51 protein-coding genes (2 of these 51 running past the window's edge) are annotated in these 57,347 nt (G+C 70.5%); 31 read left to right on the top strand and 20 right to left on the bottom strand.

Features of this window, described 5'->3' with window-relative positions; genetic code table 11:
- From PV396_RS16550 to PV396_RS16515, 8 genes are all read left to right on the top strand, one after another.
- Positions 1-313 carry the end of a response regulator transcription factor gene (locus tag PV396_RS16550; protein ID WP_319205571.1) on the top strand. It extends 320 nt beyond the left edge of the window, so only the last 313 of its 633 coding nucleotides appear in the window; its start codon lies beyond the left edge, outside the window; the stop codon is at positions 311-313.
- A 154-nt stretch (positions 314-467) separates the two neighbouring features.
- Positions 468-2,219: an MFS transporter gene (locus tag PV396_RS16545; protein WP_319205245.1), complete on the top strand. Its 1,752-nt coding sequence runs from the start codon at positions 468-470 to the stop codon at positions 2,217-2,219.
- A gap of 169 nt (positions 2,220-2,388) precedes the next feature.
- Complete coding sequence (locus PV396_RS16540) at positions 2,389-3,069, top strand: class I SAM-dependent methyltransferase (protein ID WP_319205243.1); 681 nt, start codon at positions 2,389-2,391, stop codon at positions 3,067-3,069.
- Positions 3,070-3,505: 436 nt separating this feature from the next.
- Positions 3,506-3,919, top strand: a complete 414-nt coding sequence (locus PV396_RS16535) for a hypothetical protein (protein WP_319205241.1) — start codon at positions 3,506-3,508, stop codon at positions 3,917-3,919.
- Positions 3,920-4,225: 306 nt separating this feature from the next.
- Positions 4,226-5,149 carry an N-acetylmuramoyl-L-alanine amidase gene (locus tag PV396_RS16530; RefSeq protein ID WP_319205239.1) on the top strand — a complete coding sequence of 308 codons (924 nt, stop codon included), beginning with the start codon at positions 4,226-4,228 and terminating at the stop codon, positions 5,147-5,149.
- A gap of 93 nt (positions 5,150-5,242) precedes the next feature.
- The gene (locus PV396_RS16525) at positions 5,243-6,082 is read left to right on the top strand and encodes a hypothetical protein (RefSeq protein ID WP_319205237.1); all 840 of its coding nucleotides are present in this window, start codon (positions 5,243-5,245) and stop codon (positions 6,080-6,082) included.
- A 149-nt stretch (positions 6,083-6,231) separates the two neighbouring features.
- Positions 6,232-7,242: an LLM class F420-dependent oxidoreductase gene (locus PV396_RS16520; protein ID WP_319205569.1), complete on the top strand. Its 1,011-nt coding sequence runs from the start codon at positions 6,232-6,234 to the stop codon at positions 7,240-7,242.
- Positions 7,243-7,310: 68 nt separating this feature from the next.
- A complete protein-coding gene (locus PV396_RS16515) occupies positions 7,311-7,604 on the top strand; it encodes a hypothetical protein (RefSeq protein WP_319205236.1) in 294 nt (97 codons plus the stop codon).
- A 26-nt stretch (positions 7,605-7,630) separates the two neighbouring features.
- Here the strand turns inward: PV396_RS16515 and PV396_RS16510 are convergent, their stop codons facing one another.
- From PV396_RS16510 to PV396_RS16500, 3 genes are read right to left on the bottom strand one after another with little or no spacing between them, the layout of a single operon-like run.
- Positions 7,631-8,701 (bottom strand): prenyltransferase, encoded by a 1,071-nt coding sequence (locus tag PV396_RS16510; RefSeq protein ID WP_319205235.1) that lies wholly within the window; start codon positions 8,699-8,701, stop codon positions 7,631-7,633.
- On the bottom strand, positions 8,698-9,453 hold the full coding sequence (locus PV396_RS16505; protein ID WP_319205234.1) for a class I SAM-dependent methyltransferase: 756 nt from the start codon (positions 9,451-9,453) through the stop codon (positions 8,698-8,700). The genes PV396_RS16510 and PV396_RS16505 overlap by 4 nt, the downstream gene beginning before the upstream one ends.
- Positions 9,447-10,889, bottom strand: a complete 1,443-nt coding sequence (locus PV396_RS16500; RefSeq protein WP_319205233.1) for a glycosyltransferase family 4 protein — start codon at positions 10,887-10,889, stop codon at positions 9,447-9,449. The genes PV396_RS16505 and PV396_RS16500 overlap by 7 nt, the downstream gene beginning before the upstream one ends.
- A 288-nt stretch (positions 10,890-11,177) precedes the next feature.
- Here PV396_RS16500 and PV396_RS16495 point away from each other — a divergent pair, with 288 nt between their 5' ends.
- Complete coding sequence (locus PV396_RS16495) at positions 11,178-11,855, top strand: TetR family transcriptional regulator (protein ID WP_319205231.1); 678 nt, start codon at positions 11,178-11,180, stop codon at positions 11,853-11,855.
- A gap of 192 nt (positions 11,856-12,047) precedes the next feature.
- Here PV396_RS16495 and PV396_RS16490 read toward each other — a convergent pair whose 3' ends face one another.
- Complete coding sequence (locus PV396_RS16490; RefSeq protein ID WP_319205230.1) at positions 12,048-12,281, bottom strand: ferredoxin; 234 nt, start codon at positions 12,279-12,281, stop codon at positions 12,048-12,050.
- 5 nt (positions 12,282-12,286) lie between these two features.
- Positions 12,287-13,744, bottom strand: a complete 1,458-nt coding sequence (locus tag PV396_RS16485; RefSeq protein WP_319205229.1) for an aldehyde dehydrogenase — start codon at positions 13,742-13,744, stop codon at positions 12,287-12,289.
- Positions 13,745-13,934: 190 nt separating this feature from the next.
- On the opposite strand from PV396_RS16485, the gene PV396_RS16480 reads away from it, so the two are divergent.
- From PV396_RS16480 to PV396_RS16465, 4 genes are all read left to right on the top strand, one after another.
- Positions 13,935-14,972 carry an MBL fold metallo-hydrolase gene (locus PV396_RS16480; protein ID WP_319205228.1) on the top strand — a complete coding sequence of 346 codons (1,038 nt, stop codon included), beginning with the start codon at positions 13,935-13,937 and terminating at the stop codon, positions 14,970-14,972.
- Between the two features lie 400 nt (positions 14,973-15,372).
- Positions 15,373-15,789, top strand: a complete 417-nt coding sequence (locus tag PV396_RS16475; protein ID WP_319205227.1) for a transglycosylase SLT domain-containing protein — start codon at positions 15,373-15,375, stop codon at positions 15,787-15,789.
- A 121-nt stretch (positions 15,790-15,910) separates the two neighbouring features.
- On the top strand, positions 15,911-16,594 hold the full coding sequence (locus tag PV396_RS16470; protein WP_319205225.1) for a YoaK family protein: 684 nt from the start codon (positions 15,911-15,913) through the stop codon (positions 16,592-16,594).
- A 271-nt stretch (positions 16,595-16,865) separates the two neighbouring features.
- Entirely contained in the window at positions 16,866-17,087 is a 222-nt protein-coding gene (locus PV396_RS16465) for a hypothetical protein (RefSeq protein ID WP_053744237.1), read from the top strand.
- A 278-nt stretch (positions 17,088-17,365) separates the two neighbouring features.
- On the opposite strand, the gene PV396_RS16460 is transcribed toward PV396_RS16465, so the two are convergent.
- The 6 genes from PV396_RS16460 to PV396_RS16435 form a co-directional block, all read right to left on the bottom strand.
- Entirely contained in the window at positions 17,366-19,630 is a 2,265-nt protein-coding gene (locus PV396_RS16460) for a protein kinase domain-containing protein (protein ID WP_319205223.1), read from the bottom strand.
- Between the two features lie 280 nt (positions 19,631-19,910).
- The gene (locus tag PV396_RS16455) at positions 19,911-20,507 is read right to left on the bottom strand and encodes a class F sortase (protein WP_319205567.1); all 597 of its coding nucleotides are present in this window, start codon (positions 20,505-20,507) and stop codon (positions 19,911-19,913) included.
- A gap of 191 nt (positions 20,508-20,698) precedes the next feature.
- Entirely contained in the window at positions 20,699-21,106 is a 408-nt protein-coding gene (locus PV396_RS16450; RefSeq protein WP_319205222.1) for a hypothetical protein, read from the bottom strand.
- A gap of 102 nt (positions 21,107-21,208) precedes the next feature.
- Positions 21,209-23,302: a HAMP domain-containing sensor histidine kinase gene (locus PV396_RS16445; protein WP_319205221.1), complete on the bottom strand. Its 2,094-nt coding sequence runs from the start codon at positions 23,300-23,302 to the stop codon at positions 21,209-21,211.
- On the bottom strand, positions 23,289-24,059 hold the full coding sequence (locus PV396_RS16440; protein WP_319205220.1) for a response regulator transcription factor: 771 nt from the start codon (positions 24,057-24,059) through the stop codon (positions 23,289-23,291). The genes PV396_RS16445 and PV396_RS16440 overlap by 14 nt, the downstream gene beginning before the upstream one ends.
- A 47-nt stretch (positions 24,060-24,106) precedes the next feature.
- The gene (locus PV396_RS16435; RefSeq protein WP_319205219.1) at positions 24,107-25,498 is read right to left on the bottom strand and encodes a glycoside hydrolase family 125 protein; all 1,392 of its coding nucleotides are present in this window, start codon (positions 25,496-25,498) and stop codon (positions 24,107-24,109) included.
- Positions 25,499-25,701: 203 nt separating this feature from the next.
- Here PV396_RS16435 and PV396_RS16430 point away from each other — a divergent pair, with 203 nt between their 5' ends.
- Genes PV396_RS16430 through PV396_RS16415 form a run of 4 tightly spaced genes read left to right on the top strand, consistent with a single transcriptional unit; the run spans position 25,702 to position 29,725 of the window.
- Positions 25,702-26,724: a LacI family DNA-binding transcriptional regulator gene (locus PV396_RS16430; RefSeq protein WP_319205217.1), complete on the top strand. Its 1,023-nt coding sequence runs from the start codon at positions 25,702-25,704 to the stop codon at positions 26,722-26,724.
- The gene (locus tag PV396_RS16425; RefSeq protein ID WP_319205216.1) at positions 26,721-27,611 is read left to right on the top strand and encodes an ATP-binding cassette domain-containing protein; all 891 of its coding nucleotides are present in this window, start codon (positions 26,721-26,723) and stop codon (positions 27,609-27,611) included. Before PV396_RS16430 ends, PV396_RS16425 begins: the two co-directional genes overlap by 4 nt.
- Positions 27,608-28,687: an ABC transporter permease gene (locus PV396_RS16420; protein WP_319205215.1), complete on the top strand. Its 1,080-nt coding sequence runs from the start codon at positions 27,608-27,610 to the stop codon at positions 28,685-28,687. The genes PV396_RS16425 and PV396_RS16420 overlap by 4 nt, the downstream gene beginning before the upstream one ends.
- A gap of 54 nt (positions 28,688-28,741) precedes the next feature.
- A complete protein-coding gene (locus PV396_RS16415) occupies positions 28,742-29,725 on the top strand; it encodes an ABC transporter substrate-binding protein (protein ID WP_319205213.1) in 984 nt (327 codons plus the stop codon).
- A gap of 89 nt (positions 29,726-29,814) precedes the next feature.
- Here the strand turns inward: PV396_RS16415 and PV396_RS16410 are convergent, their stop codons facing one another.
- Both PV396_RS16410 and PV396_RS16405 read right to left on the bottom strand, forming a co-directional pair.
- Positions 29,815-31,710, bottom strand: a complete 1,896-nt coding sequence (locus tag PV396_RS16410) for a protein kinase domain-containing protein (protein WP_319205212.1) — start codon at positions 31,708-31,710, stop codon at positions 29,815-29,817.
- 202 nt (positions 31,711-31,912) lie between these two features.
- The gene (locus tag PV396_RS16405) at positions 31,913-33,082 is read right to left on the bottom strand and encodes a steroid 3-ketoacyl-CoA thiolase (RefSeq protein WP_319205211.1); all 1,170 of its coding nucleotides are present in this window, start codon (positions 33,080-33,082) and stop codon (positions 31,913-31,915) included.
- Between the two features lie 269 nt (positions 33,083-33,351).
- On the opposite strand from PV396_RS16405, the gene PV396_RS16400 reads away from it, so the two are divergent.
- Together PV396_RS16400 and PV396_RS16395 are read left to right on the top strand one after the other, a co-directional pair.
- On the top strand, positions 33,352-34,590 hold the full coding sequence (locus PV396_RS16400; RefSeq protein ID WP_319205210.1) for a cytochrome P450: 1,239 nt from the start codon (positions 33,352-33,354) through the stop codon (positions 34,588-34,590).
- 120 nt (positions 34,591-34,710) lie between these two features.
- Positions 34,711-35,619, top strand: coding sequence for a phytoene/squalene synthase family protein (locus PV396_RS16395; RefSeq protein WP_319205209.1), 909 nt, complete (start codon positions 34,711-34,713; stop codon positions 35,617-35,619).
- 145 nt (positions 35,620-35,764) lie between these two features.
- Here the strand turns inward: PV396_RS16395 and PV396_RS16390 are convergent, their stop codons facing one another.
- Positions 35,765-37,837 carry a bifunctional glycosyltransferase 87/phosphatase PAP2 family protein gene (locus PV396_RS16390; RefSeq protein WP_416071408.1) on the bottom strand — a complete coding sequence of 691 codons (2,073 nt, stop codon included), beginning with the start codon at positions 37,835-37,837 and terminating at the stop codon, positions 35,765-35,767.
- Positions 37,838-38,044: 207 nt separating this feature from the next.
- On the opposite strand from PV396_RS16390, the gene PV396_RS16385 reads away from it, so the two are divergent.
- A complete protein-coding gene (locus PV396_RS16385) occupies positions 38,045-38,926 on the top strand; it encodes a metallophosphoesterase family protein (protein ID WP_319205207.1) in 882 nt (293 codons plus the stop codon).
- Positions 38,927-38,996: 70 nt separating this feature from the next.
- The gene (locus PV396_RS16380) at positions 38,997-39,668 is read left to right on the top strand and encodes an O-methyltransferase (protein WP_319205206.1); all 672 of its coding nucleotides are present in this window, start codon (positions 38,997-38,999) and stop codon (positions 39,666-39,668) included.
- A gap of 66 nt (positions 39,669-39,734) precedes the next feature.
- Here the strand turns inward: PV396_RS16380 and PV396_RS16375 are convergent, their stop codons facing one another.
- Positions 39,735-40,127: an FHA domain-containing protein gene (locus tag PV396_RS16375; protein WP_105971499.1), complete on the bottom strand. Its 393-nt coding sequence runs from the start codon at positions 40,125-40,127 to the stop codon at positions 39,735-39,737.
- A gap of 154 nt (positions 40,128-40,281) precedes the next feature.
- Here PV396_RS16375 and PV396_RS16370 point away from each other — a divergent pair, with 154 nt between their 5' ends.
- A complete protein-coding gene (locus PV396_RS16370) occupies positions 40,282-40,695 on the top strand; it encodes a DUF1992 domain-containing protein (protein WP_319205205.1) in 414 nt (137 codons plus the stop codon).
- 23 nt (positions 40,696-40,718) lie between these two features.
- On the opposite strand, the gene PV396_RS16365 is transcribed toward PV396_RS16370, so the two are convergent.
- On the bottom strand, positions 40,719-41,204 hold the full coding sequence (locus PV396_RS16365) for a hypothetical protein (RefSeq protein ID WP_319205204.1): 486 nt from the start codon (positions 41,202-41,204) through the stop codon (positions 40,719-40,721).
- Between the two features lie 5 nt (positions 41,205-41,209).
- Entirely contained in the window at positions 41,210-41,812 is a 603-nt protein-coding gene (locus PV396_RS16360; protein ID WP_319205202.1) for a hypothetical protein, read from the bottom strand.
- Between the two features lie 195 nt (positions 41,813-42,007).
- Here PV396_RS16360 and PV396_RS16355 point away from each other — a divergent pair, with 195 nt between their 5' ends.
- A complete protein-coding gene (locus PV396_RS16355; protein ID WP_319205200.1) occupies positions 42,008-42,526 on the top strand; it encodes a GNAT family N-acetyltransferase in 519 nt (172 codons plus the stop codon).
- Here the strand turns inward: PV396_RS16355 and PV396_RS16350 are convergent.
- Positions 42,519-44,597 carry an MDR family MFS transporter gene (locus PV396_RS16350; protein ID WP_319205199.1) on the bottom strand — a complete coding sequence of 693 codons (2,079 nt, stop codon included), beginning with the start codon at positions 44,595-44,597 and terminating at the stop codon, positions 42,519-42,521. The two genes, PV396_RS16355 and PV396_RS16350, sit on opposite strands and share 8 nt — an antisense overlap.
- Positions 44,598-44,794: 197 nt before the next feature.
- Between PV396_RS16350 and PV396_RS16345 the strand changes: the two genes are divergently transcribed.
- Complete coding sequence (locus PV396_RS16345) at positions 44,795-45,772, top strand: peptidoglycan-binding protein (RefSeq protein WP_319205198.1); 978 nt, start codon at positions 44,795-44,797, stop codon at positions 45,770-45,772.
- A gap of 170 nt (positions 45,773-45,942) precedes the next feature.
- The gene (locus PV396_RS16340; protein WP_319205197.1) at positions 45,943-47,073 is read left to right on the top strand and encodes a protein kinase family protein; all 1,131 of its coding nucleotides are present in this window, start codon (positions 45,943-45,945) and stop codon (positions 47,071-47,073) included.
- A 139-nt stretch (positions 47,074-47,212) separates the two neighbouring features.
- On the opposite strand, the gene PV396_RS16335 is transcribed toward PV396_RS16340, so the two are convergent.
- Entirely contained in the window at positions 47,213-47,893 is a 681-nt protein-coding gene (locus tag PV396_RS16335; RefSeq protein ID WP_319205196.1) for an HAD family hydrolase, read from the bottom strand.
- 229 nt (positions 47,894-48,122) lie between these two features.
- On the bottom strand, positions 48,123-48,704 hold the full coding sequence (locus PV396_RS16330; RefSeq protein WP_319205194.1) for a TMEM165/GDT1 family protein: 582 nt from the start codon (positions 48,702-48,704) through the stop codon (positions 48,123-48,125).
- 361 nt (positions 48,705-49,065) lie between these two features.
- Between PV396_RS16330 and PV396_RS16325 the strand changes: the two genes are divergently transcribed.
- From PV396_RS16325 to PV396_RS16300, 6 genes are all read left to right on the top strand, one after another.
- Positions 49,066-49,710: an HNH endonuclease family protein gene (locus PV396_RS16325; protein ID WP_319205193.1), complete on the top strand. Its 645-nt coding sequence runs from the start codon at positions 49,066-49,068 to the stop codon at positions 49,708-49,710.
- Between the two features lie 169 nt (positions 49,711-49,879).
- Positions 49,880-51,538, top strand: a complete 1,659-nt coding sequence (locus PV396_RS16320; protein WP_319205192.1) for an alkaline phosphatase D family protein — start codon at positions 49,880-49,882, stop codon at positions 51,536-51,538.
- Between the two features lie 204 nt (positions 51,539-51,742).
- Positions 51,743-53,683, top strand: coding sequence for an FAD/NAD(P)-binding protein (locus tag PV396_RS16315; RefSeq protein WP_319205563.1), 1,941 nt, complete (start codon positions 51,743-51,745; stop codon positions 53,681-53,683).
- A 168-nt stretch (positions 53,684-53,851) separates the two neighbouring features.
- Positions 53,852-54,310: a DoxX family protein gene (locus tag PV396_RS16310; RefSeq protein ID WP_319205191.1), complete on the top strand. Its 459-nt coding sequence runs from the start codon at positions 53,852-53,854 to the stop codon at positions 54,308-54,310.
- Between the two features lie 209 nt (positions 54,311-54,519).
- Positions 54,520-55,143, top strand: coding sequence for a DedA family protein (locus tag PV396_RS16305; protein WP_319205189.1), 624 nt, complete (start codon positions 54,520-54,522; stop codon positions 55,141-55,143).
- 346 nt (positions 55,144-55,489) lie between these two features.
- On the top strand, positions 55,490-57,347 hold the 5' portion of the coding sequence (locus PV396_RS16300; RefSeq protein ID WP_319205187.1) for a ricin-type beta-trefoil lectin domain protein. The gene runs 128 nt beyond the window's last position; only the first 1,858 of its 1,986 coding nucleotides appear in the window; the start codon lies at positions 55,490-55,492; its stop codon lies off the right edge, out of view.

The following is a 57,347-nucleotide window of genomic DNA, read 5'->3' as shown; positions in this document are numbered from 1 at the left end:
CGCCGGTTTCCTCGTCAAGGACGGTCCGGTGGAGGAACTGGCGGCGTCGATCCGGCGCGTGCTGAGCGGTGAGACCGTCATCGACCCCGCCCTCGCCGCCGCCGCGCTCAGCGCGGGGCCCAACCCGCTCACGGTGCGGGAGTGCGAGGTGCTGAACGCGTCGGTCGACGGCGCCACGGTCGCCGACATCGCCGTCGGACTCCACCTCTCCGAGTCGACGGTCCGCAACTACCTCTCGGCCGCCATCGGGAAGACGCGCACCCGCAACCGCATGGAGGCGGTACGGGAGGCCCGCCAGCAGGGCTGGCTCTAGGCAGCTCGGCGACGGCATCGTGTGACGGGAGATCAGATTCCCATGAACAGGTCAAGGATTAGTTAGTAAGCCAAAACATCGGAATAGTTGCCCAGGCACACGGCTTTATCCACACGTACGTCCCCCACCCGGACCCGCCTGGAGGCTCCACCCCATGACGCACACGACGACCGACCGGCCCGCCGGCGACACCGGCAGAACGGGCGGGGCCATAGTCCCCGTGCTCGCCTTCGCGGGCATTGTTGTCGCGGTCATGCAGACCCTGCTCGTCCCCGTCATCAAGGACCTGCCCCAACTGCTGAGCACCTCGCCCAGCAACGCCACCTGGGTGCTGACCTCGACCCTCCTCTCCGGAGCCGTGGCCACACCGATCATGGGCCGGCTCGGCGACCTGTACGGCAAGCGGCGGCTACTGATCACCAGCCTCTCCGTGATGGTGGCCGGCGCCCTGATCAGCGCGCTCACCAGCGACCTGCTGACCATGATCGTCGGACGTACGCTCCAGGGCTTCGCCATGGGCGCCATCCCGCTCGGCATCGGTCTGATGCGCGACCTGCTGCCCCGCGAGAAGCTCCCCTCCGCGATGGCCCTGATGAGCTCCTCGATCGGCGTCGGCGGTGGCCTCGCCCTCCCCCTCGCCGCGCTGATAGCCCAGAACTCCGACTGGCACGCCCTCTTCTACGGCGCCGCCGGCCTCGGCACCCTCGCCATCGTCCTCACCCTGATCGTCGTACCCGAGTCCCCGACGCGCGCCGAGGGCACCTTCGACGTGCTCGGGACGATCGGGCTGTCCGTGGGCCTCGTCCTCTTCCTCCTCCCGATCACCAAGGGCAGCGACTGGGGCTGGACCTCCGGCACCACGCTCGGCCTGTTCGCCGCGTCCGCCGTCGTCCTGCTCCTGTGGGGCGTACTGGAACTGCGCCTGGACGCCCCGCTGGTCGACCTGCGGACCACCGCCCGGCCCGCCGTCCTGTTCACCAACCTCGCCTCGATCATGGTCGGCGTCTCCTTCTTCGTCGTCTCGCTCGTCCTGCCCCAGCTCCTCCAGCTGCCCACCTCCACCGGCTACGGTCTCGGCCAGTCGATGGTCACGGCAGGCCTGATCGTGGCGCCCCTCGGCCTGACCATGATGTTCACGGCGCCCGTCTACGCCCGCCTCTCCGCCAGGTACGGCCCCAAGATCACCCTCATCCTCGGCCTGCTGATCATCGCGATCGGCTACGGCGCCGGCCTCGGCCTGATGAGTGCCGCATGGCAGTCCGTGGTCATCGCGGTGGTACTGGGCGCCGGTATCGGCCTCGCCTACTCCTCCCTGCCCGCCCTGATCGTCGGCGCGGTCCCGGCCTCCGAGACCGGCGCGGCCAACGGCCTCAACACCCTCATGCGTTCGATCGGTACGTCGGTGTCCAGCGCCGTCATCGGCATGGTGCTCGCCAACACCGCGAACCATGTCGGCGGGGTCGCCATCCCGACGATGCACGGCTTCCGGGTCTCCTTCCTGATCGCGACCGGCGCGGTGGCGGTCGGGCTGCTGCTGGCCCTGTTCCTCCCGGGCCGACGCCCTGCTCAGCCGCAGCTGCGGGCGAGCAGCGAGGAGGACGCGAACCTGGCACGGGCCGAGGAGGCGCTCGCCGCCGCCGGGTTCCGTGGGCGGGTCCTGGACGCAGAGGGCAGCCCGGTCGCCCGGGCCAAGGTCACGTTGATCGACCAGCGGGGGCGCCAGGCGGGGGCGACGCTCTCGGCGGAGGACGGGAGCTATGCGGTCGCCGTCCCGGCGCAGGGGGCGTACGTGCTTGCCGCGCGGGCCTCCGGCCATGGGCCGTTCGCCTCGTCCGCGACGCACGCGGGGGCGGAAGGGGCGGTGGACCTGGATCTGCTGCTGCCCGGGGAGACGGTGAGCGCGTAGCGCTCCGCGCCGGGGGCGTCGGGGGGTGCGTGTTTTGTCTGCGGGTCCGTTGTGGCTGGTCGCGCAGTTCCCCGCGCCCCTTAAGTCGTGAGTCGTGCCCCCTGTCGATTAGTTACCCGGGGGTAGGGCAACATGGGCTTCCGCACGCACGTACGACCGGGAGGCCCCCATGACCGCCGCAGCGCCCAAGCCCGAGGTTCTGGCTGCTTTCGAGGGGGCCAAGGGGTTCATGCCCGCCCGGGAGGGGCTGGCGCTGTACTCGGCCGCTGTCGAGGCGGGGGCGCTCGGGCTGCCGTTGCTGGAGGTCGGGACGTACTGCGGGCGCTCCACGATCCTGCTCGCCGACGCGGCCCGCGCGGCCGGAGTCACGGCGATCACCGTCGATCATCACCGGGGCAGCGAGGAGCAGCAGCCCGGCTGGGACTACCACGACCCGGAGACGGTCGACCCGCGACTCGGCATCATGGACACGCTTCCCCAGTTCCGGCGCACGCTCCACACCGCCGGTCTCGAGGACCACGTCATCGCGGTCGTCGGACGTTCACCGCAGGTGGCGCGGATCTGGAACTCACCGCTCGCCCTCGTCTTCATCGACGGCGGCCACACCGACGAACACGCCACCGCCGACTACGAGGGCTGGGCCCCGCATGTCGCCGAGGGCGGCCTCCTGGTGATCCACGACGTCTTCCCGGACCCCGAGGACGAGTTCACCGGCCAAGCCCCCTACCGCATCTACCTCCGCGCCCTCGCCTCCGGCGCCTTCACGGAGGTCTCGGCGACGGACTCGCTGCGGGTTCTGCGGCGGACGGTAGAGGCGGAGATCGAGCCGGCGGCCAACTGCCGGTCGTAGATCCAGAAAGCGTGCGGGGCCGTACGCCGCAACTGCGCCCCGTCGACGCCGGACTGGCCGACCACCGGCATCAAACGCAGGCCCCGATGCAGTCCGAACCGCATGACGTCGATCACCAAAGTCATCCTCACCCTGGAGCGTCAGGGCTGAAGAAGCTCGTTGACCGATCCACTTTGGATCGCATTCATTATTGAATTGCGCGCGAAATGCAAAATCCTGCCGACTTGCGATCAGGATTGCGGAGTGCTGCTCTGGAATAGGCAGGGGGGCAGAGAGCTAAATGATCCGGGCCCGAATGGGTGGCATTCAGCCGAAGTAGCAGCTGAAGTAGGGGGACGACGCGTCGTGTGACGACCGAATACCCCGCGCTGCGACCCGCTATCGGAGGTTCACGATGACACAAGTCTCTTCTGCCCGCATTCCACTACGCCAGATCATGGCCATGCTCTTGACGGCCGCCCTGACGCTCTCCCTCTCGGTGGTGCTCACCGTCACCTCGGCGAAAGAAGCAGCCGCCTCGTGCTCCGCCAACCGGTTCAACGGCACGTGGCGCTCGTCCGACGCGAGGCTGAAGCGTATCGACGTATGGCAGGGACAGGACTGCCACCCGTACGCCAGGGCCTGGTCCGTCTGCGAGAACGACTCGTCGCATATCTGCAGCTGGGGAAACAGGAGAATGGGAGACAGCCCCGACCCGAACTTCCAGTTCGTCGGATACAACTGGAACAACGCCGATGAGGTGCTGCATCTGCGGATGCAGGACAGTTCTCACATATCGGTGTGGGACCACACCGACTACCACAGCGGTAAGAAGGTCAGCTTCACGGTCGCGATGTACAAGAGCAGCTGAGCCCGCGAAGGGCAGCAAGCTCGACGAGCGAACGGAAGCACTGAGCGTTTTCAGCGTGGCCACTGATGGGGCAATGCCGGTCAGTGGCCACGGTGAGGTGCGGGACGCAACGCACAAAGCCCCGTGCCGTTGAGGGCGGTGTCGACATCGCGACTCACGGGCGCAAGAGCCCTGTTGGCCCCTGTCCTGCCGCATCCGTCGGCGACGGCCGGGCGGACTGGTCGGCCAAGCACCGTCGGCACGGCGTGAAGGTCCAGGTTTCTCACCCCGGCGAACCCATGCGGTCGGAGCACTAGGCTGGCTGACGTGTCCTACGCCGGTCCCGGCTTCGAGCCGCCTCAGCCCCGCCGTTCCTTTCTGCGTCGTCCCTTGTCCGTCGCCCTCGCCGTGCTGGTGCTGGGTGGGGGCGGTGGGTGGTTCGTGTGGGGGGCCGTCGCCGATGACGGTGGGGGTGACGGCGCGGGCAGGTCATTGTCCAGCGGCGGTTATGAACCCCTGGCTCCGATCTCACCGCCCGCCCTCGCCGTCCCCAGTGAGGCCGCGACCTCCCTGGCCGGGAAGGTCGTCGTCATCGATCCCGGGCACAACCCCGGGAACTTCAAGCACACCGCCGAGATCGCCCGCAAGGTGAACATCGGTACGAACTCGAAGGAATGCGACACCACCGGTACCGCCACCAACAGCGGTTACACGGAGGCCGAGTTCACCCTCGATGTCGCGCGGCGGCTGCGGACGATCCTCGAACAGCAGGGCGCCACCGTGAAGTTGACGCAGGACGGCGACCGGTCCGACTACGCCTTCGGGCCCTGTGTCGACGAGCGCGCCCGGATCGGGAACGCCGCGCACGCCGACGCCGTCGTCTCCGTCCACGCCGACGGGAGCGCGCAGGGCAACCGCGGGTTCCATGTGATCCTGCCGGGGGCGGTGCACGAAGGGGCCGCGGACACCCGTGCCATCGTCGCCCCCTCCCGGCTGCTCGGCGAGCGCGTCAAGCACGGGTTCGCCACCGAGACCGGCTCCGAGCCGTCCAACTACATCGGTGGCGGTACCGGTCTCGACACCCGTGCGGACCTCGGCGGTCTCAATCTGTCAACGGTTCCGAAGGTGTTCATCGAGTGCGGCAACATGCGCGACAGCACGGACGCGGCCCTGCTGACCAGCGGATCATGGCGCCAGGAAGCGGCACTGGGGATCTCTGAAGGAATCGTGAGTTTCCTGCGCGGGTCGTGATCAACGCGTGCATCCCGGCGGACAGCCCACACAGGCGGACGATAATGTCGTGCCCCTACGCATGATGACGACGAGACGACCTGAGGACCTGAAGTGAATATCCGCTCCCTCACTCGAGGCGACGGCGTGGTGATCGGAGCAGCGGTGTTGCTGTTCATCGCGTCGTTCCTCGACATCTACTCCGTCGACGGCGCCACGGGCCTCGACATGCCGAACGCCTGGGGCAGCGGCCCGGTCCTGCTGGGCGTCGTCCTCGCAGGCATCATCGGGGCCGCGCTCGTCGTCATGTCGCGCGGTCTGGCGCAGCTGCCCAAGGTCGCCGGTATCGACCTCGGCCAGTTCGGCGTCGCCTTCACCGTGTTCGCCGCCTGGAGCGCGCTCGGCAACGTCTTCGACCCGACGGGCGGTGTCGACAACGTCAGCAACGGCGGCTCCGGCCCGGACGCCGGTACCGGTCTGATCCTCTCCCTCGTCGCCACGGTCGTCATGGCGGCCGCCGCCATCGCCACCCCGCTGGTCCCGGCCCTCAAGGGCGCCCTGATCGGCGCCCCCAAGCCGCCTTCCCCGCAGCCCTACGGCGGGCAGCCCTACCCGGGCGGCCAGCCCCAGGGCGGCTACGGCTACCCGGGCGCCGGCGCGCCGCAGCAGCCGTACGGCGGCCAGCCGCAGGCCGGTCAGCCCTTCGGCGCCGACGCCGGCGCGGGTCAGCCGCAGCAGGCCCAGCCGCCTGCCTCGGACTTCTCCCCGTTCTGGTTCGCCGTACCGGTGCCGCGTCCGCTGTTCGCCGAGGACGGTTCGCCGACCCCGATCGCCGAACTGGCCCCCGGTACCTGGTACTTGGCGGTCGAGCAGCGCGGTCAGGGCTTCATCGCCCAGACGCAGGACGGTCGCCGGGGTGTGCTTCAGGACACCTCCGGCATCCAGCGCGGATAACCGGCCAGGCCTCGCCAGGCCGGACGACACGACTGACCGCCCCTCACCTACTGCTCGCGGCCACGGCCCCTTGCCCTTCCGGGCGAGGGGCCGTTGTCGTACAGTCGCCGCCAGTGGCATCACATCTGACGGTCCGTCAGGAGGCAGGTATGCGGCTCGGTCTCGCGCTCGGCTACTGGGGTCGCGGTCCCTCCCCGGACCACGTACCGCTCGCCCAGGAGGCCGAACGGCTCGGCTACGACTCCGTGTGGACCGCCGAGTCCTGGGGCTCGGACGCGTTCACCCCGTTGACATGGATCGCGGCCCAGACGTCAACCATCAAGCTGGGTACGGCTGTTGCCCAGATGGCGGCCCGCTCGCCGACGGCCACCGCGATGCACGCCCTCACCCTCGACCATCTCTCCGGCGGGCGGGTTCTTCTCGGGCTCGGGCTCTCCGGGCCACAGGTCGTCGAGGGGTGGTACGGGCGCCCGTTCCCGAAGTCGCCGCTCACCGCGACCCGGGAGTACGTGGATGTCGTACGGCAGGTTCTGCGGCGCGAGGCCCCGGTTCAGGTAGCAGGCCGCTTTCATTCCCTGCCCTACGACGGGCCGGACGGCACCGGCATCGGCAAGCCGCTCAAGTCGATCACCCATCCGCTGCGCGCCCGACTCCCCGTCCTGCTGGGCGCGGAGGGACCGAAGAACATCGCCCAGACGGCCCGTATCGCCGACGGCTGGCTGCCTCTGTACTGGTCCCCGTCGCGGACCGAGATGTACGAGGAGCCGCTGAGCGGGGCCGGGGAAGGGTTTCGCGTCGCGCCGATGGCGCAGGCCCGTGTCTGTGCCGATGTGTCGGAAGGGCTACTGCCCGTCAAGATGATGCTCGGCTTCTACATCGGCGGGATGGGCCACGCGGCCCGCAACTTCCACGCCGATCTGATGGCACGCATGGGATACGAGGAAGAGGCCCGGCGGATCCAGGAGCTGTTCCTCGCCGGGCGGCGCGAGGAGGCGGTGCTCGCCGTGCCGGATGCCTTCGCCGACGAGATCTCCCTCGTGGGGCCACGTGAACGCATCGCGGAACGGCTGGAGTTGTGGCGCAAGGGGCCGGTGACCGACCTGCTCGTCCTCTCCCCCGATCCCCATACACTGCGCGTCCTCGCCGAACTCAACTCCTGAGGCGGCGGTCGGCGACGGTTGGCGGCGAGGGTTGGTTTCGTCCCGGGTTTCGGGGCAACCCGAAGGACATGTCCCCCGCATATCACCGTGGTGCCAATCAGGCCGGGACGATCATCGCGATCGTCGCCGACATCATGGCCGTCATCCTCGGCCTCTGGATCCTGATGTACCTGCTGGACGCCAACCGCGCGAACGACTTCGTGCAGGTCGTCCATGACGCGGCCGCCTGGCTGGCGGGCTGGTCGCACGACCTCTTCACGTTCGACGAGCAGTGGGCACGGGTCGTCGCCGGGTACGGACTGGCCGCCGTGGTCTACCTGTTCGTGGGCCACGCCATCGCCAACCGCATCAACCGCCACTGAACCCACTGACGCCAGTTCTCAGCGGTTCAGGCACAGCAGTCGGGGTCCAGTCCCGTAGGCAACAGCTCGCCCCCGAACACCGCGCACGTCGCCTCATGGCCGCCGAGTGCCGCGACCGCGAGGAGTAGCGAACCCGCCGTCCAGGTGGTGAGTTCGCGCGGCCAGATCGCCTCGTCGTGGAACACGTACCCCGTCCAGTACAGGCCGCTGTCCGTGTCGCGCAGGTGCTGGATCGACTGGAGTATCTCCAGGGCCCGGTCGGACTCGCCCACCGCCCAGAGCGCCAGGGCGAGTTCGGCCGACTCGCCGCCCGTCACCCAGGGGTTGGGCACGACACAGCGCACCCCGAGGCCGGGCACGACGAAGCGCTCCCAGCCCTCCTCTATACGGGACTTGGCCTCCGCACCCGTCAACGCGCCGCCCAGGACCGGGTAGTACCAGTCCATCGAGTAGCGGGCCTTGTCGAGGAACCGCTCGGGGTGCCGTCGGATCGCGTGCCGCAGCGCGCCCACCGCCAACTCCCAGTCGGGCTGCGGCTCTTCACGCTGCTCGGCGATGGCGAGCGCGCAGCGCAGTGCGTGGTGGACGGATGAACTGCCCGTCAGCAGGGCGTCGTTGACGTCCGTGCCGTCGTCCTCGCGCTTCCAGCCGATCTCGCCGCCGGGCTGCTGCAGCTGGAGGACGAACTCGACGGCCGCGAAGACCGTCGGCCACATCCGGTCCAGGAAGGTGTCGTCGCCGGTGGCGAGGTAGTGGTGCCAGACGCCGACGGCTATGTAGGCGACGAAGTTGGTCTCCCGGCCCCGGTCGGTGACGGCGTCCGCGTCCCCGTCCGCGTACGCGGCGTACCAGGAACCGTCACCGGTCTGGTGAGCGGCGAGCCACAGGTACGCCCGTTCGGCGGCCTCGTGTTCGCCGGCCGCGTCCAGGGCCATCGCGGCCTCGGTGTGGTCCCACGGGTCGAGATGGTGCCCCCGGAACCACGGGATGGCCCCGTCCTCCCGCTGCTCCGCGAGGATTCCGCGGACGGTGCGGGCGGCCTGCTCGGCGGTGAGGACCCCGGGCAGGACGAGGTGTTCTGTCCGGGGGGTCGTCACTTGGCGGCCACCTCGGCTTCGGACTCGGCAAGGCTCGGCAGGTGCGGCTTGGTCGCGTACGCCACGAAGCTCTTGCCGATCAGCGGGTTCAGCGCCTGCTCGGCGACCCGGGTGGCCAGCGGCTTCTTCATGATGTCCCAGACCAGCAGCTTGTGGTACGCGCGCACCGGCAGCACCTTGTCGTTGTCCACGCCGAACGCGCACTTCAGCCACCAGTACGGGGAGTGCAGGGCGTGGGCGTGGTGGGTGCCGTAGGGCTTCAGCCCCGCTTCGCTGATCTTCGCGAGGAGTTCGTCCGCCTTGTAGATGCGGATGTGGCCGCCCTCGACCTCGTGGTAGGCGTCGGAGAGGGACCAGCAGATCTTCTCGGGACCGTAGCGCGGCACGGTGATCGCGATCCGGCCGCCGGGCTTCAGCACCCGGACCATCTCCGCGAGGACGCCCTTGTCGTCGGGGATGTGCTCCATGACCTCGGAGATGATCACGACGTCGAAGGACTCGTCGGGGAACGGCAGAGCCAGGGCGTCGCCCTCCATGGCCGTCGCGGTGGCCCCGGCTGGCGCCTCGCCCGCCTCCTCCATCGCCGCGAACCACTTGGCGACCTCGCGGATTTCGTCAGCGTTCTGGTCCAGTGCCACGACCTGGGCGCCGCGCCGGTAGCACTCGAACGCGTGCCGGCCGGCTCCGCAGCCGAGGTCCAGAACACGGTCGCCCGGGGCCAGCGGGAACCGGGTGAAGTCGACGGTCAGCACGAAGTCCTGCTTTCGCGGTCGGGGGTCTCGTTGGGGGCGGATATGGAGGTGCGCGTGGGGCGGGGCCCCCGGGGTGCCGATCGGGCGATCGCCTCGCGGTAGTGGTCCGCCGTGCCCTGGGCCGCGCGGGCCCACGTGAAGCGGGCCAGGACGCGCTCGCGGCCCGCCCGGCCGAGGCGCGCCCTCAGTTCCGGGTCGGCGAGGAGGGTCGCCAGGGCGGCGGCCAGGGCCCCGGGGTCGCCGGGCGGTACGGCCAGGCAGGTCTCGCCGTCGGGGCCGGCCACCTCGGGGATCGCTCCGCCGGTGGTGGCGACCAGGGGCGTACCGGTGGCCATCGCCTCCGCCGCCGGGAGCGAGAAGCCCTCGTAGAGGGACGGTACGCAGGCGATCTCCGCCGAGCGCACCAGGTCGACGAGTTCCTCGTCGGAGATGCCCTTCACGAACTCGACGGCGCCTTCGAGGCCGTACCGCTCGATGGCCTGGGCGACGGGACCGTCCTCGGCGCGCTTGCCGACGACCACGAGGTGGGCCGTGGGGTGTTCCGTACGTACCTTCGCCAGCGCCTCGACGAGGAACACCAGCCCCTTGAGGGGGACGTCGGCGCTGGAGGTGGTCACGATGCGGCCCGGTATCTGGGGCACCGCCGGGTCGGGCGAGAAGAGGTCGGTGTCGGCGCCGATGTGCACGACGTGGATGCGGTTCTCCCGTACGCCGAGATGGTCGACGATCTCCTGACGCGATGTCCCGGAGACGGTGAGCACGGACGGCAGGCGGCGGGCCACGCGCCGCTGCATACGCGTGAAGCCGTACCAGCGCCGTACGGACATCCGGCGGCTCAGGCTGTCGGCCGCGGCCAGGTCCAACTGCCGGTCCACGGTGATGGGGTGGTGGATCGTGGTGACGAGCGGGGCGCCGATGTCGCCCAACAGGCCGTAACCGAGGGTCTGGTTGTCGTGCACGACGTCGAACTCTCCGCTGCGGGCGCGCAGTTGGCGGCGTACGCGGAGGGAGAAGGTGAGCGGTTCGGGGAAGCCGCCGGTCCACATCGTGGCGACCTCGAGCGCGTCGATCCAGTCGCGGTACTCGTCACGCCCCGGGGTGCGGAAGGGGTCCGGCTGGCGGTACAGGTCGAGGCTGGGCAGCTCGGTGAGGACGGGGTCGGGGCCTGTGGCCCGGACGGCTTCACCGTCGAGTACGTCGCGGCCCTCGAGTACGTCACGGCCGTCGAGTACGTCCAGCACCGGGTACGGCTGGGAGCCGATGACCTCGACGCGGTGACCGAGCCGGGCGAGTTCGCGCGACAGATGGCGTACGTAGACGCCCTGGCCGCCGCAGAACGGGTTCCCCTTGTAGGTCAGAAGTGCGATGTTGAGCGGTCGCTCGCCGTCCGCGGCGGGATCCCCCTGAGGGCCTGCCTCGCTGGCCTCGGCCGTCACTCCCGGCCCCCTTCTCCCCACGGTTTCCCGCGAGACTACGACGGGACGCTAATCTAGAACAAGTTTCAGAGTTGATCGTTCAGGAGGATCCGAATCTACCGGCAGGTAGGTCGGCTGTGAGCGGTGGATCAGGTGATTCGCGCCACGGCGGACGCACGGCGCCGCACGACACGGACGTGCCATGCTGACTGTTTGCCGACATATCACTGCCCGAACATCACTGCCCGATCGCCGCCCGGTCGTCCACTCGATCGCCGTGCGAGCACCGACTGTCACGGAACGGGACCCATGACTGCCGACGCGAAGGTGGAAGCACATACGGTGAGAGCGGCCTCGTTGCCGCCGTCCGCTCCGCTCACCGAGCGGCAGGAGGCCCGCCGGCGCCGGATCCTGCACGCGAGCGCGCAGTTGGCGAGCCGGGGTGGTTTCGACGCGGTGCAGATGCGGGAGGTCGCGGAGTCCTCGCAGGTCGCGCTCGGCACGCTCTACCGGTACTTCCCGTCCAAGGTCCATCTTCTGGTCGCCACCATGCAGGACCAGTTGGAGCACATGCACGGCACGCTGCGGAAGAAGCCGCCTACGGGCGAGACGGCGGCGGAGCGGGTGGCGGAGACGTTGATGCGGGCGTTTCGCGCGTTGCAGCGGGAGCCGCATCTGGCGGATGCGATGGTGCGGGCGTTGACGTTCGCGGACCGGAGTGTTTCGCCTGAGGTCGATCAGGTGTCGCGGCAGACGACTGCGATCATTCTGGACTCGATGGGGTTGGGTGAGGGGGCGGAGGGAGTGGGGGCCGGACGGTATCCGACCCCCGAGCAGCTGTCGGCGGTTCGGGTGATTGAGCACACGTGGCATTCGGCGTTGGTGACGTGGTTGTCGGGGCGGGCGTCGATTGCGCAGGTGAAGATCGACATCGAGACGGTGTGCAGATTGATCGACCTGACGGACCCCTCCGGGGAGGGTCGGTAGGGGTTTTCCTCGCCCCCGCCGCCCCTACCCGTCCCATCCCTGGGGGCTGCCGCCCCCAGACCCCCGCCACAGCCCTGAACGGGCCTCGTCCTCAAACGCCGGACGGGCTGAACTACTCAGCCCCTTCGGCGTTTGAGGAGCGGGGGTTCGGGGGCAGCGCCCCCGAGAAGGCGGCGGGGGCGAGAACCCCTCCTACTCCTCCGGGGGAAACACCCACTCCCCGCCCTCCGCCAGCGTGATCATGATCGCCTCCACCGGACAGTTCTCCGCCGCCGCCAACACCTGCTCGTTCGCGTCCGTGTCCGGTGCGAGTGGATGGGACTGCATCCCGCCGTCCAGGCGGAACCCCTCCGGGGCCCGGTGGACGCACTGCGCCGAGCCGATGCACAGCGAGCGGTCCACCTCCACGTGCCAGCGGTCGCCCATGCCCCCTACCCCTCCCAGCCGGCCGGGAGGTGGATCATCTTGTGCTCCAGGTACTCGCCGTATCCCTCGGGCCCGAACTCCCGCCCAAGGCCCGAGTTCTTGTAGCCGCCGAACGGGCCGAGCATGTCGAGGCTGAAGGTGTTCACCGAGTACGTGCCGGTACGGACCTGCCGGGCGACCTCGATGCCGTGGCCGACGTCGGCCGTCCACACGCTGCCGGAGAGGCCGTAGTCGGAGTCGTTCGCGATCTTCACCGCCTCGGACTCGTCGCCGTACGGGATCAGGCAGATGACCGGGCCGAAGATCTCCTCGCGGGCGATGCGCATCGAGTTGTCGACGTCGCCGAAGAGGGTCGGTTCGACGTACCAGCCGCGGTCCAGGCCGGCGGGGCGTCCGCCGCCGGTGAGGATCTTCGCGCCCTCCTCCTGGCCGATGCGGATGTAGTCGAGGTTGCGCTGCTGCTGGCGCTGGGCGACCAACGGGCCGACCTGGGTCGCCGGGTCGAGCGGGTCGCCGACCACCAGCGCGCTCGCGGCCTGGGTGAAGGCGTCCGCGAACTCGTCGTAACGGGAGCGCGGGAGGAGGATGCGGGTCTGGGCCACGCACGCCTGCCCGTTGTTCATCCAGGCCGCGGAGGCGATACCGGGGACGGTGGTGTCGAGGTCGGCGTCGGGGAGCACGACGGCCGCCGACTTCCCGCCCAACTCCAGTGTCACCCGGGTGAGTTGACGTGACGCTACCTCCATCACGCGCTTGCCCGCGGCGACCGAACCGGTGAAGGAGACCTTGTCGATGCCGGGGTGTCCGACGAGGTACTCGCTGACCTCGCGGTCGGCCGGGAGGATGGAGAGGACGCCGGGCGGCAGTCCGGCCTCCTTCGTTATCTCCGCGAGGATGTACGCGTCGAGGGGCGACTCGGGCGACGGCTTCAGGACCGCCGTGCAGCCGGCGAGCAGTGCGGGCGCGAGCTTGGCCGCCGCGGTGAACTGCGGGACGTTCCAGGGGACCACGGCGGCGACGACGCCCACCGGTTCACGCCGGACGAGGATGCGGCCGAGGACTCCGTCGCGTGTCTCCTCGTACGTGAAGTCGCGGGCGACGGTGATGGCCGCGTCCCACACCATCATCGCGCCGAGGGCCTGGGCGAGGACGCTCCAGGAGTAGGGGGAGCCGTTCTCGGAGGAGATGACGCGGCCGATCTCCTCGTACCGCGCCGCGACACCGTCCTTGATGCGGGTGACGACGGCGATCCGCTCGTCGAGTGTCATCCGGGGCCATGGTCCCTCGTCGAAGGCGGTGCGCGCGGCGGCGACGGCCCGGTCGACGTCGGCCGTCGAGGCGTGCGGCACGCGGCCGAAGACCTCTTCGGTGTGGGGGGAGATGACCTCGATGACGTCCTTGCCGAGGGGGTCGGTCAACTCCCCGCCGATGAACAGCTGTCCGTGTTCCACGAGCTCGGTCATGGCCGACTGCCTCTCGCCGACTGCCTCTCCGGGTACCGTCTCTGACGGTTCGTCAGATAGATACGGAGACAGTTACCAGTTCCCCTCCGAGGAGTCCACAGATCGCGCACCACAACGGGGTAAGTGACTCGGGCTCCCATTGAAACCGGTTCTAGTTATAGTTGCCGGCAGCCCAGCCACAGGGGAGCCCATGACAAAGACGTCGACGCAGGTGACCGATCACGGCGGGGGCGTACGGTCCCTCCGGGTCCCCATTCCGAACAATCCCCTCGGCTACACGCTGGTGTACGTCGTCGACACCGACAGCGGACCGGTGCTCGTCGACACAGGCTGGGACGACCCGCTGTCCTGGGAGACCCTTGCCGAGGGCCTGTCGGCGTGCGGTACCGCCGTCGGCGAGATCCATGGCGTGGTGATCACCCACCACCACCCCGACCACCACGGCCTCTCCGGCCAGGTACGGGAGGCGTCCGGGGCGTGGATCGCGATGCACGAGGCGGACATCGCGCTCGTCCGGCGCACGCGCGACAACCGCGCCGAGCGCTGGTACACGTACATGGTCGCGAAGCTCGCGGCGGCCGGCGCGCCCGCCGACCATGTGGCGACCCTGACCAGGACTCCCGTCGGCATGCTGCCCGACTTCTCGCCCGCGCTGCCAGACCGTGAGATCGTCCCGGGCGAACTCCTCGATCTCCCCGGCCGACGGTTGCGCGCGATCTGGACGCCGGGCCACACCCCGGGCCATGTCTGCCTCCACCTCGAGGAGGCCCACCCGGCCCAGCTCCCGGGAAACGGGCGCCTGTTCTCCGGCGACCACCTGCTCCCCGGGATCACCCCGCACATCGGCCTGTACGAGGACCCGGACGACACGACCGTCACCGATCCCCTCGGCGACTACCTCGACTCCCTGGAGCGCATCGGCCGGCTGGCCCCGGCGGAGGTCCTCCCGGCCCACCGACACACCTTCCCCGACTCGACCGTCCGCGTACAGGAGCTCCTCGACCACCACGACGAACGCCTCGCCGGCCTCCGCGCCCTCCTCACCACTCCCCTCACGCCCTGGCAACTGGCGGAACGCATGGAGTGGAACCGCCCCTGGGCCGAGATCCCCCCGGGCTCACGGAACATCGCGGTCTCGGAGGCGGAGGCCCACGTACGCCGCCTGGTCAAACTGGGCCAGGCGGAGGCGGTGACGGGGAGCGACCCGGTGACGTACGTGACTGTCTGAACTCGGTGCCGTCAGCCGGACTGCCCCGTTCGCCGGGCCACACGACGGGCCGCCTTCGAGAGCCAGGTCACTTTCGACGCGCCAGGGACGTGAAGCGGCCCATAGGACGCAGATCACCTACGAAGCGAATTAGTAGATCAATTTCCATGTCATGCCCACACAGAAACGACCCCTGACCTGCGCATTGAGAGCCAGATCACAAACAACGTCTTCAGCCCACATACGAACACAACTAGCAAAAGGGGTGATTGCGGACCCCCCGCCCAGCCTGTTTGTCTGAAGCAGTCGCACGGCGCCACGAACCCCCACGGGTCGCGGCGCCGCCGCATGTCACCGCCACACACGCAGCACCCGGCACCGACTGCACGCGGCCACCCTGACCCCGAAGAAAAGGTTCTCCGTGTTCGTCTCCCGTATCGCCCGCACCCTCGCCTCCCCGAAGAAGGCCCTCACCACCGCCGCCGTGGCCGCCGCCACCGCCGGTATGGTCCTGGCCGCGGCTCCCGCGGAGGCGTCCACCGCCTCCTCGTCCGGCGCCAAGGCGATCGCGCACAAGCTGATCCCGAACGACGCGCAGTTCAACGCCTTCAGCAAGATCGTCGAGCACGAGAGCGGCTGGAACGTCGCCGCCACCAACGCCTCCTCCGGCGCGTACGGCCTGGTCCAGGCCCTCCCCGGCTCGAAGATGGCCTCGGCCGGCTCCGACTGGAAGACCAACGCCGCCACCCAGATCGAGTGGGGCCTGAAGTACATGAACGAGCGCTACGGCAGCCCGGTCGGCGCGTGGAACTTCTGGCAGGCCCACCACTGGTACTGAGCCGACCAGGAACGTACTGGCCCGGTAGGACACGGGTACTCAGGCGCCGGCCCCCGATACTTCGGGGGCCGGTCGTGCTTCCTTTTGTCTCCCCCTTGTCTCCCCGTGATGGAGTGGCCGGATGAGCAAAGAGGCAACCGAGCCGGATTCCGAATCGCGTGGTCTGCGGCTCGTGGCCGTACTGCTGGTGCTGACGGTGGTCAGCGGGCTGATCGACGCCGTCAGCTATCTCGGGCTCGGGCATGTCTTCACCGCCAACATGACCGGCAACGTCGTCGTCCTCGGCTTCGCCGCCGCCGGGGCGCCCGGTTTCTCCGTACCGCACACGCTGACGTCGCTCGCCTCGTTCGTGCTGGGCGCGGTGGCCGGCGGGCGCCTCTCGCGACGGCTGGGCGGTGGTTCGCGCCGCAGGTGGGCCCGGATCACCCTCGCCGTCGAGGCGGTGTTCCTGGGCGCGTCCTCCGTGGTCGCCTTCGTGAGGCCGGACGCGACGGCCACCGTCTACACCCTGATCGCGGTCACGGCCTTCGCGATGGGCCTGCGCAACGCGACCGTACGCAGGCTGGGCGTCCCCGATCTGACGACCACCGTCCTGACGATGACCCTCACCGGTCTCGCCGCCGACTCCCGCGCGGCCGGCGGCACGGGCAGACGCTCCCCGCGCCGCTCGGCGTCGGTGGCGGCGATGGCGGCGGGCGCGGTCCTCGGGGCGTGGCTGGTGGTCCATCACGGCCTGGGGATCCCGCTCCTCGTGGCCGCCGTGGCGGTGGCGGCGCTGGCGGTGAGCGCGTCCGGACGGGAGTGAACGGGGCCCGCGACGCCGTACGGGAGGAGTCGCGTTGCTAACGATTCATAACTCTTGGCGATTACTCCACGTGGTGTCGCGCTGTCCGAGGGGCCGGTCCCGGGGCTGGGATCGGCCGTCCATCACCCGTGTGACCTGCGTGATCCGTGTCGGCGAGCGGGATTTCCCGGCGTCGGCGAGCCCGTCCGCCAAGCCGGTGCCTGTGGGGCCGCCGACAGTGGAGTGCGCTCACGGGGTCCATGGCGGGCCGGAGCGGAGCATACTGGCGTCAATGACAAAGACAGCGGTAACGCGGGCCCACCTGGCCACCAGCCCTTTCAAAGCCCCTGTGGCACCCCCTGCCAAGCACTTCGCGGCAGGCGACCGAGTCACTCACGACGTCTTCGGCCTCGGCCGGGTGACCACCGTCGAGGATGGCATCGCAGTGCTCGTCGACTTCGGCGGGCGTCAGGAACGGATTGTCAGCCCGTACGCCAAGCTGACCGTTCTCTGAGATCTGCCGTGCCCCCCTCTCGAGGATCAGGAGATTTTCCATCGAGCTGACTTCTCTGTTCTCCGCGCCGGAACCGACGACGTTCCACGCGAGGACCGATACCCCGACCCCGGAGATCGACCCCTTCCAGGCGCCGGCCTTCCGGGAGGGGACTCCCGGCGCCTTCGCGACCCCGGCGGAGGATTCCGAAGCCCGGGATCAGCTGTGAGCAGCACCGTCGCAGCGGTGTGACCGCCGGCCGAGTCGCCCAGTGACCGGTTGCGAACTTCGGGTGCCCGTCAGTTCCGGGGCATCGGGAGGGCGTACACCTTGTCGAAATGCTGGGCGATCAGCGGATGCTCCGTCCCCGGCGCGGTGTCGCAGGAGAGCTGCCACTCATTGATGCCGGTGTCCCGGTTGTCGGTGAAGTTCCAGAGCAGTTCGCCCCGCCGGGCATCGATCGCGTAGAAGCCGTCCTTGTTGTCCTCTGCCGTGACGAACACCGCGTCGGCGCCCGCCACCAGGGGATTGTCCAGGTTCAGCCGGGGCGTTTCGCAGAACCAGAGCCGTGAGCCGTCGGCGGCGTCGAACGCCTCGACGCCGTGCGGGCTCCTCGTGGTGCAGTACACCGTGGCGTCCGCGGCGGCGACGGAGGCGAATCCGCCCTTCTCCTGGCGCACCCGCCAGCGCAGCGCACCGGACCTCAGGTCCACGGCGATGAGCTCGTTGTCCGCGGCGAAGACGGTGTCGTCGAGCACCACCGGGGCCGACCGGCTGTCCGACCCGGACGCCAGGGGCCTGCTCCACAGCACGTTGCCCCGGCCGGTGCCGTCGCGGGCCGTCAGCCGGTGCAGCCCGTCCATGTAGACGAAGCGCTCGGCGTCGATGAACGGTTTCAGGTCGAGGCCGATGTCCTGTTTGCTGATGGGGATGACCTGCGCCAGGCGCGCCTTGAGATTCGTACCTAGGACGACGTTCGTGGAGGTGGCCGGTCCGCGTGACCCGTCCGGCCGGTCCTGGCGGTCGAACCGCAGTCCGACGATGGTGACCGTGCCGACGGCCCCGCCGAGCAGCGTGTCGAAGCGGAAGTCCGCGCCGAAGTCCAGCGCGTACCGCTCGGCGCCCGTGACCGCGTCGACGCCCAGCACGGTCGCGCCGGTGCCGAGGGCGACGACGACGTCCGAGACGAGCAGGGGCGGGGTCGGCGACTGGCTGATGCCCTGGTAGGTCCACCGGGGGCGGGAGCCGTCGGTGAGACCGAGGCAGAAGAGGGCGCCGGACTGCGTCTTCATCAGGGCGGTGTCGTTGTAGAAGACCGCCGGTGCCTGGAGCAGCGGTTCGCTTCGGAACGTCCACAGCGGTTCCGGCGCCGGGCCGGCGGGGGTGGCCGCGGCGCTCGAGCTGTTCCTCGAGTAGAGCAGCGCGGAGACGCCGGTGCCCGCGGCGAGCGCGGCAGCCGTGAGGACCCTTCGGCGAGAGGGCTTCGGCCGGGTCGAGTGCCGGGCCCGGTGGGTGCCCCGCTCGGGCGACTGCACGGCAGGCCGCTCGGGCGGCTGCTCGTGCGTCGGGACGGACTTCGGTTCCTGCGGGAGGACGACGCGGCCGGGACCGCTCGAACGCTCCGCGACCAGTCGCTGTACGGCCGCCAGGCGCGGGTCGACCCGGAGGTTGCCCGGACCGGGGGCTGTCGCCAGGGCGGCGGCATGGGCGGGCTCCCGGCCGACGGCGTTCACCTTGGTCTCGAGGTCGAGGTCCAGGTCCATGAGGGCGGCGGCCTGTCCCCTGATGTGGGCAGCCACCGGTTCCGGCAGCCAGTCGCCCCAGTCCAGCGCGTCGGCGCCGCCCGGCGCGCATGCCGCCGACACCCGGTCCGGGCTGGGCCGGGCGTCCGGGGCCTTCGCGAGGCAGCCCCCGATGATCGTGTCCAGGGGGGCGTTGACGCCCGTCAGGTCGGGCGTGCCGTGCACCACCTGGTACAGCAGGGTGGCCGCCGAGGAGCCCTCGAAGGGCGCCTGCCCGGTGGCCGCGTAGGCCAGCACCGAGCCGAGACAGAACACGTCTCCGGGCGGACCCATCGGGTTCCCGGTGGCGTGCTCGGGGCACATGTACCGCGGGGAGCCCAACAGCACGCCGGACAGGGTGAGTTCGTAGCCGTCGGTGGCGCGGACGATGCCGAAGTCGATGACGCGCGGGCCGTCGGCGGAGAGCAGCACGTTGGACGGCTTGAGGTCGCGGTGGACCAGCCCCGCGGAGTGCACGGCGATCAGCGCCTCGGCGAGTCCGGCGCCGAGGGCGAGTACCGATCTCGGCGGCAGCGGGCCGTACGCCTCGACCGCCTCGGCCAGCGTCGGGCCGAGGATGTGGGTGGTGGCGAGCCAGGGGACGGGACCGTCCGGGTCGGCGTCCAGGACGGACGCCGTGTAGGTGCCGCTCACCGCGCGGGCGGCGTCCACCTCGCGGCGGAACCGGTTGCGGAAGGACCTGGCCGAGGCCAGCTCGGGACGGATCACCTTGACGGCTACGGAGTGTTGCCGGTCGTCCTTGGCGAGGAAGACCTCGCCCATGCCTCCCGCGCCGAGTCTCGCGACCGGACGGTAGGGCCCCAACCGGTCCGGATCCGTGGGACGAAGTGGCTCCATTGTCCTCAGCTCGCCTGTTCCCCGTCGTTCCCCGTCTGTTCCCCGTTGGATGAGTCTGGAGGGAGAGTAGGTGCTGAGGAGACAGTTGGCGTACGCAATCGCGTAACTCGTGGCCATTACTTGAGACTTCATGCAGGGATCGTCCGGACGTTACTCGTGACGGCGGGACGAATCCGGCACGGCCCGACCGCTCCTGTATACGAATTCAGCTCCGGGTCGCATAAACGATGAGGTTGTTCACCGGGTGCCCCTGGGCGTCGAAGTCGCCGTCGCAGGTGATCAGCCGCAGGGCACGGTCCCGGGTCGGGCCGTAGACCCTCTGGGTGGGGAAGGCGTCCTTGTCGACACTCTCCGTGTTCGTGACGGTGAAGTGGACGACGTCTCCGTTCACGTCGGTGACGGCGATGTCCGCCCCCTTGGCGATCTTCACGAGGTCGTGGAAGACGGCTTTGCCGAAGCGGGTGTCGTTGTGACCGATGATGACGGCCGCGCCGACCTCACCGGGCACGACCCCGCCCGTGTACCAGCCGGCTGTCATCCCCTTCCCGGCCGGCGGGACCTCGACCGTCCCGTCCGGGTTGAGGCCCAGCCTCATCAGCGGGCTGTCGACTCCCACGGAAGGGACGCTGATCCCGGCAGGGGACGCCGGGGCCGCCGCAGCGTTCGGGGCCGGGGCCTGCTCGACGTCGGGGGCCTCTCGGGCGTCGGGCGAGGCGGTGCCGACCGCGCTGGGGACCACCTGGACCGTCGGGTCCGGGGTGGACGAGCAGCCGGTGAGCCCGGCGACGAGAAGGATCAGCATGGCGGTCGCGAACAGGGCAACGGCGAGACGGCCACGGGTGAGGGCCGTACGGCGTGCCGGGTTCGCAGGAGGTGCAGGGGGCAACGCGAGCTCCAGAACAGGGTGCGGTGCGAGGGGGGGCGGGGAACGCACAGGGCGCCGCCCGGTGAAGGGCGGCGCCACCGTGTCGTCGCTGGGGTCGTGCTGCCGGGTCAGCCTTCGCGGCGGGCGGCGGTGCGGCGGCGCAGTACGTAGGTGCCGGCGCCCGCGAGCAGCAGCGCGCCCGTGGCCGAACCGACGAGGGCGCCGGTGTTGTCGTCCTTGGCGGGGGCCTCGCCCGCGGCGACACCGCCTCGCGGGAACTCCTTCCCGGACGCGGCCTTCGCGGCTTCGGCCTTCCTGCGCTCGGCCTCCTTGGCCTGCAGGGCGTCCTCGCTCCTCTTCTTCTCCAGGGCGTCCTTCCCCTCCGAAGGCACGTCGGAGGCGACCGGGGTCGGAGTCGTGTCCGCGAAGGCAGCGGTGGCCGGGACGAGCAGGGCGCCGGCCGCGACGCCGGTCAGGACGGCGACCCGGAGGGAGGTCAGCGGACGCAGCGGGCGCTTGGTGAGACGGCGGGACATGTAAGGGCTCCAGTTCCAGCCCGGCTTTCGTCGTACCTGGTTGCCGATCCGCACCAGGTTCCGGGCATGGCCCCACCCTGACGGGCAGTTGTGAGGAACCTGTCAGGTCGCCGTGGTCATCCCATCAGGGTCGCGCCCGGTCCCCGCCGCTGCCGCCGTCGGCAGCCGCAGTGTGAAGGTGGCCCCCTCCCCCTCCGTGCTCGTCACGTCCACCGTGCCGCCGTGGGCCTCGGCGAGCTTGAGGACGATCGCGAGGCCCAGACCGCTGCCGCCGGTACTGCGGCTGCGGGACTTCTCCGCCCGCCAGAAACGGTCGAAGACATACGGGAGATCGGCGGCCGGAATGCCCGTGCCGGTGTCGGACACCTCTACGGCGAGCTGCTCGCCGGTGTCGGTGACGTACGAGCGCAGGGTCACCCTGCCGCCGGCCGGTGTGTGGCGCACCGCGTTGGAGAGCAGGTTGCTGACGGTCTGGCGCAGCCGCACGGGGTCGGCGTCCAGGAGGGGCAGGCCGGGGCCCGTCGTCGGCAGGACGGTGAGGGAGACGCCCGCCGTCTCGGCCAACCCCTGGTGGGCGGAGGCGACTTGGCCGAGCAGTTCGTCGATCCGTACCGGCTTGCGGTGCAGTCGCAGGGCGCCCGCGTCGGCCGCGCCGAGGTCCTGGAGGTCGTTGATGAGGTGCTGGAGCTGCACCGCCTCCTCCAGGAGCGAGGAGACGAACGCCGGGTCGGGCTGGGCCAGTCCGTCGTGGGCCGCCTCCAGCCAGCCCCTGATGTTGCTCAGCGGCGTACGCAGTTCGTGGGCGACGTCGCTGACCATGACCTTGCGCTGTTCCTCCAGCCTGGCCCGGTGCGCGGCCATGTCGTTGAAGGCCGCCGTCAGCCGTCCGATCTCGTTGTCGGAGACGACCGGCACGGGCACCGGCGTCGAGTCCAGGCCGTCCCGCATCCGCTGGGCGGCGCCGGTGAGCGCGTGCAGCGGGCGTACGAGTCTGCCTCCCGCGAGGACCGACGCGCCGACGGTGAGGGCGAGGACCAGGGCGGTGACCCCGGCGATGCGGGCGGTGTTGGCCGGGGAGAGGTCGAAGCCGGGTACCCCGGCGGCGCCGGGGCCGTCGATGAACAGCAGGGCGGGTCCGGCGACATAGGCGGTGAGCTGCTCGCGGCGGGCGCTGACGACACAGGCGGCGACGGCCCGGTCGTAGCCGCTGTCGCGGAACTCGGAGGGGACGTAGTCGATCGCGCCGCCGGCAGCCGCTTTCCGCTCGGCCGCCTCGGCGTCCTCCTCCCGCTTCGCGGCCAGGAGCGCTTCTTCCGCCGCCGCGCGCTTGCGGCGGGTGGCCTCGGCGTCGGAGAGCGCCTCGTAGTCCTGCCCGTAGGGGGTGCCGTAGGCCCGGTTCCAGGACAGGTCCAGGTTCAGTTGCACAGCCGTACGGCCCTGTCGTTTCAGGCAGGCGTCGGCCAGTTGGTTGAGGGCCTTGAGCGCCTTCCGCTCGGTCGGGGTGGCACCGGTCTCGAAGCCTTCCAGGCACTTGGCCTGCGTGGAACGGTCGACCTCGCTGTCCGTCCCGTTCTCCTCGCTCACGAACTGGACGCGGGTGCGTCCGCCCGGGCTCTCGACGAGGTCGGCGGCGATACCGAGTCGGTTGAGGCACTCCACCTGCCCGGCGGAGGCCTTGCGCAGCGCGGCCCGCTCGGCCGCGGGCAGGCGGAAGGGGCCCACGGCCCGTGGGTCGACGCGGTCCGCGCCGGCCTTGGCCGCGTCGGGCACCAGCACGGTGTCGACGGACAGCGGGTCGACGACCGCGGAGGCCTGCGGCGCGAGCGTGGCCGGCGGTGAACCGCCCTTTGCGGACGGGGAGTCGGCCGAGTCGACGAACGGGCGCCGGCCCTCGTTGGTCAGCACGATCCGGCGCCCCGACTGCTGGGCCAGGTCGCGCACAGTGGCGTCGACGCCGTCCCAGTCGGGGTGGGTGGCCGCGTAGCCGAGGAGGGTGTTGTAGATCTGGGCGTCGGACTTGAGGTTCTGCCCCTGCTCCTGGCGGATCGCGACGGTGGTCGTCTGCACGGCCAGCCAGGCGGTCGCGGCGACCGAACAGGAGGCCACCAGCGCCGTCACGGTCAGCAGCCGCCCGGCCAGGCTCCTGCGGAGCGGCAGCCGGGCACTCGTCGCGCGCGCCTTGTCACGACGACGCATGGTGCGCGTTCCTCGCGGGGTCCGTCAGTTTGTAGCCGACGCCGAAGACGGTGACGATCCGGGACGGGCGTCGCGGGGCGCGTTCGATCTTCTTGCGCAGGTTCATGATGTGCACGTCGACGGTCCGGCCGCTGATGTACTTGTCGAAGCCGTGCAGTTCCTCCAGGAGCCGCGCCCGGGTGAACACCCGGCCGGGCTGGGCCGCCATCGCCGCGAGGATACGGAACTCACCGGGCGTGCACTCGACGGGCGCCCCGGCGATCGACACCTCGTGCCGCGCCGGGTCGACACTGAGCGCGCCGACCGCCAACACCTTCTCGTCCGGGGCGGCTTCGGGTTCCGGAGCGGCGGGCTGAGCCGGTACGGGTACGGGGTCCGGGTCGGTGCCGCGCCGGTTGCGGCGCAGCAACGTCCGTACCCTGGCCGTCAGTTCGCGTGGACTGAACGGCTTGGTCATGTAGTCGTCGGCGCCGAGGTCGAGGCCGAGGAGCAGATCGTCCTCGGTGCTGCGGGCCGTCAGCATCAGCACCGGAACCTCCCGGCGTTCGGCGCGCAGGATTCGTACGACGTCGAGGCCGTCGGCTCTGGGCATCATCACGTCGAGGACGACCAGGTCGGGTTCCTGGTGCCGGACGGCCTCCAGAGCCGCCCGGCCGTCCTCCACGACGGTGACGGTGTGACCCTCGTGCTCCAGATATCGGCGCACCAGTTCGGCCTGTTTCGCGTCGTCTTCGGCGACCACAATGTTTGCGCACACGCCGGAGATCGTAGCGACCGACGGCGCCGCGAGGACCGTAAGCGCCTTTACCCGGAGGGCAGTTCGGTGGTGGACAGGCGGGGATGCAGACGGGTCGTCGAGCGGCCCGTGAGGTCCAGGAGCAGTTCGGCGAAGAGGGCGTCGCCCCAGCCGAACCAGGCGCGGGTGAAGTTCGCGGGGTCGTCCACGTGGAAGCTCTCGTGCACGGAGCCGGTGCCCGCGTCGGTGCGCAGCAGCAGCTCGGCGAGGCGGGTCCGCTCGCCCGGGTCGTCACTGGTCAGTGCCTGCATGGTGAGGGAGAGCGGCCAGACATGGCCGGGCGGGGTGTGCGGGCTGCCGATGCCGGAGGCCCAACCGCCCGCGTAGTAGTAGGGGTTGGCGTCACTGAGGACGAACTCGCGGGTGCGCAGGTAGAGCTGGTCGCCCGGGTCGCACCAGCCGAGGTAGGGCAGTGAGAGCAGGCTCGGGATGTTGGCGTCGTCCATCAGCAACTGCCCGCCGAGACCGTCGACTTCGTACGCGTACACCGCCGGGTCTGCCCCTGCGGTCACCCCGTGCGTACGTACGCCGGTGGCGATCTCGCCCGAGAGGGCCACGGCGTCGGCGGCGAGGTCGAGGTCTCCGAGTACCGTCGCCAGTTCGGCGAGGCCGGCGAGTGAGACGGCCGCCATGGCGTTGGCCGGGACCAGGAAGCCGTGCCGGCAGCGGTCGTCGCTGGGGCGGAAGCCGGACCAGGTCATGCCGGTGGGCGCGACCGGTGCGCCCCGGCCGCCGCGCGGCAGCGAGTCGAACGCGTCGTCGCCGAGGCGCCGGAACTCGTACGGTGAGTGCTTCTCGTGGTCCTGCTCGACCCGCCACAGGGCGACGATTCGGCGGGCGGCGCGGACGAAGCGGTCGTCGGCGGTGAGGTGGCCGAGGCTGCCGGTGGCCCGCCAGATGCCGTAGGCGAGCTGGAGCGGGGCGCAGAGCGAGTCGACCTCGTACTTCTGTTCCCAGACCAGCGGGTCGGGGGTCGGTTCGTCGATGTAACCGGCGCCGGAGCCGTCGGGTTCGGCGTTGAAGGAGTTGGCGTACGGGTCGGCGAGGACGTAGCGCAGCTGGCGGCGCAGGACTCCGGTGAGCGCGGCGGCGACGGCGGGATCGTCGGCGGCGAGGAGGTACGGGCGGACCTGGGCGGTGCTGTCGCGCAGCCACATCGCGGGGATGTCGCCGGTGAGGACGAAGATCTCGCCGTCGGGCAGCGGGCGCATGGCCCTGCCCCAGGTGCCGGTCAGCAGCCCGGTGAAGCGGTCGGCGGCGCGCGGATCGAGGGAGCGCAGCTCGCGGCGCACGTCGGCGCTCAGGGCACGGAGACCTTCCGGCAGCTCACCTTCCGGCAGTCCGCCTTCGCCCGGTGCGCCTTCCCGCAGGCCGCCGTCTGGTTCGTCGATCGATCGCATGATCATCCTCTCGCGCACTTCCCCCACCACCGACCGAGACAACGTTGTTTCGGAACAACGTTGTCGGACCCTACGCACCCGGCACCACACCGCGCAAGGGCGGGAAAAATCCCCGTTGCGATCCATTGACAACGTTGTTTCACGGCGGTTTGCTGTGCGGCACACAGCGACACCGAGCGACCCATTTCGGAGTGATGCCGGACATGCGAACGCCCACCATGCGGGAGGTCGCCGCCCTCGCCGGGGTGTCGATCAAGACCGTCTCCCGGTTCGTCAACGGTGACGAGACGGTCTCCCGCGCGATCGCGGAACGGGTGCGCGCCGCCATAGACGAGACCGGTTACCGCCGCAACGACCTCGCCCGGAGCCTGCGCCCCGGACAGCGCAGCACCACGCTGGCGCTGCTGGTCGGCGACCTGTCCAACCCGTTCTACGGCTCGATCGCCAACGGTGTCATGAGCGCGGCCCGCGCGGGCGGCCACAACGTCGTGCTGGCCAGCTCGGACGAGGACCCCGAGGCCGAGCGCCGCAGCATCGACGACCTGCTCGGCCAGCGGGTGGCCGGGCTGCTGATCGTGCCGGGCGCCATGGACTACGGCTATCTGGGCCGCGAGGTCGCCCAGGGCACCCCGGTGGTCTTCCTGGACCGGCCCGCGCTGGGCCTGGACGCGGACACCGTGCTGCTGGACAACCACGGGGGCGCCCGCAAGGCCACCGAGCATCTGATCGCCGCGGGTCACCGGCGGATCGGCGTCGTGGTGGCGGCCAGCTACCACACCACGGGCCGTCGGCTCGACGGCTATCTGGAGGCCGTGCGCGCCGCCTTCGGCGAGGTCGACGAGGCCCTGATCGCCCGGCTGGAGCACGGCACCCGGGCGGAGGCCGAGGAGGCCACCGCCGGACTGCTGGCGCTGCCCCCGGACCGGCGCCCCACGGCCCTGTTCACCACCACCAACTTCCTGACCTACGGCGCTCTGCGCGCCATGGGCGCCATGACCCCGCAACCCGGCCCGGAGCAGGGCCCGGCCCTGGTCGGCTTCGACGACTTCCCCTTCGCCGACCTGCTGCCCACCCCCGTGACGGTCGTGTCGGGGGACGCCTACGAGATGGGCCGCGAGGCCGCCCGACTGCTGCTGGCCCGGCTCGCGGGCGAGAGCGGACCACCCCGCCGGGTCGAGCTCGGCACCGTACTGACCCCCCGTGGAAGCGGAGAGCTGACGCCATGAGCACCCCCACTCCCGAGGCCACCCCGGGTCCCGCCGCCCCGGCTTCGGCCATCCCGGCTCCGGCCGTCACCCCCGTCCTGGAACTGTCCGGCATCGTCAAGAGCTACGGCCAGGTCCAGGCGCTGCGCGGTGCCGCGCTCACCGTCTACCCGGGCGAGGTCGTCGCGCTGGTCGGCGACAACGGCGCAGGCAAGAGCACCACCATCAAGGTCATCTCCGGGGTGATCCAGCCCGACGCGGGCGAGATCAGGGTCGACGGCAGGCCGGTGACCATCCCGGACCCGATCGCAGCCCGCCGCCTCGGCATCGAGACCGTCTACCAGGATCTGGCTCTCGCCCCGGATCTGGACCCCGCCGAGAACCTCTTCCTCGGCCGCGAGATCCTGCGCCCCGGCCTGCTCGGCAAGCTCGGCTTCCTGGACCGCAAGGCCATGCGCGCCAAGGCCGACGAGGCGTTCGGCTCGCTCGGCGTCGGCATCCAGGACACCGCCGCGCAGGTCGTCACGATGTCCGGCGGTCAGCGCCAGGGCATCGCGGTCGGCCGGGCGGTCAACTGGGCGGACCGGGTGCTGCTGATGGACGAACCGACGGCCGCCCTGGGTGTCGTACAGACGGAACGGGTCGGGCAGTTGATCCAGCGGGTCCGGGCGTCGGGCGTGGCGGTGGTGCTGATCAGCCACAACCTGCCGTTCGTGTTCGAGTACGCCGACCGGATCGAGGTACTGCGGCTCGGGCAGCGGGTGGCCCGACTGTCCGGCGCGACGGCGACCAGCGAGAACGTACTCGGCGCCATGACGGGCGCACTCACCTTCGATGACGGTACGGACCCGGATCCAGCCCTGATTCCAGCCGTCGACGGCTCCGACCGCAGCGAGGACCAGTCATGACGACGCCCACGACGCCCACCACACCGACGCCCCCTGCCACCGAGGTGAAGTCCGCCGCCCCCGGGCCGGACGGGAGCACCGCCCGTCCCCTGCGCTCGGCCGCCCTCGCCGCCGCCTGGCGCAACATGAAGGGCACCCGGAGTCTGGCCCTGATCGTCCTGCTGGTGCTGCTCGCGGTCTTCGGCGCGGCCTACCCCGACAACTTCCTCACCGCCTACAACCTGCGCAGTGTCGCCATCGAGGCCGCCTCCTACTGTGTGCTGGCCATCGGGATGACGTTCGTGATGACCACCGGCGGCATCGACCTCTCGGTGGGCTCGGTGCTGATCTTCTCCGGGGTCGTCGGCGTGAAGGTCATGACGGCACTGGGCGGCGGCGGCCCGCTGACCCTGCTGGCGGGTCTGGTGACGACGATGGCGACAGGCCTCGCGTGGGGCGTGCTGAACGGGCTGCTGGTCACGAAGGCCAAACTCCCGCCGCTGATCGCCACGTTGGCCACCCTCTCGGCGGCCGGCGGCGGCGCGCTGGTCCTCACCAACGGCCTCGACCTGCGCGGGGTTCCCGACTCCCTGGTCAGCGGCCTCGGCTTCGGCCGCTTCCTCGGTATCCCGTACACGGTGTGGCTGGCCATCGGCCTCACCATCGCGGGCGCGATCGTCCTCGGCCTGACCCGCTTCGGCACCTACACCCGCACGATCGGTTCCAACGTCGAGGCCGCCCGCCGCGCGGGAGTCGCCGTCGACCGCCATCTGATCAAGGTGTACGCGCTCTGCGGGCTCCTCGCCGGGATCGCCGCGTACGTCAACCTGGCCCGCTTCTCCACCACCACTGTCGGCGGCCACACCGGGGACAACCTCCAGGCGATCGTCGCCACCGTGCTCGGCGGCACCAGCCTCTTCGGCGGGGTGGGCAGCGTCCTGGGCACCGCCTTCGGCTCCCTCATCCCGGCCGTGCTCAGCAACGGCCTGGTCATCGTCGGCCTCCAGCCGTTCTGGCAGCAGGTCGCGGTCGGCGCGGTCCTGGCGGGGGTCGTGTACGTCGACCACGTCAACCGGCGCCGCCGCACGCTGCGTTAGGCCCTCCCTCTCGCCCCAGCTCCCAACGCCCCGTCGCATCAATGGAGTTGAACCATGCAGACCGCCCACCTCACCCTCAGAGGCGCCGCCCTCGCCACCGCCGTCCTCCTGGGCGCCACCGCCTGCGGGTCCGGCGACTCGTCCTCCTCCACCGCGAACCCCAAGGTGACCGTCATCCTCGGGACAGCGTCCGACTCCTTCTACAACACCCTGGGTTGCGGCGCGAAGGCCGAGGGCAAGAAGCTCGGCGCGACCGTGGACGTCCAGGGCGCGACGACCTTCGACCCGGCGACCCAGACGCCGATCCTCACCAGCACGGTCGCGAAGAAACCGAACGCCATCGTCATCGCGCCGACCGACTCCAAGGCCCTGGGCACGCCGCTGAAGCAGGCCAACGAGGCCGGCATCAAGATCGTGACGGCCGACACGGGCCTCGACGACACGAGCTTCATCTCCTCCGCCGTCTCCTCGAACAACGTGGAGGGCGGCGCCGAGGCGGCCCGCACCCTGGCGAAGCTCGTCGGCGAGAAGGGCAAGGTCGTCATCATCGGCGGCACCCCGGGTGTCACCACGGCCGACCAGCGGATCAAGGGCTTCGAGACCGAGATCAAGAAGTACCCGGACATCACCTTCGTGGGCGTGCAGCCCTCCACCCCCAGCGGCGGCGTCGTCGAGGCGGCCCGCCTCACCGCCGCGTCCCTCTCCAAGGACCCCGACCTGGCGGGCATCTTCTCCATCAGCACCCCGGCCAGCGACGGCGCCAACAACGCCATCAAGGACGCGGGCAAGGTCGGCAAGGTCAAGGTGGTCGGCTTCGACGCGGGCCCCGCGCAGGTCGAGCAACTGAAGAAGGGCACGGTCCAGGCACTGATCGCCCAGAAGGCGGAGGAAATCGGCGCTCAGGCGGTACGGGAGGCGGTGAACGCGGTCCAGGGCAAGAAGGTGACGAAGTCGATCGGGACGTCGTTCGTGTCGATCACGGCGGCGAACCTGGGGGACGCGGACGTGAGCAAGTACGTGTACCGGTCGACCTGCTGACGTTCAGCCAGAGATCAGTCAGGCAGGCGCCGCTCGGGCAGTAACTGACGTACGGCTCCGCCCTGTTTCGGGGCGGAGTCACCACTTCGTCACTTCGTCGCCCGCAGGTTGTCCCAGGTCGCCTGCTTCACCAGGCCGTCGACGGTCAGTCCCTTGTCGTACTGGAAGTTCTTCATCGCGGTCTCCAGCCCTTCTCCGAACACACCGTCCACACCGGTGCCGCCGATGTCGTACCCGCGCTTCGACAGGATGCACTGGACCTGCTTGACGCGCTTGCCCGTGTCGCCGAGTTCCGTACGCGCCTTGCCCGCGTAGTACGTGCAGTCGGTGACCCAGGGTGCCGTGGCGGAATCGGTCGGGGAGGTGTCCGGGGAGGGGGTGGCGGAGGGCGTGGGGCTGGTCTCGGTGCCGCCGTCCGTTCCGGTGCCTGTACCCGTGTCCGTGCCTGTACCCGTGCCGGTGCCGGTACCCGCGCCGGTGTCCGGGGCCGTGTCCGTCGGGGCGCCCGGCGCCGGGACGTCCGGCTCACCGTCGCCGTCGGTGTCGCCGCCCTCGGTGCCGGAGCCGGGCACGAGGGACGGTGCGGCGGGGCCGTCGGCGGTCTCGGTGCCGCTGCCCGGCGCGGCCGGGGCCGACTTGCCGTCCGAGGTCCCCGGCTTCGGCGGGGCGCCGCCCGCCTTGCCCTCGATGCCCACGGAGTCCGACGCGGACACCCCGGGGGGCGAGGCGGTCGCGCGGTCCGCCGGACGGGCGAGTACGAAGACCAGCGCGGCCAGGGCACAGAGGGCGACGGCCGCGGAAGCGGCCGGTACCGGCCTGCGGACCCAGGCGAGAGCCCGCTTCGGGCGCCGCTTCCCGGTGGACGTCTCGGCGGACGCCGCGTCCGGGGTCGCCGACGGGACGAGGCCCACATCCTTCGCCGGACCCTGACCCGACCCCGGAACCTGACCCGAACCCGAACCTAAAACCGCCACCGCGGACGCCGGGTTCGGGCGGCGGCCCGGGAAGCGCAGCTCCGCCGCCCGCTCGACGGGGAAGCGGTGCAGCACGTCGTACGCCCGCTGCCGCTCCAGCACGCTGCCGAGCAACGGCTGCGGCCACTCGAGCGCCTGGACGGACCCGGCGGCACGCTCACGTGCCGCCCCGACCAGCTCCGCCGGCGTCGGCCGCCGCTCGGGCTCCTTGACGAGGCAGGCGGAGAGGAGTGCGCCCAGCTCCGGGTCGGTCGCCGTGATCTCGCCGATCAGCTCGGCGTCGGGCTCCTCGAACGCGACCCGGTGCATCACGTCGACGCCGGTGCCGTCACCGAAGGGGGCCCGGCCGGCCGCCGCGTAGATCAGTGTCCCGGCGAGCGAGAACACGTCGGACGCCGCGTCGCAGTGGCCGGTCCGCAGATACTCCGGGGACATGTAGGCGGGCGTTCCGACCCGGTTGCCGGTGCCGGTGATCGCACTCGCGTCGGCGGCCTTGGAGATGCCGAAATCGATGACGTGGGCGCCCCGGACCGACAGCAGCACGTTGGACGGCTTCAGGTCCCGGTGCACGATCCCCGTGGCGGCGAGGTCGGCGAGCGCCTGCCCCAGCTCCGCCACCAGCCGCCAGACGGCGCCCGGCTCCAGGGCACCGCCCTCCCGGACGGCGACCGCGAGATCGAGCGCGGCGAGATACTCCGTGGCCATCCACAGCAGCTCGTCCTGGAACCCCGTACCGCACAGCCTCGGTGCGCGCGGTGTACGGACCCGGCCGTGCACCAACGCCTCCTGCTCGAACCGGCGCCGGAACGTCGCGTCCTCGGCGTACTCCGGCCGGATCACCTTGACGGCGAACAGGCCGGGGCTGTCGTCCGAGGGGCGCGCGAGATAGACCCGCCCCATGCCACCGCTGCCCAGCAGTGCCAACGGCACGTAGGGGCCGACATGCTCGGGGTCGGCGGGGCGCAGCGGCGCGGCAGCGGTCTGCCGCAGCGCGGCAGCTTCGTCTGTCACGGAACCCCCGAAATGATGTTCTCCATACGCCAGTTCGCCTCACTGGGCACAACGAGGCTAACTCAGCACGCGCGTACGCACAGGGTTTCGATCAGTTCCGCACGGCGGAAGCGGGAAGTCCCGGCTCGACCTCCCGCCCCGCCACCGCCGGTGCTCCCTCCTCGGCCGGGGAGCCATGACCGCGGCCACCACCGCGCCGGTCTCACAACCGCTGGATGATCGTCCCCGTTGCCAGCGCCCCGCCCGCGCACATGGTGATCAGCGCGAACTCCTTGTCCACGCGCTCCAGTTCGTGCAGTGCCGTCGCGATCAGCCGAGCCCCGGTGGCCCCCACCGGATGCCCGAGGGCGATCGCCCCGCCGTTCACATTCACCTTCTCCAGGTCCTGTTCGAAGACCTGCGTCCAGCTGAGCACCACGGAGGCGAACGCCTCGTTGATCTCGATCAGGTCGATGTCCTTCAGCGTCATACCCGCCTTGCCGAGGACCGCCCGCGTCGCGTCTACGGGTCCGTCCAGATGGAAGTGCGGGTCCGACCCCACCAGCGCCTGGGCCACGATCCGCGCCCTCGGGCGCAGCTTCAGCGCCCGCGCCATCCGCTTCGACGCCCACAGGAGCGCGGCGGAACCGTCGCTGATCTGGGAGGAGTTGCCCGCCGTGTGGACGGCCGTGGGCATGATCGGCTTGAGGGAGGCCAGCGCGTCGGCCGAGGTGTCCCGCAGCCCCTCGTCCCGGTCGACGAGGCGCCACATGCCCTGTCCGGCGCCCTGTTCCTCCTCCGTCGTGGGCACCTGGACGGCGAACGTCTCCCGCTTGAACCGCTCCTCTCCCCACGCGACCGCCGCCCGCTCCTGCGACAGGAGCCCCAGCGCGTCCACGTCCTCGCGGGTCAGTCCCCGGCGCCGGGCGATCCGTTCCGCCGCCTCGAACTGGTTGGGCAGATCCACGTTCCACTCGTCCGGGAACGGCTTCCCGGGGCCGTGCTTGGACGCCGATCCCAGCGGCACCCGCGACATGGCCTCGACCCCGCAGCTGATGCCGACGTCGATGACGCCCGCCGCGATCATGTTGGCGACCATGTGCGAGGCCTGCTGGGACGAGCCGCACTGGGCGTTGACCGTCGTCGCCGCGGTCTCGTACGGCAGGCCCATGGTCAGCCACGCGGTGCGGGTGGGGTTGGCGGACTGTTCGCCGGCCTGGGTGACCGCACCGCCGACGATCTGTTCGACGCAGTCGGCGGGGATGCCGGTGCGGCCCAGGAGCTCGCGATAGGTCTCACCCAGGAGGTAGGCGGGATGCAGGTTGGCGAGCGCGCCGCCGCGCCTGCCGATGGGGGTGCGTACGGCTTCGACGATCACGGGTTCCGCGGCCATGGTGGGGAGTTCCTCTCCTCAGGTCACCCGCGCGGCGCGGGCGTCCCGGCCCACCCGCCACGCAGAACTAGTACGCGTTCTAGTTCTGTTTGCAGTCTGCTGACGGGTCCTCGAACACCGCAACCCCCTTGCAGCGCCCGAAAGCACAACCGGTGCCCGGAATTGGTGGTGTCGTGACCCTTGCCTCTTCTGGAACCCGTTACTACCTTCGCGACACCCACCCATTCCTGATGGACCGTCAGATACTGATCAGATGACGGGAGTTTCCGATGGCGTCCTGCCCCGCGATGCCCGAAGGGTTCGACTTCACCGACCCCGACCTGCTCCAAGACCGCGTACCTCTCCCGGAGTTCGCCGAGCTGCGCGCCACCGAGCCGGTCCACTGGGTGCCCCAGCACCCCGGCATCGCGGGCTTCGCCGACGAGGGCTACTGGGCTGTCACCCGGCACGCGGACGTCAAGTACGTGTCCACACACCCGGAGTTGTTCTCGTCCACCACCAACACGGCGATCATCCGCTTCAACGAGCGCATCGAGCGTGACGCGATCGACGCCCAGCGGCTGATCCTGCTCAACATGGACCCGCCCGAGCACACCCGCGTCCGCCAGATCGTGCAGCGCGGCTTCACCCCGCGTGCGATCCGCGCCCTCGAGGACAACCTGCGGAGCCGCGCGCTCGCCATCGCCGCGAACGCCGCCGCCCGCAGCGGCCCGTTCGACTTCGTCACCGAGGTCGCCTGCGAACTGCCCCTCCAGGCCATCGCCGAACTGATCGGCATCCCTCAGGAGGACCGTCTCAGGATCTTCGAGTGGTCCAACAGGATGATCTCGTACGACGATCCGGAGTACGCGATCACCGAGGAGGTCGGCCAGGAGTCGGCCATGGAACTCATCGCATACGCCATGAACATGTCCGCCGACCGCAAGCAGTGCCCGGCGAAGGACATCGTCACCACGCTGGTGGCCGCGGAGAACGAGGGCAACCTCACCTCGGACGAGTTCGGCTTCTTCGTGCTGATGCTGGCCGTCGCGGGCAACGAGACCACCCGCAACGCCATCACCCACGGCATGCACGCCTTCCTCACCCACCCCGACCAGTGGGACCTGTACAAGCGTGAACGTCCGGCGACCACCGCCGAGGAGATCGTGCGGTTCGCGACCCCCATCGTGTCCTTCCAGCGAACGGCCACCCGGGACACGGAGCTGGGCGGCCAGAAGATCAAGGAAGGGGACCGAGTTGGCCTGTTCTACTCCTCCGCCAACCGCGACCCCGAGGTCTTCGACTCCCCGGACGTCTTCGACATCACCCGCGACCCCAATCCCCACCTCGGCTTCGGCGGCGGAGGCCCGCACTTCTGCCTCGGCAAGTCGCTGGCCGTCATGGAGATCAACCTGATCTTCAACGCCCTCGCCGACGCCATGCCGGGCCTCACCCTGGCGGGCGACCCACGCCGACTGCGCTCGGCCTGGGTCAACGGGGTCAAGGAACTTCAGGTGAGCGCCGGCTGACCCGCGCCCGGCCCAGTACTCGGGCCGGCGGCATCCCGGCGCCGCCGGCCCGTCCGACGTCCTCCGAGCACCGCCCGTACACTGCAGACGCAACTGCAACTACGACGGTGAGGCGTGCCGGTGCGATCCTGGCATCGTTGTCTGGACGCGGCGGGAATACACAGCGGGAGCGACCGCGCCGCCTATCTGAAGGCCAAACAGTTCATGCTGAGCCGGGAACCGGCAGGCCACCTGGCGGTACGCCTGCTGATACCCGACCGCCTCCAGCCCCACATCCTGGCCGGATACGCGTTCGCCTCGTTCACCGACGACCTCTGCGACCGCGGCACGGTGCCGGAACGGACGCGTCGCTACGCGAACTGGGCCGAGCAGGTGCGCGCCGCACTGGACACCGGAACGGCCCGGCACCCCCTGCTGCGCGCCTTCCTGCACACCGCCGAGGCACGCGAACTCCCGCGCTCCTGGGTCGACTCCTACCTCTTGGGCGCGCAAGTCGACCTGGACTTCCCCGGGTTCACGACCGAGGACGACTACCAGGCGTACATAGAGCAGCTCACCTGGCCGTTCCTCATGATCACCTCGGGCCTGTCGATGCCGGGCGGCGGCAGCCAGGCGTACGCGGACAGCTGCCGGCTGCTGGCCGACGCCTGCCAGCGCACCGACTTCCTCACCGACCTGGCCGAGGACCTGCGCGACGGCCGCCTCTACCTCCCCACCGACGACCTGGAGAAACACGGAGTCACCCGGTCCGACCTGGAACAGGGCCGAGACCTCCCGGGCGTCCGCTCCCTGCTCTCCGCCACAGCGGCGACAGCCCACGCCACACTCCGCGAGTCCACCCGAATAGTCACCGAACTCCCGGAAGAACAACGCAGGTTGACCCGCTTCGTCATCCTCCTCCACGACCACCGCCTACGCAGGGCGGTCTCCATGGGCGCGGCGGTCACCCGAGGCCCGGTCCGAGACAACCCCCTCAAGCTCCTACGAATCCTGTCGAGCTCCAACCACCCAACCCTGACCCTCCTTTAGGAGCGCGGAGAACCTGGCGACCAGCCCCCACCGCTTTCAGGGGCGCGGGGAACGGCGCGACCAGCCCCCACCGACCCGCACGGACTGCTTTCAGGGGCGCAGGGAACCGCGCAACCAGCCCCCACCGGCCCACACGGACTGCCTTTCAGGGGCGCGGGGAACTGCGCGACCAGCCCCCACCGGCCCGCACTCCACCAACTACCTCCACGCCCCCCTCATCCCCCCGCCCAGCATCCCGAGCCAGCGGCCCCATAAACACATAAGACAACCCAAACCCCGCCAAAACCACCCCTCCCCCACCCACCGCATCCAACACCCAGTGATTCCCCGTAGCCACAATCGCCACCACGGTGAACAACGGATGCAACAACCCCACCCCCTTCATCCACCACCTGGGCGCAACAACCGCGATCACCACCCCACACCACAACGACCACCCGAAATGCAACGACGGCATCGCCGCATACTGATTGGCCAACGCCGTCAACGTGCCATAGTCCGGCTTGGAAAAGTCCTGCACCCCGTGCACCGTGTCGATGAACCCCAACCCCGGCATCAGCCGCGGCGGCGCCAGCGGATAGAGCCAGAACCCGACCAGGGCGAGCAACGTCGTGAAGCCGAGCGACGCACGGGCCCACCGGTAGTCGACCGGCCGACGCCAGTACAGAACACCCAGCACGGCCAGCGGCACGAAGAAGTGGAACGTCGTGTAGTAGAAGTCGAAGAATTCCCGCAGCCAGCCGATCCCCACGACCGTGTGGTTGACCCAGTGCTCGACGTCGATGCGCAGGAACTTCTCGAGGTCGTGGATCTGATGGCCGTGCGCCTCAGCGGTGGCCCGACCGCTCGTGGTCGTGTCACCGGCCGCGGCGAGCCGGACCTTCTGGTAGGCCGCGTAGGTGACCCGGATGAGCACGAGTTCGAGAAGCAGGTTCGGGCGCGTGAGCACCCGCCGCAGGAAGGGCAGAAGCGGAACGCGGCGGAAGCGGGCGGGGACCGGCGCCGCGTAGACCGCGGGGACCGGTGAGCGGTAGTACTCCGAGGCCCGGGACAGGAACGGAACGACGGTGGCGGCGGCGACCGCTGCCAGCAGTACAACGTTGTCGCGGACCGGGTGGAGGGGACCCATGTTCGGGATGACCATCTTCGCGGGCAGCGTCATCACCACGATGACGGCGACCGGCCACATGTAGCGGTCGGAGGCACGCCTGCCGACCCGGCCGACGACGGCGAGCAGCACCCACAGCAGCTGGTGCTGCCAGGACGTGGGCGAGACCGCGACGGCGGCGCAGCCGGTGATGGCGACCGCGAGCAGCAGTTGGCCGTCCTCGGCGAACCGCACCGCCCGGCGCAGTCCGAGGACAGCGACGCCCGCGCCGAGCACCAGGAACAGGCTGATTTCGAGCGGACCCTCGAAGCCCAGCCGCAGCAGCGCCCCGTGCAGGGACTGGTTTGCGAGGTCGTCGGCGGGTCCGCCGAGCCCGGCCCCGCCCAGGTGATGGACCCAGTAGGTGTACGAGTCGTCCGCCATCGCGACCCAGGCGAGCGCGGTGCAGGCGGCGAAGGTGATCCCGGCGGAGACGGCCGCCCGGCGCCGGCCGGTGAACCACAGCAGCGGCGCGAACAGCAGCACGGTGGGCTGCAGGGCCGCGGCGAGCCCGATGAGCGCACCGGCGGCCCGTGCCTCACGCGCGACGAAGCAGCCGAGGAGGACCAGCAGGACGGGAATGATGCTGGTCTGGCCGAGGTAGAGGGTGTTGCGCACGGGCAGCGACAGCATCAGCAGGCTGATCGCGACGGGCGCGGCGAGCAGCGAGACGCGGCGGCTCACGGGCGTCGGCAGGGCGCGGGCGGCGACCACCCCGAGTACGACGACGAGCAGCAGCGTGCCGAAGGTCCAGCCCCAGCCGAGGGCCTGCTCGGCGGCCCGGGTGAGCGGCTTGAGGACGAGTCCGCCGAAGGGCGTGCCGGTGAACTGCGTCGAGTCGTACAGCGACCCCTTGACATGCAGAACGCCGTCGGGTCCGACCCAGGTCTCCAGGTCGGTCAGCCGGTCCGCCTTGGGGGTGCTGAGCACGGCGGCGACCTGTCTGACCGCGAGGACGGCGACGATGAGCCAGAGCGCCGCCCGGGCCATTCTCAGCCGCGCCTGCGTTGTCCCGGCGGCGCCCACCTGGAAGGCACCTCCCGCTCCACCACCGTGCTCCACGTTCGCCACGCCCCGCAGACCTCCCGCCCGATCAGCCCCGTACGTTCCGTACGTTCCCTACATCCCATGGGCGCCGTTTTGCGCACCACGCGTCCTATCCTCTACGAGTCCCTGGAGAATCGCACCGTCTCCTGTGAGCGACGCGCGCAGCCTCTCTCCACCTGACGTACTCCGGTCGACCGACGGTCGCGCGCGGGGCGGCGTAGCGTCGGCGGGATGCGGATCCTCCATCTCTCCGACACCCACATCAACCACGCCGGCGCGCCCAACCGCCACGGCGTCGACACCACCGACTCACTGCGCGGGATGCTCGCCGACGCACGGCATCTCGTGGACCTCTCGGCCGTCGTCGTCAGCGGGGATCTCGCGGACAGCGGGGCGCCCGAGGAGTACGCGGTCGTACGGGACCTCGTGGGCGCGTTCGCCCGGGAGCGGGGCATCCCCATGTTCTGCGCCACCGGCAACCACGACGAACGCGGCGCCTTCGCGAAGGCACTCGGCAGCGGGCACCTCGACCCGACGGGCGGGGACCGCGCCGACTCCCGACTCACCTCCCCCGACGGCGAGTTGGCGGCGGCGAGCCTGGTGGACGGGCATCGGATCGTCACCCTCGACTCACTCGTGCCGGGCAAGGTGTACGGATACCTCGGCACCGCCCAACTGGACTGGCTGCGCGAGGAGTTGCGCACCCCGGCAGCGCACGGCACGACCGTCGTCCTGCACCATCCGCCGATCAACCTCGGCACGCCGCTCCAGCGGGCGATGGGGCTGGGCAACCCGGCGGACCTGGCCGACGCCGTGCGCGGCAGCGACGTACGGCTGATCCTCTGCGGCCATTTCCACCTCCAGATCATGGGATACCTGGAGTCGGTGCCGGTGTGGGTGACGCCGGGAGTGTTCAACCGGATCGACCTGACCGGACCGACGGGGACGGAACGGGCGGTGCGCGGGGCCTCGGCCACGCTCGTCGACCTCGGCTCGCCGCACGGCCCGCTGTTCCACACGCTGCACGCCCGCGATCCCCGAGCCGGTCAGACGGTCTACGAGCTCGGCGAGGCGCGGATCACCGACGTGATCGCCCGCGAGGGCTACAAATGACTCGGCAGATGTCCCGTACCGCACACCCAGGCCCCGAAACACCTCGTCCCGAACGGAAGGCACGACTCTCATGAGCGAGTCCCAGCGCTGGGAAGACGTCGACGACTACTTCACCACCCTCCTGGCCCCCGCCGACGACGCCCTGGAGGCAGCCCTGCGCGACAGCGACGCGGAGGGGCTCCCGCACATCAACGTGGCCCCGAACCAGGGCAAGCTGCTCCAGCTCCTCGCCCAGATCCAGGGTGCCCGCTGCATCCTGGAGATCGGCACCCTCGGCGGCTACAGCACCATCTGGCTGGGCCGCGCGCTCCCGGCCGACGGCAGGCTGATCACCCTCGAGTACGACGAGAAGCACGCCGACGTCGCCCGCCGCAACCTCGCCCGGGCCGGCCTCGACGGCATCACCGAGGTGCGGACGGGTCCGGCCCTGGAGTCGCTGCCCAAGCTGGCCGACGAGAACCCCGGGCCGTTCGACCTGGTCTTCATCGACGCCGACAAGGCCAACAACCCGCACTACGTGGAGTGGGCCCTGCGGCTGACCACGACGGGCAGCCTGATCATCGTGGACAACGTGGTGCGCGGGGGCGCGGTGGCCGACGCCGGCTCCACCGACCCGAGCGTCCGGGGCACCCGCGCCGCACTCGAACTCATCGCCGAGCACCCGAGGTTGAGCGGCACGGCGGTGCAGACGGTGGGCAGCAAGGGGTACGACGGGTTCGCGCTGGCGAGGGTCGTGGCGTAGGGCGAGGAGCCCCTTGCCCCGACTCGGTACTCGCCCCCGCCCCGCCCGAGTACTGCCGCCCCCGGCTCAACCCTCGTGGTAGAAGCCCACGTTGACGCTGCGCGGCCCGGTGCGGTCCTGGACGATGATCTCTCCGGCACCGCCCCGGGGCAGCGGCACGCTCCCTCCGTACGGCACGGTCTGGGCGTACTCGCCGACCACCAGGCGGACTTCGGAGGACGGGTCGGGCTGGGAGCCCTGCAGCCAGGAGAGGTGCCAGGTGTTGTCGGGGCCGCACAGGAACTCCAGGTGGACCCGTGAGACGAACAGCCAGTCGTCGGGCGTCACGAGACGGCACACGGCCTTGTCCCGGCCCACCCGCATGATGGCCCCCGGTTCGCTGGGCGCCTCGGCCATGAGCATGCCGGCCGTGGCGCCGGCGTCCGTCCCGGAGACGGTGGCCATGGTGAGTTCGAGCACGTGCGCTCCTTCTGAACGGTCACCGGAGTGACCCGACCGGTCCTCGCGGACAGTCGTTGCTGAACAGTCCCTGTACGGCAGCCATGTTGCCGTACGCCGCCGCATGATAAATCGCCCAATCGTCCGGTTGGGCGAGGTCCGGCACAATGGACACATGACCGAACGCAAACCAGCCGGTGTGAGTTTCGAGTCCTGGGTCGACAAACAGATCCGCGAGGCGGAGGCGCGCGGCGAGTTCACCGCACTCGCCGGTGCGGGCAAGCCGCTGGCCGACGGCGGCAACACGTCGTACGACGAGCTGTGGTGGGTCAAGCAGAAAATGGCCCGCGAGGGGCTGTCGGTCCTGCCGCCGACGCTGGCCCTGCGCAAGGAGGCGGAGGACGCGCTCACGGCGGCGCGGACCGCCCCCTCGGAGGGAGCGGTCCGCCGGATCGTCACGGAGATCAACGTCAAGATCCGCGACATGATGTTCAAGCCGCCGCCCGGCCCCCCGCTGGGCCTCAAACCGTACGACGTCGACGAGGTCGTACGGGAGTGGCGGGAGACACGGGCGGACCGGGCCGAGTAGGCGACGCCTGTGGGGCGGGGGCGTCAGCTGTGGAGCAGGCGCTCCGCGAGTTCGCGGTAGTCACGCATGGCGAGCCGGAGCCGCTCGGTGTCGCCGGAGTCCTTGCCGTCGGAGGACTGCAGGGTCGCGCGTACGGTACGGCGGCTGCGTGCCACCGCCTCCGTGAGGCGCTCGGTGACCTCCTCCAACACGCGGTCGGCCTCCTCGACGGACTCCTGGGGGCCGTCCACGAACCCGGTGACGGCGTGCTGGAGCCGCAGCGTCAGCTTGTCCCGCTCGTCCTGCGCGAGCAGCGCGGTCCCGTGGGACGAACCGCCCTCGCGGGCACGGACGGGCGCCGGTGCGCCGGACGACGCCGACGAGACCGCCGACGGGGGCGGGGGCGGTACGTCGGGAGCGCCCCCGACCTGCTTCCCGCCGTCCAGATCCGGCTGCCGCGTGTCCGGTTTCTGGGTGTACGGCTTCTGGGTGTCCGGCCTCTTGCCGTCCCGGTTACCGATGTCCGTCATATGGGTCAACTCCCCTTCAGCTGAAGCTTGTGGAGCCGCGACTTCGACTTCTCCCGGGGCCGCTCCCGCTCACCGATCAGATCGTCGAAGAAGGCGCGGGCCTCGATCATCGCGGTGCGCATCTCCTCCGTGCCGGCCCGTTCCTCGCGGGCGGCGTGGTGCACGCGCCGGTAGCCGTGCACATGGTGGGCGTGGTGCACCGAGAGCGCGGCGAACTGCTCCTCGTACTTGCCGCCGCCGGGGAAGCCACGGGCGCCGGCCAGCTCGGCGAGGAGCAGGTCGGCGTCGGCGACCGCCTGGCGCGGCGACTCGACGAACCGTTGCTGGGCGGCCGTCCAGCGGGCCGCGAACCGTTCCCGGTCGGCGGGGTCCAACGGCCGTTCCCGCAGGTCACCGTGGCGTTGGACGCGCTCGGTGAGTTCGTGGTCGGCGGCCTTGGTGTCCCCGTCGTGACGGGCGACGACCCGCTCGTACTCGGGTCCGAAGCGCCGTTTCAGATTGCGTGGGCCGTGCGGACCGGCGGCCCGCCGGTTCAGGGCGACCGCTCCGATGACGACGGCCGCGACAACTACGATCACGATCAGCGCGATGAGCATTCCTGTGGACATGAGCGCCTTCCGGATTTCTCGACCGACTTCTCGCCCGACCGCCCGACCGACAGTCAGATCAGAACAGGCCGGTTAGGTCCCCGGGTTGCCCGGAAGCGGCTCCCCAAACAGCCCGCCGCGGGACTCGCCTGTCACCTCGCCGGTCGCGCATATTCGGTTGCGCACCCGGGGCGGAGGCTCCGGAGAATGCCGGTCATGACGTGGATCATCGCCCCGGAACCCTTCGACTCCCCTGTCGCCGCCGCGCTTTGGCGGGCGTACTACACGGAGGTCAGCGACCGCTGGTACCTCCTGCACGAGGGCCGGCGTACGGAGCCCGGCGAGCTGGAGCGCGAGGTCGCGGCTGTTTCGGGTGCCGAACTGGCCCCGCCCACCGGACAGTTGCTCGTCGCCCGGTACGAGGGCGAGCCGGCCGGCAGCGCGGGCGTACGGCTGCTCGACGCCACGACCGCCGAGCTGACCCGGGTCTTCCTCCACGAGGGCGTGCGCGGCAGGGGCGGCGCATCCCTCCTCGTGGCCGCGGCGGAGGACGCGGCACGGGACCTCGGCGCCCGGTACCTGGTCCTGGACACCCGCTCCGACCTCGTCGAGGCGCGCGCCCTGTACGCGCGCCTGGGCTACACGGAGACCGAGCCCTACAACGACGGCCAGTACGCCGAGCACTGGTTCCGGAAGGACTTGGAGAACACCAGAAGTCCGGCGAGCCTCAACTGAGTTCGTCCACCGAGCCGTTGTGCGGCTGTTCCGTGTCCGAGCCGCACAACTCCTCGTTCAGGAGCTTCACCAGCTGCACCAGGTCGGTGGGCCGGTCGGGGCCCCACCAGTCGCCCAGCAGCTCGGCCAGGGACTCCTCACGGGCCCTGGCGAGCCGTTCGGCGGTCTCCTGCCCCTCGTCGGTGAGAACGAGGTCGAGTCCCTCGCGTACGGCGAGCCGACGTTCCTCGATCTGCCGGGCGGCCTCGATGATCACGGTCGGCGGTACGAGGCTGCGCTCGGCCAGTACCGCGGGCTCCGCCCAGCCGTACCGCCGGATGCGCAGCAGCAGCCAGCTCGACGCCGGGTACAGGTCGAGGCCGGCCCGGGCGGTGATCGTCCGGTAGATCTCGCGGCGCCCCTCGCGGGTGCCGAGCACGGACAGCGCGCGGCACACCTCGTCGTACGAGGACCGCTGGACCGGGTTGCTGGCGAGGGTCTCCGTGACGTCGGGCGCGGTCACCGAGCCGCGCAGCTTGTCCTCGCGCAGGAACCAGGCGAGGACGAAGCCGACGACGGCGACCGGAGCGGCGTACAGGAACACGTCGGTGATGGCGGACGCGTACGCCTCCAGGGCGGCCGGGCGCAGGGCAGGCGGGAGGGCGGCGATGCCGCGCGGGTCGGACTCCAGCGCGTCCGCCGACACCCCGGCGGGCAGCTGTGCGCCTCGGAAGGCGTCCGTGAGCTTGTCGCCGAGGCGGGCGGCGAAGACCGTACCGAAGACGGCCACGCCGAAGGAGGCGCCGATGGAGCGGAAGAAGGTGGCGCCGGAGGTGGCGACGCCCAGATCCTCGTAGGAGACCGCGTTCTGCACGATCAGCACCAGGACCTGCATGACCAGGCCGAGACCCAGGCCGAAGACGAGGAAGTACGCGCTCATCTCGCCGGTGGAACTGTGCTCGTCGAGCCGGTGGAGCAGCAGAAGGCCGAGGGCGGTGACGCCGGTGCCGGCGATGGGGAACACCTTCCAGCGGCCCGTGCGGCTGACGATCTGCCCGGAGACGGTGGAGGCGAGGAGGAGGCCCAGCACCATCGGCAGCATGTGCACACCGGACATGGTCGGGGAGACACCCTGGACGACCTGGAGGAACGTCGGCAGATAGGTCATCGCGCCGAACATGGCGAAGCCCACGATGAAACTGATGACGGCCGTGAGGCTGAAGGTGCGCAGCCGGAACAGCTTGAGCGGGAGGACGGGCTCGGCCGCCCGCCGCTCGACGAGGACGAAGGCGACGGCCAGGACCACTCCCAGGACCGCCAGCCCGACGATCCGCGCCGAGCCCCAGCCCCAGCCGTCGCCCAGGGAGGTGACGAGAATCAGACAGGTGGCGACGGAGGCGATGAGGAAGGTGCCCAGGTAGTCGATGACATGCCGGGCGGACCGGCGCGGGATGCGCAGGACCGTCGCGATGACCGCGAGGGCGACAGCGCCGACGGGGAGGTTGACGTAGAACACCCAGCGCCAGCTGAGGTGTTCGGTGAAGAGCCCGCCGAGCAGCGGACCGAGCACACTGGTCGCGCCGAAGACGGCGCCGAACAGGCCCTGGTAGCGGCCTCGTTCACGCGGTGGGACCAGATCCCCCACGATCGCCATCGACAGCACCATCAGCCCGCCGCCGCCGAGCCCCTGCAACGCCCGGAACCCGATCAGCTGGGGCATGTTCTGCGCCATACCGCACAGCGCCGAGCCGATGAGGAAGATCACGATCGCGGCCTGGAACAACCGCTTCCGGCCGTACTGGTCGCCGAGCTTGCCCCAGAGGGGTGTCGCGGCGGTCGACGCCAGCAGATAGGCGGTGACCACCCAGGACAGATGATCCATTCCGCCGAGATCGCTGACGATGGTCGGCAGCGCGGTCGACACGATGGTCTGGTCGAGTGCGGCGAGCAGCATGCCGAGCAGCAGGGCGCCGATGGAGACGAGCACGTTCCCGGGCACGTGTTCGGGCCCGGTGGCCGCGGGTCGCCTGTCCGCTGCATCCGCCGCGTCGTCCGCCGCGTCTCCCGTCCTACCGCGCGCTTCCGCGGCCATGAGGACCTCCTGTGACTCTTGTGACACCCCCATCGTGGTCGGTGTGACCGGTTATGGCCTGTCGAATCCTCACGAGGTTCGACGGAAGACCGGATTCCGGGGGCTTCCGGGAGAAGGTGTGAAGGGGCTTTGGATAATCTCGGGGATTCGTACGGGGATTCGTACGGGGGTTCGTACGCGGAAGGGACCAACGCGCAGTGAACGATCCGATGGGGCACGTGTGTCCGGAGTGCGGCACGCCCCGGGGAGCCGACAACACGCCCTCCTGCGCCTGCGCCGAACGAGCGGCCGACGCCCACCTCGTCAACCGCACGGCGGAGGCGGCGGCAGCGGAGGACTTCGACCCCCTGCGCATACGCCCGTACGTGGAACTGACCCCGGAAACACCGGGGTCGCCCGGCCACACGGTCCCCACCCCGGCAACCGAGGCCACGATGCCGATGCCGCAGGTTCAGGAGACCAACTGGCCGGCCGGAGAGGCAACGGCACCGATACCGGCGACACCCCTGCCCCTGGGCCCGGAGACCACCCCCTCCCCCTCCGGGGACGAGCCACCGAGCAGCGGGTCGGGCAGCCGCCCCAAGGTCCTCCTCCTCGGCGTCGCAGGAGTCGTCGTCGCCATCCTGGCGGCGGGCGGACTGGCCGGCGGGATGTTCACCTACGACAAACCGGACCGGGACGACACGGCCGCGCAGGAGGTACGGGAGAGCGTGCCGGCGGCGACGACCAGCGCGGCGTCCCCGACCCCCTCCCAACCAAGCCCCACCCCCTCGAAGTCGACGGCACCCACTCCCACCCCGACCCGCACCGCGACCCCGACCCCCTCGCCCACCCCGAGGGCCGCGTCCCCGACCCCGTCCAGCACGCCCACCCCGACCCAAGTCCCGCCGACCGCCCAGGCGACCGGCACGATCACCCCGTCCCCCGCCCCCGGCGACGACAGGGACACCGCCCCGGTCCTACGCCCGGGCGACCACGGCGACGAGGTCCTCGAACTCCAGCTGCGGCTACGCCAGTTGGCCATCTACCTCAACGACACCGACGGCGTCTACGACGACAACGTCGAGAACGCGGTGACCACCTACCAGACGACCCGCACCATCGACACGGAGGAGCCGGGCGTATACGACCGGACCACGAGGGAACGACTGGAGTCGGAGACGACGGAACCGTAGGGCTGCGGCATGTCAGGGGGCGCCCCTGCCCTCGGTGTCCCGGTTCGGCATTTCCCTGGAGTATGGTCGCGAACCGCAGGTCCCCTCCCTGGCGCACATCAGCAGCAGCCGACCATGCGCGGAGGCACTGGTCCGGACCTGTGAACTCGAGATGGGGAGGTCGGTGCCCTGTGGAGGTAGCCGTCGAGAGCTTCGACGCGTCGCGTGGTGCGCGTTTGGCGGCCCACAGTGCCGTCTCGACATCGCTGGCGCTGTGCAGTGATCGCGAACTGCGCGACCTTGTGGACACGGCTGCGCCGATGGGTTCTGGCATCGGCGGGACCTCAGCGCTGCTGGAGGTCGGCGGAACCCCGGTCTTCGTCAAGCGGCTGCCGCTGACCGATCTGGAAAGGCAGCCGGAGAACGTCCGGTCCACGGCGAACCTCTTCGGGCTGCCGACCTTCTGCCATCCCGGCCTCGGGGTTCCCGGAAGCCCGGGATGGGGGGCCTGGCGGGAGCTGGCCGTGCACACCATGACAACGAACTGGGTGCTCGCGCAGGACCATGAGGGCTTTCCATTGATGTATCACTGGCGGGTGTTGCCGCACCCCGGGCAGGTGCTGCCCGAGCAACTGGCCGACGTGGAGAAAGTTGTCGCCTACTGGGGAGGCGGACCGCAGGTGCGCCGCCGGATCGAGGCGCTGCGGGACTCCTCGGCGAGCGTCGCCCTGTTCCTGGAGTACATCCCGCAGAACCTGCACGACTGGCTGGACGCTCAGGTCAAAGCCGAAGAGGAGACTGCCGAGCGGGCATGCACCATGGTGGCGAAGGAACTCGAGGCCGGAACCTCGTTCATGAACGCCCGCGGGCTCCTGCATCTCGATGGCCACTTCCAGAACATCCTCACCGACGGCAAGCGCCTGTTCTTCACGGACTACGGCCTCGCGATCTCCTCCCGGTTCGACCTGTCGAAGGAGGAGGCCGACTTCTTCGCCGAACACCAGACCTACGACCGCTGCTACACCGTCACCCACCTGGTGCAGTGGCTCGTCACCGCCCTGTACGGCTACGAGGGGGATGAGCGCAGCGCGTTCGTGCGCGCGTGCGCCCGAGGAAAAACTCCGACGGGAATTCCGTCGCAGGCCGCGGCGATCCTCACCCGCTATGCCCCGGTCGCCGCAGTGATGACGGACTACTACCGCGAGTTCCGTTTCGAGAGCAGGCAGACCCCGTATCCCCTGGAGGCGATCCGCCGGATCGGCGGGTCCCCAGGACACCACGCAGGACTGGTGTCTGTGTCACACCGGCCGCGCCGGACATGACCTCTTCCGCCGAGTCGCGACCGGACCATGCCCGCGTGACGCGGGACGAGTAGCGGCCCCAGCGCGCTGGTGAGCGCTGGAGGGGCCGCCCCGGGCTTGGACCACCGCTCGCCCGGAAGGTTTCAAGTCCGCCTGTTGATCACACCGAGACGGGCGGGTAGGTGGAAAACGAAACCCGCACCTCCCCCTCCCCCGACCCCTCAACCCGCACCCCCGCCAGATCCGCCACCACCACATCCGGCCGGTGATAGTGGGCCCGCGGCCCAACCCCCACCACCCGCATCCCCGCGGAGCGCCCCGCCGAGATCCCGGCCCCGGAGTCCTCGAACACCACGCAGTCGGCCGGGTCGACGCCCAGCTCGGCCGCCGCCTTCAGGAACCCCTCGGGGTCCGGCTTGCTCGCCCCGACGGACTCGGCGGTGACGCGCACGTCCGGCAGCCTCAGCCCCGCCGCCGCCATCCGCGCGGTCGACAGCGCGACGTCCGCGGAGGTCACCAGGGCGTGCGGAAGTCCCCGCAGGGACGCCAGGAATTCGAAGGCACCCGGTATCGCGACGACACCGTCCATGTCGCCGGTCTCCTCCGCGAGCAGACGCGCGTTGTCCGCGTGGTTCTGCTCCATGGGCCGCCCGGGCAGCAGCACGGCCATGGAGGCGTATCCCTGTCGGCCGTGCACCACCTTCATGACCTCGTCGCCGTCCAGCCCGTGCCGGTCGGCCCAGCGTCGCCAGACGCGCTCGACGACGGCGTCCGAGTTGACGAGGGTGCCGTCCATGTCGAGGAGGAGGGCACGGGCGGTGAGCACGGCGGGGACCGTCATCTACAGGCTCCAGGACACAGGACACAGGACACAGGACACAGATACGGGACCAAGGCGGCCCCGCCCGCCGGTCAGGGAAAACGGGCGGGAGCCACTTTGTTCCTACACGGTACAAAAGAATCGGCGTGCCCCGCTACCGCTTTCGGCGATCGTTCACCGACCGGCCACCTCCAGGACGTGTCGCCAGATCCCCCCTCGCCTCCCCCCACCCAGCTACCCAGCCCTCCCCCTACCCAGCCACCGCCTCCCAAAGACTCCACACCCCGAGCCCCAGCATCAGCACCGCCGCGACCTTGGTGATCAGCTCCAGCGGCACCCGCTTCATCAGCGCCCGCCCACCCACGATCCCGAGCCCTGCCACCGCCCACAGCGCGAGCACCGCACCGAGTCCGACGGAGAGCGGATCGTCGTAGCGGGCGGCGAGGTTGGCCGTCATGATCTGCGTGAGATCGCCGAACTCGGCGACCAGGATCAGCATGAACCCCGTCCCCGCGACCTTCCAGAAGGACTGATCCTCGGGGCGCCGGACCCGCTCCTCGCCCTCACCCTTCTTCATCAGCAGCACGGCGGCACCGCCCAGGAACAGCACGCCGGTCAGCGCGTGCACGATGCGTGGCGGCAGGAGGGTGAGGACGCTGCCCGCGGCGACAGCGAGCACGACATGCAGCGTGAACGCGGCGGCGACGCCGGCGAACACGTACGAGGCGCGGTAGCGGGTGCCGAGGACGAGCCCGGCGAGTGCCGTCTTGTCCGGGAGTTCGGCGAGGAAGACGACGCCGAAGACGAGCGCTGTCACGGTGAAGCTGATCAAGGTTCCTCAATCGGTAGGGGCTGCCCCACCGAGAGTGTTACCGCCGGGCGACACACTTCGGCACGGCAGCGCACAGTCGGTGCACTACTGGCCGAAGGTCTCGCTGGCCGGTCGCATGCGACCTGCCTCCGGGCGCCGGCTCAGACGAGCTGAGCAGTATGTCGACGGTCCGGCGAAGAGCTACTCCCCTTCTGCGCCGTCCACGATAACCGACTCCGCAAACCGACTCCGCACGGTCCAGAGGGTTGTTATGTCATGCGCACGTCACTAACTTCTTACCGATCGCACATCTCACGGCAATCAAGCGACGCAAGCATTCACTCGCTCGCGCTCAACACCCCCATCCCCCGAGGGAGTTCGCATGCCGAAGTTCTACGCGCGTCGACGGCTCAGCATACTCGCCGCGTTCACCGGCCTCATAGCCTCGGTCGGCCTTTTCAACGGTCCGACCGCCTCCGCCGCTCTCCCCACCCCGGTCAGCGCCGCCACCGCCCGCACCTACCTCGCCTCGCTCACCGTGAAGGCCGAGAACCGTACGGGCTACGACCGCGACCTGTTCCCCACCTGGATCACGATCAGCGGTACGTGCAACACGCGTGAGTACGTCCTCAAGCGCGACGGCTCCAACGTCGTCACCAACTCCGCCTGCACCGCCACCAGCGGCAGCTGGTACTCCCCGTACGACGGCGCCACCTGGACCGCCGCCTCCGACCTCGACATCGACCACCTGGTCCCGCTCGCCGAGGCCTGGGACTCCGGGGCCGGCGCCTGGACCACCGCTCAGCGCCAGGCCTTCGCCAACGACGTCACCCGGCCGCAGCTCATCGCCGTCACGGACAACGTGAACCAGTCCAAGAGCGACCAGGACCCGGCCGAGTGGATGCCGTCGGTCACCTCGTACCGCTGCACCTACGTCCGCGCCTGGGTCCAGGTGAAGTACTACTACGACCTCTCGGTCGACTCGGCCGAGAAGAGCGCGCTCACGAGCTACCTCGCCAGCTGCTGACCAGTCGCTCAGCCACTGACCGGCGGTCGGCCCGCCACAGACCGACCGCCGGTCAGACGCATCACGCGAACGCGGCATACGAACGCGCCATGCGAACACGTCATGTGCAAAACCTCCCCCGCCTCCTCCGGCGTCCGTACCGTACGGTGCGACGGAGGAGGGTGATCACATGGCGACACTTCGCCTGGGACCGCTGCTGAGGTACGCCGACGAGTCGTCCGCGACCATCTGGGTCGAGGCGAGCCGTCCGTGCACGGCCGAGGCGCGCTGCGCGGACGGAGCCGGCGGCCAGACCCGCACCTTCCAGGTCGCGGGCCACCACTACGCGCTGATCCCGGTCACGGGCCTCGCACCGGGCACGACGACCGCGTACGAGGTGCTCCTGGACGGCGTCCGGGTGTGGCCGCTGCCCGACTCGCCCTTCCCGCCCTCCGTCATCCGCACCGCCGACGACGGAGTGCGCGGGAAGGAGGGTGACGCGTTCCGCGTGGCGTTCGGGTCCTGCCGCTGGGCCGCGCCGGCCGCGGGCGAGAAGGACCCGGTGGGCGCCGACGCCCTGGACACCCTGGCCGCGCGCATGGCGGCCGACCCCACGGGCGAGCGCCCGGACGTACTCCTCCTGCTGGGCGACCAGGTGTACGCCGACGAGGTGTCCCACGACACCCGCGACTGGCTGGCCGCCCGCCGGGACCTGTCCGAACCGCCGGGCGCCGAGGTCGCGGACTACGAGGAGTACACCCACCTCTATTACGAGTCCTGGCTCGACCCCGACGTCCGCTGGCTGCTGTCCACCGTCCCCAGCTGCATGATCTTCGACGACCACGACGTCATCGACGACTGGAACACCAGTGCCGCCTGGCTGGCCGACATGCGGGACACCCCCTGGTGGCGCGAGCGGCTGCTGAGCGGCCTGATGTCGTACTGGGTCCACCAGCACCTGGGCAACCTCACCCCGGCCGAACTCGCCGCCGACCCGCTGTACGCGGCCGTACGCGAGAGCCCCGACGGTACGGACGTCCTGCGCGCCTTCGCCGCCCGGGCGGACACCGATCCCGCCTCGGTCCGCTGGAGCTACCGGCGCGACTTCGGCCGCGTACGCCTGCTGATGGTGGACAGCAGGGCCGCCCGGGTACTGGAGGAGGGCGAGCGCTCGATGCTGGACCCGGGCGCGGAGGCCTGGGTGCGGGAGCAGGCGCTGACCGATCCCGGCTCGTACGACCATCTGCTCATCGGCACCTCGCTCCCCTGGCTGTTGCCGCATCTCGTGCACGACGCCGAGGCGTGGGACGAGGCCCTGTGCCGGGGCGAACGGGGCGCGCGCTGGGCCCGGTTCGGGGAGAAACTGCGCCGGGCGGCGGACCTCGAGCACTGGGCGGCGTTCACCGACTCCTTCACCGCTCTGGCCGATCTGATCGCGGAGGCCGGCTCGGGTCCCGAGGCCCCGGCGACGGTGCTGGTCCTGTCGGGGGACGTCCACCACGCGTACGCGGCCGAGCCCACCTGGCCCGAGGACTCCCGCCCGGACGCGCGCGTCCTCCAGCTGACCTGCTCCCCCGTCCACAACGCCATCCCCCTCTACATCAAGGTCGGCTTCCGGCTGGGCTGGAGCGGCCTCGGCCGTGCCCTGGGCCGCCGCTTCGCCCGGCACGGCCGGGTTCCGCGTCCACCGGTCTCCTGGCGCAGAACGGGCGGTCCCTGGTTCGGCAACATGCTGATGACCCTGACCGTGCGGGGCCGTTCGGCCCGGCTGCGGCTCGACCGGGCCCAAGGCGAGAAGGGCGTGGGCGCGCGGCTGGAGACGGTCATGGAGTCCGAGCTGAGCGCGTGAGGCATCCCACACCGGAGGCGACCCACCTCCCCGGTGCCCGGCCCGGGTGGTCGTCGGCGGCATGATGAGGCGGACCGTCCGCTTCCGGTGGGCGGTTCTCCTGCCAACGCGCCCCACACGCCCGGGAGTTCCCCCTTGCCCCCAGCACCCGACGAGCCCTCCAGGACCAACTCCCCCGCCTCCTTCGCCCCGCCTGTCGCCGCCCTGTCCGTCGCCCTGGTCGGCGCCGGGCCGCGTGGCACCAGCGTGCTGGAACGCCTCTGCGCTTCCGCGCCCGAACTCCTGCCGCCCGGGGCCCGGTTGACCGTCCACGTCGTCGACCCCGCACCGCCGGGCGCCGGTCAGGTCTGGCGCACCTCGCAGTCGCCCCGGCTGCTGATGAACACCGTGGCCTCGCAGGTGACCCTCTTCACCGACGACAGCGTGGACTGCTCGGGCCCGATCCGCCCGGGCCCGAGCCTGTACGAGTGGGCGCGCGAAACCCCGTACGCGGCAGGCGAGTTGGGGCCGGACGACTATCCGACCCGCGCCCACTACGGGCGTTACCTGGAGTGGGTGTTCGCGAAGGTCGTGCGCGAGGCGCCGCCCGCTGTGCGCGTCGAGACGCACCGGGCACGCGCGATCCGCCTCGACGAGGCGCCCGACGGCAGCCAGACCCTCACCCTCGCGGGCGGTCGCGTCCTGTCCGGCCTGTCCGCCGTCGTCCTGGCTCAGGGCCACCTCCCCCTGGTCCCGGACGACGAACAACGCCACCTCACCTCGTACGCCGCCCACCACGGCCTGCGCCATGTCCCGCCCGCCAATCCGGCCGACGTGGACCTCTCGCCGCTCGCCCCCGGTGAACCGGTGCTGCTGCGCGGTCTCGGCCTCAACTTCTTCGACCATCTGACCCTCCTGACAACGGGCCGCGGCGGCCGGTTCGTTCACCGTCCCGAGGGCGGGCTGCGGTATGTGCCCTCAGGCCGCGAGCCACGGCTCTACGCCGGTTCACGGCGCGGTGTCCCGTACCAGGCACGCGGCGACAACGCGAAGGGCCCGTACGGCAGGCACACCCCGCTCGCCCTCACCGACGAGGTGATCGCCGGCTTCCGCAAGCGTGCCGACTCGGGCGAGCCGCCCAACTTCCGCACGGAGATATGGCCGCTGGTGGCGAAGGAGGTCGAGACGGTCTACTACGAAACCCTGCTGGCGAGACGGGAGTTGACGGACCATCCGCTCTCTGGCTTCCGGGAACGATTCCTCGCCGCCCCGCACCACACACCCCAAGAGGCTGCCGTACTCGACGAGCTCGGCATACCGCAGGCCGAACGCTGGTCCTGGGAGCGGATGTCGCGGCCGTACGCCGGACAGGTCTTCCCCGATGCCGACGCCTGGCGGGCCTGGCTGCTCGCCCATCTCCGCGAGGACGCCGCCCAGGCATCCCTGGGCAATGTCGACGGGCCCCTGAAGGCGGCCCAGGACGTGCTGCGCGACCTGCGCAACGAGTTGCGGCTGATCGTGGACCACGGCGGCCTGCCGGGCGACTCCCGCCGGGACCATCTGGACCGCTGGTACACCCCGCTCAACGCCTTCCTCTCCATCGGCCCGCCCCGGCGGCGCGTCGAGGAGCTGGTGGCGCTGGTGTCGGCGGGCGTGGTGGAGGCGCTCGGCCCCCGCCTCGAGGTTCGGGCGGCGGAGGAGGCCTGGGTGGCGCACTCCCCCGACGTGCCGGGCTCGGCCGTACGCGTGACCGCGCTGATAGAGGCACGGCTGCCGGAGCCCGACCTCCGCCGCACGGCCGATCCGCTCCTCGCCCAGTTGTTGCGGACCGGCAGGGCGCGGCCCCACGTGATCGACGGCTACGAGACCGGCGGACTGGATGTGACCCCGCGTCCGTATTTCCTGATGAACCGTCAAGGGCGGGCACAGGCAGGGAGGTTGGCGTTCGGCGTCCCCACGGAGGGCGTGCACTGGGTGACGGCGGCCGGGGTTCGCCCCGGCGTGGACTCGGTCACACTTTCGGACGCGGACGCGATGGCGCGGGCGGTGCTGCGTATGACTCCGACAGCGGCTCCACGTGCGGCGATCAGCGATTCGGAGGGACAACCGGCAGGCCATGGGGAGGAAAAGCGATGGCCAAATGTTGAACTTGCAATCATTGATTAGGCCGCCCTACGGTGGATTACCCGCTCGGTTCCGCCCCCACCGGACCGATCCGTCCCCACCGCTCAGCCTCGGCCCCCATTCCCGAGACCTGAGACCTGGAACCTGAGACCTGAGCCTGAGCTGAGCCCTCGGACGGAACGATCCCCGACCGAAGGAGACAACCCCCACATGTCCGCTCGACTCAACAACGCACAGCCCTACGCCATCGGCCTGTTCCGGATCGTGGTCGGCCTGCTCTTCGCCTGCCACGGCGCCCGCTCGCTGTTCGGCGTCCTCGGCGACGAGCCGGCGGTGGCGGCCGGCACCTGGCCCGGCTGGTACGCGGCCGTGATCGAGCTGGTCGGCGGCACCCTGGTCCTGCTGGGCCTCGGCACCCGCGCCGCCTCGTTCATCGCCTCGGGCGCGATGGCGTACGCGTACTTCGACGTCCACCAGCCGACCGCCCTCATGCCGATCCAGAACCAGGGCGAACTGGCCGCCGCCTTCTGCTGGGCCTTCTTCCTGCTCGTCTTCACCGGCTCCGGCGCCTTCGGCGTGGACCGGTTCCTCGCGAAGCGCTCGTCGAGGTCGAGCGGGACGAAGGCCTCGGAAGAGAAGACGGACGAGAACACCCCGGTGACCGTCTGATCCGCCGTACGTAGGTGCCCGTTCCGCCGTTCCGGGGACGGGCACCGGCGTACGTCAGGGTGAACATCGTGTGCCGAACACATGCGCCCCCCGTGGATCTCGTGTCAGACCCCCCGCGTACGCTGTATGGCTGTCACAGGCCGCCCGTGCGCTCCCCCGCGAGGTAGCGGCACGGATCGGGCCGACGGGGGAGTTTCGGGGAGTCTGCGGTGCTTGAGAGTGTGGGGTCACTGACCGGGACCCCGTGGATCTATGCCCTGGTGGGTGTGTCCGTGCTGTTCGACGTCCTGGTGCCGGTACTGCCGAGCGGCGTCCTGGTCATCACGGCCGCCACGGCCGCCGCCGGTACGGGAGCCGCCACCGGCCAAGTGCCGCAGGAGGTCCCCGACATCCTCGCGCTCACCCTGTGCGCGGCCACGGCGTCGGTCCTCGGCGACCTGGTCGCCTACCGACTGGCCTGGCACGGTGGGGCCCGCCTGGACCGCGCGATCGCCCGCTCCCGGCGCCTGACGAACGCGCAGGAACGTCTCGGCCAGGCCCTCGCGCACAGCGGCGGCATCCTCGTCGTCGTCGCCCGCTTCGCCCCGGCCGGCCGCTCGGTCGTCTCCCTCGGCGCGGGCGCCGCCCACCGCAGGGTCGGCGAGTTCCTCCCCTGGTCCATCGTGGCCGGCCTGGCCTGGGCCGCGTACAGCGTCGCCCTCGGCTACTTCGGCGGCCAGTTGATGGGCGCGACCTGGCTGGCGACGGGCGTATCCGTGGCGGCCCTCTTCGGCGCGGGCTCGGGAGCGGCCTTCCTGATGCGCCGCCCCCGGGTGACGGGCGCCCCCGGGTAAGCCACCGTCGCAATCCAGGGGCGCCAACGATGACGGGCCCCGGGGAAACGCGCCCCTATAGGGGCGCGGGGAACTGCGCGACAAGCCCCCACCCCCCGCACCCGCCGTCACACCGAACCCCCACCCCCTCAGGCGCCCACCCAAAACCCCCTCCGCACACCCCAACCCACCCAATCCCCCGCCAGCATCGCCCAGTTGAGAAAACAACCTCTGCCACACCCGTTGACTTAAACCCCCCACCGCTCTAATTTCAGCGCGCCCCCTCGTTCGGTTCGCCGATCGCAGTTCGACATACCGACCAAAGAACTCCGGGAATCGCACCGCCGCGCCCCCGGCAAGGAGCCGCATGTACCCCCCGCCGCGCCCGTCCCTCGTGAGACGCACCGCCATCCGCACCCTCGCCCTCACGACCGCGGCGACCGCCGCCCTCCTCTTCGCCCAGCCCCAGGCCGAAGAAACGACCCCCCTCGACAACAGCGCCCCGGTCGCCGCCTCCACCCGTCAGATACCGGTCCCCGCCGCCCCCATGGGCTGGGCCTCCTGGAACAGTTTCGCCGCGAAGATCGACTACAACGTGATCAAGGGCCAGGTCGACGCCTTCGTCGCGTCCGGGCTGCCCGCGGCCGGCTACAAGTACGTCAACATCGACGAGGGCTGGTGGCAGGGCACCCGGGACAGCGCCGGGAACATCACGATCGACGAGTCCGAGTGGCCCGGCGGCATGAAAGCCATCGCCGACTACATCCACAGCAAAGGCCTGAAGGCCGGCATCTACACCGACGCGGGCAAGGACGGCTGCGGCTACTACTACCCGACCGGCCGCCCCGCCGCCCCCGGCTCCGGCAGCGAGGGCCACTACGACCAGGACATGCTCCAGTTCTCGCAGTGGGGCTTCGACTTCGTGAAGGTCGACTGGTGCGGCGGCGACGCCGAGGGCCTCGACCCGGCGGCCACCTACCAGTCGATCAGCGACGCGATCACCAGGGCCACCGCCACCACCGGCCGCCCGATGACCCTGTCCCTGTGCAACTGGGGCCGGCAGAACCCGTGGAACTGGGCCCCCGGCCAGGGCGCGATGTGGCGGACCAACGACGACATCATCATCTACGGCAACAAGCCTTCCATGACCAACCTGTTGATGAACTACGACAGGAACGTCCACCCCACCGCCCAGCACACCGGCTACTACAACGACCCCGACATGCTGATGGTCGGCATGGACGGCTTCACCGCCGCCCAGAACCGCACCCACATGGACCTGTGGGCCATCTCCGGCGCCCCGCTCCTGGCCGGCAACAACCTGGCCACCATGACCACCGAGACCGCGAACATCCTCAAGAACCCCGAGATCGTCGCCGTCGACCAGGACGCGCGCGGCCTCCAGGGCGTGAAGGTCGCCGAGGACACCACCGGACTCCAGGTGTACGGCAAGGTCCTGTCCGGCACCGGCAACCGTGCCGTCGTCCTGCTCAACCGCACCTCCTCCGCCCAGAACATGACCGTGCGCTGGTCCGACCTCGGCCTGACGGGCGCCAACGCGACCGTCCGTGACCCGTGGGCCCGCGCCAACGTCGGCTCGTACGGCACGAGTTACACCGTCAGCGTCCCGGCCGGCGGCTCGGTCATGCGGACGATCAGCGGCGCCACCGAGGCCGCGAGCAGCGCGTACGAGCCCGACTCGTCCGCCCGCTACACCGGCGTGAACGCGGCGAACACGGGTGTCGCGGTCGCCGACTTCACGTACACGAACAACACGAGCACCGCCCGTACGGCGACCCTCAAGGTCAACGGCCAGACGGCCACCACCGTCTCGTTCCCGCCGACCGGCTCGACCCCGGGCACGATCTCCGTCCAGGTCGCCCTCTCCAAGGGCGCGGCCAACACGCTCGCCGTCACGGGCGGCCCGACCCTGGGCACGCTGACCGTCCAGCCGGTGCCCGGCACGAACGGCAACCTGGTCGTCGGCAAGCAGTCCGGGCGCTGCCTGGACATCTTCAACAACACGATCACCAACGGCACCCAGGCCGAGCTGTGGGACTGCAACGGCGGCTCGAACCAGGCGTGGACGTACACCTCCCGCAAGGAACTCGTGGTGTACGGCAACAAGTGCCTGGACGCCTACGACAGCGGTAAGACCAACGGCACGAAGGTCGTCATCTGGGACTGCCACGGCGGCAACAACCAGAAGTGGAACGTCAACACCG

Source organism: Streptomyces sp. ME02-8801-2C, from assembly GCF_033793965.1.
In the GTDB taxonomy this organism is placed as follows: Bacteria; Actinomycetota; Actinomycetes; order Streptomycetales; family Streptomycetaceae; genus Streptomyces.
Note: the sequence above shows the minus strand (reverse complement) of the source record. Positions and strands in the feature narration are given on the sequence as shown.

Bases quoted from the DNA above. Each gene is read 5' to 3' on its own strand.
- PV396_RS16545 (WP_319205245.1), top strand. From the start codon at position 468: ATGACGCACACGACGACCGACCGGCCCGCCGGCGACACCGGCAGAACG.
- PV396_RS16540 (WP_319205243.1), top strand. From the start codon at position 2,389: ATGACCGCCGCAGCGCCCAAGCCCGAGGTTCTGGCTGCTTTCGAGGGG.
- PV396_RS16535 (WP_319205241.1), top strand. From the start codon at position 3,506: ATGGCCATGCTCTTGACGGCCGCCCTGACGCTCTCCCTCTCGGTGGTG.
- PV396_RS16520 (WP_319205569.1), top strand. From the start codon at position 6,232: ATGCGGCTCGGTCTCGCGCTCGGCTACTGGGGTCGCGGTCCCTCCCCG.
- PV396_RS16515 (WP_319205236.1), top strand. From the start codon at position 7,311: ATGTCCCCCGCATATCACCGTGGTGCCAATCAGGCCGGGACGATCATC.
- PV396_RS16495 (WP_319205231.1), top strand. From the start codon at position 11,178: ATGACTGCCGACGCGAAGGTGGAAGCACATACGGTGAGAGCGGCCTCG.
- PV396_RS16490 (WP_319205230.1), bottom strand. From the start codon at position 12,281: ATGGGCGACCGCTGGCACGTGGAGGTGGACCGCTCGCTGTGCATCGGC.
- PV396_RS16485 (WP_319205229.1), bottom strand. From the start codon at position 13,744: ATGACCGAGCTCGTGGAACACGGACAGCTGTTCATCGGCGGGGAGTTG.
- PV396_RS16480 (WP_319205228.1), top strand. From the start codon at position 13,935: ATGACAAAGACGTCGACGCAGGTGACCGATCACGGCGGGGGCGTACGG.
- PV396_RS16470 (WP_319205225.1), top strand. From the start codon at position 15,911: ATGAGCAAAGAGGCAACCGAGCCGGATTCCGAATCGCGTGGTCTGCGG.
- PV396_RS16465 (WP_053744237.1), top strand. From the start codon at position 16,866: ATGACAAAGACAGCGGTAACGCGGGCCCACCTGGCCACCAGCCCTTTC.
- PV396_RS16460 (WP_319205223.1), bottom strand. From the start codon at position 19,630: ATGGGCGAGGTCTTCCTCGCCAAGGACGACCGGCAACACTCCGTAGCC.
- PV396_RS16455 (WP_319205567.1), bottom strand. From the start codon at position 20,507: ATGCTGATCCTTCTCGTCGCCGGGCTCACCGGCTGCTCGTCCACCCCG.
- PV396_RS16450 (WP_319205222.1), bottom strand. From the start codon at position 21,106: ATGTCCCGCCGTCTCACCAAGCGCCCGCTGCGTCCGCTGACCTCCCTC.
- PV396_RS16445 (WP_319205221.1), bottom strand. From the start codon at position 23,302: ATGCGTCGTCGTGACAAGGCGCGCGCGACGAGTGCCCGGCTGCCGCTC.
- PV396_RS16435 (WP_319205219.1), bottom strand. From the start codon at position 25,498: ATGCGATCGATCGACGAACCAGACGGCGGCCTGCGGGAAGGCGCACCG.
- PV396_RS16430 (WP_319205217.1), top strand. From the start codon at position 25,702: ATGCGAACGCCCACCATGCGGGAGGTCGCCGCCCTCGCCGGGGTGTCG.
- PV396_RS16425 (WP_319205216.1), top strand. From the start codon at position 26,721: ATGAGCACCCCCACTCCCGAGGCCACCCCGGGTCCCGCCGCCCCGGCT.
- PV396_RS16420 (WP_319205215.1), top strand. From the start codon at position 27,608: ATGACGACGCCCACGACGCCCACCACACCGACGCCCCCTGCCACCGAG.
- PV396_RS16415 (WP_319205213.1), top strand. From the start codon at position 28,742: ATGCAGACCGCCCACCTCACCCTCAGAGGCGCCGCCCTCGCCACCGCC.
- PV396_RS16405 (WP_319205211.1), bottom strand. From the start codon at position 33,082: ATGGCCGCGGAACCCGTGATCGTCGAAGCCGTACGCACCCCCATCGGC.
- PV396_RS16400 (WP_319205210.1), top strand. From the start codon at position 33,352: ATGGCGTCCTGCCCCGCGATGCCCGAAGGGTTCGACTTCACCGACCCC.
- PV396_RS16385 (WP_319205207.1), top strand. From the start codon at position 38,045: ATGCGGATCCTCCATCTCTCCGACACCCACATCAACCACGCCGGCGCG.
- PV396_RS16380 (WP_319205206.1), top strand. From the start codon at position 38,997: ATGAGCGAGTCCCAGCGCTGGGAAGACGTCGACGACTACTTCACCACC.
- PV396_RS16370 (WP_319205205.1), top strand. From the start codon at position 40,282: ATGACCGAACGCAAACCAGCCGGTGTGAGTTTCGAGTCCTGGGTCGAC.
- PV396_RS16365 (WP_319205204.1), bottom strand. From the start codon at position 41,204: ATGACGGACATCGGTAACCGGGACGGCAAGAGGCCGGACACCCAGAAG.
- PV396_RS16360 (WP_319205202.1), bottom strand. From the start codon at position 41,812: ATGTCCACAGGAATGCTCATCGCGCTGATCGTGATCGTAGTTGTCGCG.
- PV396_RS16355 (WP_319205200.1), top strand. From the start codon at position 42,008: ATGACGTGGATCATCGCCCCGGAACCCTTCGACTCCCCTGTCGCCGCC.
- PV396_RS16350 (WP_319205199.1), bottom strand. From the start codon at position 44,597: ATGGCCGCGGAAGCGCGCGGTAGGACGGGAGACGCGGCGGACGACGCG.
- PV396_RS16335 (WP_319205196.1), bottom strand. From the start codon at position 47,893: ATGACGGTCCCCGCCGTGCTCACCGCCCGTGCCCTCCTCCTCGACATG.
- PV396_RS16325 (WP_319205193.1), top strand. From the start codon at position 49,066: ATGCCGAAGTTCTACGCGCGTCGACGGCTCAGCATACTCGCCGCGTTC.
- PV396_RS16320 (WP_319205192.1), top strand. From the start codon at position 49,880: ATGGCGACACTTCGCCTGGGACCGCTGCTGAGGTACGCCGACGAGTCG.
- PV396_RS16310 (WP_319205191.1), top strand. From the start codon at position 53,852: ATGTCCGCTCGACTCAACAACGCACAGCCCTACGCCATCGGCCTGTTC.